The sequence below is a fragment of the Comamonas sp. A23 genome, from assembly GCF_004522605.1.
In the GTDB taxonomy this organism is placed as follows: domain Bacteria; phylum Pseudomonadota; class Gammaproteobacteria; order Burkholderiales; family Burkholderiaceae_C; genus Comamonas; species Comamonas thiooxydans.
Map to the genome: position 1 here is coordinate 227,463 of NZ_RSDT01000002.1, position 57,138 is coordinate 284,600.

General features: G+C 62.1%; 52 protein-coding genes and 1 riboswitch (2 of these 53 running past the window's edge). Of the genes, 15 read left to right on the top strand and 37 right to left on the bottom strand.

The annotated features are described in order from the left end of the window. On the top strand, positions 1-258 hold the 3' portion of the coding sequence (gene accD / locus EIC84_RS05505) for an acetyl-CoA carboxylase, carboxyltransferase subunit beta (RefSeq protein ID WP_003064244.1). 618 nt of this gene lie to the left of the window's left edge; only the last 258 of its 876 coding nucleotides appear in the window; its start codon lies off the left edge, out of view; the stop codon is at positions 256-258. Between the two features lie 161 nt (positions 259-419). Here the strand turns inward: accD and EIC84_RS05510 are convergent, their stop codons facing one another. Further along, positions 420-986 (bottom strand): YggT family protein, encoded by a 567-nt coding sequence (locus tag EIC84_RS05510; protein ID WP_003064241.1) that lies wholly within the window; start codon positions 984-986, stop codon positions 420-422. A 60-nt stretch (positions 987-1,046) separates the two neighbouring features. Between EIC84_RS05510 and EIC84_RS05515 the strand changes: the two genes are divergently transcribed. From EIC84_RS05515 to EIC84_RS05535, 5 genes are all read left to right on the top strand, one after another. Continuing rightward, complete coding sequence (locus EIC84_RS05515; RefSeq protein WP_003064238.1) at positions 1,047-1,697, top strand: LON peptidase substrate-binding domain-containing protein; 651 nt, start codon at positions 1,047-1,049, stop codon at positions 1,695-1,697. Between the two features lie 242 nt (positions 1,698-1,939). Then, the gene (gene lysS, locus EIC84_RS05520; protein ID WP_003064235.1) at positions 1,940-3,484 is read left to right on the top strand and encodes a lysine--tRNA ligase; all 1,545 of its coding nucleotides are present in this window, start codon (positions 1,940-1,942) and stop codon (positions 3,482-3,484) included. Between the two features lie 162 nt (positions 3,485-3,646). Then, positions 3,647-4,675, top strand: a complete 1,029-nt coding sequence (locus EIC84_RS05525) for a hypothetical protein (protein ID WP_034361865.1) — start codon at positions 3,647-3,649, stop codon at positions 4,673-4,675. Between the two features lie 113 nt (positions 4,676-4,788). Beyond that, positions 4,789-5,847 carry a diguanylate cyclase domain-containing protein gene (locus EIC84_RS05530; protein ID WP_012837272.1) on the top strand — a complete coding sequence of 353 codons (1,059 nt, stop codon included), beginning with the start codon at positions 4,789-4,791 and terminating at the stop codon, positions 5,845-5,847. Positions 5,848-5,985: 138 nt separating this feature from the next. Then, positions 5,986-6,642: a mechanosensitive ion channel family protein gene (locus EIC84_RS05535; protein WP_003064226.1), complete on the top strand. Its 657-nt coding sequence runs from the start codon at positions 5,986-5,988 to the stop codon at positions 6,640-6,642. 70 nt (positions 6,643-6,712) lie between these two features. Here EIC84_RS05535 and purT read toward each other — a convergent pair whose 3' ends face one another. The 26 genes from purT to EIC84_RS05665 form a co-directional block, all read right to left on the bottom strand. Further along, complete coding sequence (purT, locus tag EIC84_RS05540) at positions 6,713-7,930, bottom strand: formate-dependent phosphoribosylglycinamide formyltransferase (RefSeq protein ID WP_003064223.1); 1,218 nt, start codon at positions 7,928-7,930, stop codon at positions 6,713-6,715. 132 nt (positions 7,931-8,062) lie between these two features. After that, positions 8,063-8,416 carry a hypothetical protein gene (locus EIC84_RS05545; protein WP_003064220.1) on the bottom strand — a complete coding sequence of 118 codons (354 nt, stop codon included), beginning with the start codon at positions 8,414-8,416 and terminating at the stop codon, positions 8,063-8,065. A gap of 115 nt (positions 8,417-8,531) precedes the next feature. Beyond that, positions 8,532-9,002 carry a hypothetical protein gene (locus EIC84_RS05550; RefSeq protein WP_003057958.1) on the bottom strand — a complete coding sequence of 157 codons (471 nt, stop codon included), beginning with the start codon at positions 9,000-9,002 and terminating at the stop codon, positions 8,532-8,534. Positions 9,003-9,056: 54 nt separating this feature from the next. Then, complete coding sequence (locus EIC84_RS05555; protein ID WP_003057959.1) at positions 9,057-10,112, bottom strand: 6-phosphofructokinase; 1,056 nt, start codon at positions 10,110-10,112, stop codon at positions 9,057-9,059. A gap of 112 nt (positions 10,113-10,224) precedes the next feature. Then, complete coding sequence (locus EIC84_RS05560; protein ID WP_003064216.1) at positions 10,225-12,006, bottom strand: ABC transporter ATP-binding protein/permease; 1,782 nt, start codon at positions 12,004-12,006, stop codon at positions 10,225-10,227. A gap of 192 nt (positions 12,007-12,198) precedes the next feature. Further along, positions 12,199-13,302 (bottom strand): beta-N-acetylhexosaminidase, encoded by a 1,104-nt coding sequence (gene nagZ, locus EIC84_RS05565; RefSeq protein ID WP_003064214.1) that lies wholly within the window; start codon positions 13,300-13,302, stop codon positions 12,199-12,201. Positions 13,303-13,358: 56 nt separating this feature from the next. After that, positions 13,359-13,754 (bottom strand): holo-ACP synthase, encoded by a 396-nt coding sequence (gene acpS / locus EIC84_RS05570; protein ID WP_003064212.1) that lies wholly within the window; start codon positions 13,752-13,754, stop codon positions 13,359-13,361. Between the two features lie 64 nt (positions 13,755-13,818). After that, positions 13,819-14,592 carry a pyridoxine 5'-phosphate synthase gene (locus tag EIC84_RS05575; RefSeq protein WP_003064209.1) on the bottom strand — a complete coding sequence of 258 codons (774 nt, stop codon included), beginning with the start codon at positions 14,590-14,592 and terminating at the stop codon, positions 13,819-13,821. After that, positions 14,589-15,368 carry a DNA repair protein RecO gene (gene recO / locus EIC84_RS05580; protein ID WP_003064206.1) on the bottom strand — a complete coding sequence of 260 codons (780 nt, stop codon included), beginning with the start codon at positions 15,366-15,368 and terminating at the stop codon, positions 14,589-14,591. The genes EIC84_RS05575 and recO overlap by 4 nt, the downstream gene beginning before the upstream one ends. 145 nt (positions 15,369-15,513) lie before the next feature. Next, positions 15,514-16,617: a GTPase Era gene (era, locus tag EIC84_RS05585; protein WP_003064203.1), complete on the bottom strand. Its 1,104-nt coding sequence runs from the start codon at positions 16,615-16,617 to the stop codon at positions 15,514-15,516. Further along, the gene (rnc, locus tag EIC84_RS05590) at positions 16,614-17,297 is read right to left on the bottom strand and encodes a ribonuclease III (RefSeq protein WP_003057967.1); all 684 of its coding nucleotides are present in this window, start codon (positions 17,295-17,297) and stop codon (positions 16,614-16,616) included. The genes era and rnc overlap by 4 nt, the downstream gene beginning before the upstream one ends. Before the next feature lie 9 nt (positions 17,298-17,306). After that, positions 17,307-17,657, bottom strand: coding sequence for a DUF4845 domain-containing protein (locus EIC84_RS05595; protein ID WP_003064200.1), 351 nt, complete (start codon positions 17,655-17,657; stop codon positions 17,307-17,309). A gap of 73 nt (positions 17,658-17,730) precedes the next feature. After that, positions 17,731-18,708 carry a signal peptidase I gene (gene lepB, locus EIC84_RS05600; RefSeq protein ID WP_003064198.1) on the bottom strand — a complete coding sequence of 326 codons (978 nt, stop codon included), beginning with the start codon at positions 18,706-18,708 and terminating at the stop codon, positions 17,731-17,733. Further along, positions 18,708-20,516 carry a translation elongation factor 4 gene (gene lepA / locus EIC84_RS05605; RefSeq protein WP_003064195.1) on the bottom strand — a complete coding sequence of 603 codons (1,809 nt, stop codon included), beginning with the start codon at positions 20,514-20,516 and terminating at the stop codon, positions 18,708-18,710. The genes lepB and lepA overlap by 1 nt, the downstream gene beginning before the upstream one ends. Positions 20,517-20,945: 429 nt before the next feature. Continuing rightward, positions 20,946-22,445, bottom strand: coding sequence for a DegQ family serine endoprotease (locus tag EIC84_RS05610; protein ID WP_003064192.1), 1,500 nt, complete (start codon positions 22,443-22,445; stop codon positions 20,946-20,948). 259 nt (positions 22,446-22,704) lie between these two features. Further along, positions 22,705-23,493, bottom strand: coding sequence for a sigma-E factor negative regulatory protein (locus tag EIC84_RS05615; protein WP_003064189.1), 789 nt, complete (start codon positions 23,491-23,493; stop codon positions 22,705-22,707). A gap of 27 nt (positions 23,494-23,520) precedes the next feature. Continuing rightward, positions 23,521-24,150, bottom strand: coding sequence for an RNA polymerase sigma factor RpoE (rpoE, locus tag EIC84_RS05620; protein WP_003064186.1), 630 nt, complete (start codon positions 24,148-24,150; stop codon positions 23,521-23,523). Between the two features lie 38 nt (positions 24,151-24,188). Continuing rightward, the gene (locus EIC84_RS05625) at positions 24,189-24,671 is read right to left on the bottom strand and encodes a hypothetical protein (RefSeq protein WP_003064184.1); all 483 of its coding nucleotides are present in this window, start codon (positions 24,669-24,671) and stop codon (positions 24,189-24,191) included. A 123-nt stretch (positions 24,672-24,794) separates the two neighbouring features. Then, entirely contained in the window at positions 24,795-26,042 is a 1,248-nt protein-coding gene (gene fabF / locus EIC84_RS05630) for a beta-ketoacyl-ACP synthase II (RefSeq protein WP_003057981.1), read from the bottom strand. Between the two features lie 36 nt (positions 26,043-26,078). Then, positions 26,079-26,318, bottom strand: a complete 240-nt coding sequence (gene acpP, locus EIC84_RS05635) for an acyl carrier protein (protein ID WP_003058049.1) — start codon at positions 26,316-26,318, stop codon at positions 26,079-26,081. A gap of 159 nt (positions 26,319-26,477) precedes the next feature. Continuing rightward, a complete protein-coding gene (gene fabG / locus EIC84_RS05640) occupies positions 26,478-27,221 on the bottom strand; it encodes a 3-oxoacyl-ACP reductase FabG (protein ID WP_003058052.1) in 744 nt (247 codons plus the stop codon). Continuing rightward, positions 27,218-28,162, bottom strand: coding sequence for an ACP S-malonyltransferase (fabD, locus tag EIC84_RS05645; protein WP_003064179.1), 945 nt, complete (start codon positions 28,160-28,162; stop codon positions 27,218-27,220). The genes fabG and fabD overlap by 4 nt, the downstream gene beginning before the upstream one ends. Positions 28,163-28,213: 51 nt before the next feature. Then, complete coding sequence (locus tag EIC84_RS05650; RefSeq protein ID WP_003064176.1) at positions 28,214-29,194, bottom strand: beta-ketoacyl-ACP synthase III; 981 nt, start codon at positions 29,192-29,194, stop codon at positions 28,214-28,216. 8 nt (positions 29,195-29,202) lie between these two features. After that, entirely contained in the window at positions 29,203-30,243 is a 1,041-nt protein-coding gene (gene plsX / locus EIC84_RS05655; protein ID WP_034361823.1) for a phosphate acyltransferase PlsX, read from the bottom strand. Between the two features lie 197 nt (positions 30,244-30,440). After that, the gene (gene rpmF / locus EIC84_RS05660) at positions 30,441-30,623 is read right to left on the bottom strand and encodes a 50S ribosomal protein L32 (RefSeq protein ID WP_003058062.1); all 183 of its coding nucleotides are present in this window, start codon (positions 30,621-30,623) and stop codon (positions 30,441-30,443) included. A 241-nt stretch (positions 30,624-30,864) separates the two neighbouring features. After that, on the bottom strand, positions 30,865-31,419 hold the full coding sequence (locus EIC84_RS05665) for a DUF177 domain-containing protein (protein ID WP_003064170.1): 555 nt from the start codon (positions 31,417-31,419) through the stop codon (positions 30,865-30,867). Between the two features lie 25 nt (positions 31,420-31,444). Here EIC84_RS05665 and EIC84_RS05670 point away from each other — a divergent pair, with 25 nt between their 5' ends. Together EIC84_RS05670 and EIC84_RS05675 are read left to right on the top strand one after the other, a co-directional pair. Further along, complete coding sequence (locus tag EIC84_RS05670; protein ID WP_012837261.1) at positions 31,445-32,053, top strand: Maf family nucleotide pyrophosphatase; 609 nt, start codon at positions 31,445-31,447, stop codon at positions 32,051-32,053. After that, the gene (locus tag EIC84_RS05675; RefSeq protein WP_003064164.1) at positions 32,050-32,838 is read left to right on the top strand and encodes an SAM-dependent methyltransferase; all 789 of its coding nucleotides are present in this window, start codon (positions 32,050-32,052) and stop codon (positions 32,836-32,838) included. The genes EIC84_RS05670 and EIC84_RS05675 overlap by 4 nt, the downstream gene beginning before the upstream one ends. A gap of 98 nt (positions 32,839-32,936) precedes the next feature. On the opposite strand, the gene EIC84_RS05680 is transcribed toward EIC84_RS05675, so the two are convergent. The 4 genes from EIC84_RS05680 to EIC84_RS05695 are packed head-to-tail and all read right to left on the bottom strand — an operon-like array spanning position 32,937 to position 36,055. Further along, entirely contained in the window at positions 32,937-33,983 is a 1,047-nt protein-coding gene (locus EIC84_RS05680) for a S49 family peptidase (RefSeq protein ID WP_003067704.1), read from the bottom strand. Between the two features lies 1 nt (position 33,984). Next, positions 33,985-34,350, bottom strand: a complete 366-nt coding sequence (locus EIC84_RS05685) for a Rieske 2Fe-2S domain-containing protein (protein WP_003067706.1) — start codon at positions 34,348-34,350, stop codon at positions 33,985-33,987. A gap of 8 nt (positions 34,351-34,358) precedes the next feature. After that, positions 34,359-35,042 (bottom strand): HAD family hydrolase, encoded by a 684-nt coding sequence (locus EIC84_RS05690; protein WP_003067711.1) that lies wholly within the window; start codon positions 35,040-35,042, stop codon positions 34,359-34,361. Positions 35,043-35,050: 8 nt separating this feature from the next. Continuing rightward, complete coding sequence (locus tag EIC84_RS05695) at positions 35,051-36,055, bottom strand: RluA family pseudouridine synthase (protein ID WP_050788990.1); 1,005 nt, start codon at positions 36,053-36,055, stop codon at positions 35,051-35,053. 585 nt (positions 36,056-36,640) lie between these two features. On the opposite strand from EIC84_RS05695, the gene EIC84_RS05700 reads away from it, so the two are divergent. From EIC84_RS05700 to queF, 4 genes are all read left to right on the top strand, one after another. Continuing rightward, positions 36,641-39,613, top strand: a complete 2,973-nt coding sequence (locus tag EIC84_RS05700) for an Rne/Rng family ribonuclease (RefSeq protein ID WP_034362719.1) — start codon at positions 36,641-36,643, stop codon at positions 39,611-39,613. Positions 39,614-39,720: 107 nt separating this feature from the next. Further along, positions 39,721-40,521, top strand: coding sequence for a peroxide stress protein YaaA (gene yaaA / locus EIC84_RS05705; protein WP_003067720.1), 801 nt, complete (start codon positions 39,721-39,723; stop codon positions 40,519-40,521). Between the two features lie 45 nt (positions 40,522-40,566). Then, positions 40,567-41,466: a 2OG-Fe(II) oxygenase gene (locus tag EIC84_RS05710; RefSeq protein WP_003067722.1), complete on the top strand. Its 900-nt coding sequence runs from the start codon at positions 40,567-40,569 to the stop codon at positions 41,464-41,466. A gap of 76 nt (positions 41,467-41,542) precedes the next feature. Beyond that, positions 41,543-42,388, top strand: a complete 846-nt coding sequence (gene queF / locus EIC84_RS05715; protein WP_003067725.1) for an NADPH-dependent 7-cyano-7-deazaguanine reductase QueF — start codon at positions 41,543-41,545, stop codon at positions 42,386-42,388. A gap of 96 nt (positions 42,389-42,484) precedes the next feature. Here queF and EIC84_RS05720 read toward each other — a convergent pair whose 3' ends face one another. The 4 genes from EIC84_RS05720 to EIC84_RS05735 form a co-directional block, all read right to left on the bottom strand. Further along, complete coding sequence (locus EIC84_RS05720) at positions 42,485-44,845, bottom strand: hypothetical protein (protein WP_003067727.1); 2,361 nt, start codon at positions 44,843-44,845, stop codon at positions 42,485-42,487. Positions 44,846-44,919: 74 nt separating this feature from the next. After that, on the bottom strand, positions 44,920-46,476 hold the full coding sequence (locus EIC84_RS05725; RefSeq protein ID WP_003067729.1) for a PAS domain-containing methyl-accepting chemotaxis protein: 1,557 nt from the start codon (positions 46,474-46,476) through the stop codon (positions 44,920-44,922). A gap of 137 nt (positions 46,477-46,613) precedes the next feature. After that, positions 46,614-47,831, bottom strand: a complete 1,218-nt coding sequence (gene dinB / locus EIC84_RS05730) for a DNA polymerase IV (protein ID WP_167598995.1) — start codon at positions 47,829-47,831, stop codon at positions 46,614-46,616. 199 nt (positions 47,832-48,030) lie between these two features. Continuing rightward, the gene (locus EIC84_RS05735) at positions 48,031-49,551 is read right to left on the bottom strand and encodes an amino acid permease (protein WP_003067734.1); all 1,521 of its coding nucleotides are present in this window, start codon (positions 49,549-49,551) and stop codon (positions 48,031-48,033) included. A gap of 543 nt (positions 49,552-50,094) precedes the next feature. Continuing rightward, positions 50,095-50,194, top strand: a riboswitch (glycine riboswitch). A gap of 171 nt (positions 50,195-50,365) precedes the next feature. Here EIC84_RS05735 and EIC84_RS05740 point away from each other — a divergent pair. Continuing rightward, entirely contained in the window at positions 50,366-51,634 is a 1,269-nt protein-coding gene (locus tag EIC84_RS05740) for a D-amino acid dehydrogenase (protein ID WP_003067736.1), read from the top strand. 100 nt (positions 51,635-51,734) lie between these two features. After that, on the top strand, positions 51,735-53,165 hold the full coding sequence (locus EIC84_RS05745; RefSeq protein WP_134737302.1) for an amino acid permease: 1,431 nt from the start codon (positions 51,735-51,737) through the stop codon (positions 53,163-53,165). A gap of 162 nt (positions 53,166-53,327) precedes the next feature. Here the strand turns inward: EIC84_RS05745 and EIC84_RS05750 are convergent, their stop codons facing one another. Then, a complete protein-coding gene (locus EIC84_RS05750) occupies positions 53,328-54,260 on the bottom strand; it encodes a DMT family transporter (RefSeq protein WP_034362722.1) in 933 nt (310 codons plus the stop codon). A 351-nt stretch (positions 54,261-54,611) separates the two neighbouring features. Between EIC84_RS05750 and nhaA the strand changes: the two genes are divergently transcribed. After that, positions 54,612-56,000, top strand: coding sequence for a Na+/H+ antiporter NhaA (gene nhaA, locus EIC84_RS05755; protein WP_003067742.1), 1,389 nt, complete (start codon positions 54,612-54,614; stop codon positions 55,998-56,000). 76 nt (positions 56,001-56,076) lie between these two features. Here the strand turns inward: nhaA and EIC84_RS05760 are convergent, their stop codons facing one another. Next, on the bottom strand, positions 56,077-57,138 hold the 3' portion of the coding sequence (locus EIC84_RS05760) for an alpha-hydroxy acid oxidase (RefSeq protein WP_003067744.1). The gene runs 117 nt beyond the window's last position; the window shows 1,062 of its 1,179 coding nt (coding positions 118-1,179); its start codon lies off the right edge, out of view; the stop codon is at positions 56,077-56,079.

The window sequence follows — 57,138 nt, forward strand, 5'->3', positions numbered from 1 at the left end:
ACCATGGGCGGTGTGTCCGCCGGCTTCGCCTTCGTGGGCGATATCGTGATCGCCGAGCCCAAGGCCCTGATCGGCTTTGCCGGCCCCCGCGTGATCGAAACCACCGTGCGTGTGAAACTGCCCGAAGGCTTCCAGCGCGCCGAGTTCCTGCAGGACAAAGGTGCCGTGGACATGATCGTGGACCGCCGCGAGCTGCGTGATCGCGTCTCCAGCTCTCTGGCCATGCTGCAACGCCTGCCTGCGGACGCCGTGGAATAAGCACCGGCCGACCAAAAGCCAAAAGGCTGACGCAGCATTCATCTGCGTCAGCCTTTTTTTGTCAGCTTTAGCACCTCGGAACATCCAAAACACACCACACAGCAGGCTTTGGAATTGACGAGGCTCCGGGCAATACGGCTTTCCCGGCCCGGGCAGCCCCCCTAGCGCACCCCGGCAATCATGGACAGGCCGCCAGCCTGCACATAGTTGAGCACCATCAGCAGCACCTGCAGGCCAATCAGGGCAATCAACGCCGAAAAGTCCACATTGCCTATCAGGGGCACCACCTTGCGGATAGGTGCTACCAGCGGATCGGCCAGACGCTGCAGCACACCGTAGATCGGCGAATAGGGCTGCACCCAGGACAGGATGGCGTAGATCAGCAAGATGCCCATCATGCCGGACAGAATGACCTTGATCAGCCCGCACAGCGCCAGCCATGGCAACGCCAGAACCGATCCCTTGCCACCCAGCAGCAGCCAGATCAGCAGCACCTGCGCCAGCTGCAGCAGCAAGGCAGCAATCAGGCTGGATTTGTCCCAGCGCCCCTTGGCGGGAACGACTTTGCGCAACGGCATGACGATCCAGTCGCTCAACGCAAAGACCAGTTGTCCCACGGGATTGCCGAACGGCACACGCTGCGCCTGCATGTACATGCGCAGCAGGCAGGCCCCGCTGATCAACCCGACGACGACATCCAGCAGAAACAAAACGATTTCAAACAGCATGTGACCCAATTCAGAAAACAGTGAGCAACTCACCCATTCGTGGGATGATAGCCGGGCACCATGACTGATACACAAAGTCTGCATTCCCTGCCCCTGTTCCCGCTGAACACGGTGCTGTTTCCTGAAGGCCTGCTGAGCCTGCAGGTCTTCGAGGTGCGTTATCTGGACATGATCCGCAAATGCCAGCATGCCGACGCCCCTTTCGGCGTGGTTGCGCTGCAGTCGGGACAGGAGGTGCGCAAGGCCGGCGCCCAGACCGAGCGCCTGCACTCGGAGGGCGTGCTGGCCCATATCGCCCGGCTCGATTCCCCTCAGCCCGGACTGCTGCACCTGCAATGCAAGGGCGTCCAGCGCTTTCACATCCAGCGCTGCTGGCAACTGCCGCATGGCCTGTGGGTAGCCGATGTCGCCATGCTGCCCGACGACCCCAAGGTCACTGTCCCCAAGCATTTGCTCAGCACCTCCTATGCACTGGCTCAGGCCTTGCTGAACTTGCACAGCCACGACCCCGACCACGCGCAACTGCCCACTCCGACGCAGATGCACGACTGCGCCTGGGTTGCCAATCGCTGGGCCGAGATGCTGCCCCTGCCGGTGCGGGTCAAGCAGCAGCTCATGACACTGGATGCCCCGCTGCTGCGACTGGAGCTGATTGCCGATGTGCTAGAGCAAAGCGGCATTACCGGATCAGACCCACAGGAGGAAGCCTGAATTTGACTCCTCCCTTTAACGGCGGTGTAGAAACACTACTTTTTCGGCAGCATTCAGCTGGCTGGCTCGGCTGCAGTCTGGGCCATGGAGGCGACATTCCGCAGTTCCTGCGAGCGCTTTGCCCGGTCGCTTACCGCTGACTCGGCAAAAAACTTAAAATCACCGGTTTCGGGCAGCGGCTATCCTTGCCGTGCCCCCATTCCTGGCCTCCAACCGGCGCTTGTCGCTGGCGCTCTCTTTTCATGACTGAACAAAACATCTCTTCTGCGGCAGAAAACACCGCCCCTCAGGACGAAAACAAACTCATCGCCGAGCGCCGCGAAAAACTCAAAGCCCTGCGCGAGTCTTCCAAGGCCAACGGCGGCGTTGCCTTTCCCAACGACTTCAAGCCCGAGCATCGCGCCGCAGCCCTGATCGCCGAGCACAGCGACAAGGATGCCGAAGCCCTGGACGCTGCAGCCGTCGCCGTCAGCGTGGCTGGTCGCATGATGCTCAAGCGCGTGATGGGCAAGGCCAGCTTTGCCACCGTGCAGGACGCCACGGGTCGTATCCAGGCCTATGTCACCCGCGATGCCGTGGGTGAAGAGGTCTACGCCGACTTCAAGAAATGGGATCTGGGCGACATCATCTCCGTCGAAGGTCAGCTGATGAAGACCAAGACCGGCGAGCTGTCGATCAAGGCCACGAAGATCCGCCTGCTCACCAAGAGCCTGCGCCCCATGCCCGACAAGTTCCACGGCATGGCCGACCTGGAGCAGAAGGTGCGCCAGCGCTATGTGGACCTGATGACCGACGAAGAAGCCCGCAAGCGCTTCGTGGCCCGCAGCAAGGCTGTGGCCGGCATCCGCGACTTCATGGTCGAACACGGCTTCCTGGAAGTCGAGACACCCATGCTGCACCCCATCCCCGGCGGTGCCAATGCCAAGCCCTTCATCACCCACCACAATGCGCTGGACCAGGAGATGTACCTGCGCATCGCGCCCGAGCTCTACCTCAAGCGCCTGATCGTCGGCGGTTTCGAGCGCGTGTTCGAGATCAACCGCAACTTCCGCAACGAAGGTATCTCGGTGCGCCACAACCCCGAGTTCACCATGATGGAGTTCTACGCGGCCTACTGGAACTACCAGGATCTGATGGACTACACCGAAAAGCTGATCCGCGACGCGGCCATGAAGGCCGTTGGCACGCTGGAGCTGAGCTATGGCGGCAAGCCCGTGGACCTGGCCAAGCCCTTCGAACGCCTGACCATCCCCGAAGCCATCGTCAAATACACCGAAGCCGGCGACAACGTGGGCAACCGCGAATGGCTGACCAATGCCCTGAAGAAGTTGGGCATGAAGGAAGACAAGGACAAGCTGTCCACCCGCACCCTGGCCAGCCTGCAGGTGCTGTACTTCGAAGAGGTGGTGGAAGATAAGCTGTGGAACCCCACCTTCATCATGGAACACCCCACCGAGATCTCGCCGCTGGCGCGCGCCAACGACGAGCGCCCCGAAGTGACCGAGCGCTTCGAGCTCTACATCACGGGCCGCGAATTCGGCAACGGCTTCTCCGAGCTCAATGACGCCGAAGACCAGGCCGCCCGCTTCAATGCCCAGGTGGAAGCCAAGGACGGAGGCGACGACGAAGCCATGTACTTCGACCACGACTTTGTGCGCGCCCTGGAATACGGCATGCCTCCCACCGGCGGCTGCGGCATCGGTATCGACCGCTTCATGATGCTGCTGACCGACAGCGCCAGCATCCGCGACGTGATTCTGTTCCCGGCATTGCGCCGCGAGGTCTGAGAAGCGGCTGTGCGCCCGGCTCGGGCGTTGCGGAACAACATGGCCTGACGAGCCGAGGACGATCCGCGACTGAGACACCAATAGCCACCGGCACAGCCAGATTGCGCACCGGCCATGATTCAAAATAGGCTGTCGCAATACTGGCTGGCTATACTGCTTGACATGCAGATTCCCCAATACTGGGCTCAGGCAAGACTACGTCATCAGACCGGCGTACGCCATGGCGTCACCGTTCAACGCTGGGGCTGGTCTGACAACAGCGAGTCCGATGCCCAGGCTCATGCTCAGCAAAGAGCACAGCAGGCACTGGAGACAGCTCTCGCTGCCGCTGCCAAGCGCAACCTGCCCGAATACTTCGAGCGCATGGAATGGCGCACCGAATACGGGCTGGACGGCGGCACACCCATTCGCGAAGAGGTGTTGGAGCGGCGTGATGAATCCGTCATGACGCGCAACAGCTATGGCGCACACTGCCTGAATACAGAGAACGTGGCCATTGCCGATATCGACTTTCCACATCAGAAAAAGCCTGCCCGCTTCCCTGTCATTTCGTCGCTGCTGCTGGCTCTGGCCCTGCCCTGGCTGTGGATGACCCCGCTGACCTGGAGTCTCGGTGTGGCGATGTTGATGCTGTTGGTGGCCAGCATCGGCCTGGTCTTCTGGTCAGGCCTGAAGCAATGGCTGCATGCCCGCCAGACGCAGCGCAACAATGCCCGCCTGCCACCGCCTGTGGATATTGCACTGGCAAAAGTTCGGGCGTTCTCAGCCAGGCACCCGGACTGGGGCTTGCGCGTCTACGAAACGCCCAAAGGACTGCGCGTCATTGTCACCCACGCCGCACTCGCCCCCTCCTCGCCCGAGGTCCAGGGGCTGTTCCAGCAACTGGAGGTTGATCCGCTCTACGCCATGCTGTGCAACCAGCAGCAGTGCTTTCGCGCCCGAGTCAGCGGCAAACCATGGCGCATGGGCCTGAACGGTCTGTCGGGCCAGGAAAGGCGCTGGCCCCTGTCTGCCGCCTCTCAGACTGCACGCCAGCAGTGGGTGTCAGTTTATGAAACAAGATCGACGCAGTTCGCGGCCTGCCGCTTTATCGATCAACTGGGCGCGACGACGCTGTGTTCAGCGGCACAGACTTTCGTCATCTGGCACGATGAACGCAGCAAAGCGCACTCCTCTCTGGCATTGGCCTGAGCATGTCCGTGACCATTCACAAAGCCTGTTGCTTGAAACCGGCGTATAAAGTAACAATATATTTCCCAGACCATGCCTGAACTACCGATGAGTCTGACCCTGACCTTCCTCTCATGACAGCTCTGCCATCTTCTGCATCAGCTTTGTCTGCCATCGAATCCAGCGGGGCACGGTTCTCGTCACCCGATTCTGCGACGCCGTTCTCCGTACTGGTCGTCGAGGATCAGGCAGTCATGCGAGCTGCTCTGGTGACGGAACTTCGCCAGGCCGGTGTGACACAGGTGCTGGAAGCCGAAAACGGCCGCACCGCGCTGGCACTGTTTCGCAGCGAAAGACCTGATCTGGTGCTGCTGGACATCCGCCTCCCCGGCGAAGACGGCTATTGGGTCGCGCGTCAGCTGCGCGAGGCCGAGCCCGGCGAGTGGACACCCATCATCTTTCTCTCCGGCCTGGACAACGATCTGGACGTCTGGCGCGGTATTGAGGCGGGGGGCGACGACTACCTGGTCAAACCCGTCAAACCCATTGTGCTGGTCGCCAAGCTGCGCGCCATGCGCCGCCTGCTGGACATGCGCCGTCGCCTGGTCACGGTCTCTGCAGAGCTGCATCTGGCGAATCAAAAGCTCAACGAAATGGTGGAGCTCGATGCGCTCACGGGTCTGGTCAATCGTCGAGGCCTCGATCGCATGCTACATGCCGAAATTGCTGCGGCAAGGCGCGAGAGCAGGCCGCTGACGCTGATGCTTTGCGACCTCGATCACTTCAAGCACTTCAACGATACCTACGGCCATGTCCAGGGTGACGAATGCCTCAAGCAGGTCGGGCGTCTGCTACGCGAAGTCTGCGTGCGCCCGCGCGACATCGCCGCACGTTATGGCGGTGAAGAGTTTGCCATGATCCTGCCCAATACCCCGCGTTCCGGCTCGATGACGTTCGCACGTGCTCTCGGCCAAATGCTCAAGTTCCTCAAGATTCGCCCGCCAGGAGCCGCCGAGGATATTCCGCTGACCCTCTCCGGCGGGATTACCACCTGCATTCCCGACGAGCACACCAGCGCCGAATCCATGCTGATGCGAGCCGACGAAGCCCTGTATGCCGCCAAGTCTCAAGGGCGCAACCGCTTCTTCAGCTTCGAGATGCAGATGGACACCATAGAGCAGAGACAGATCTAGCAGTCCGCCAAGCAGCGTTGCGGCACTGCCTGCCCATTCGACACTTATCAGCTCCGCTCTCAAGAGACGCTAGGATTGGCGCATTGTCCTGTCAGCCCTTCTGGGCTGACCTCTGCCGTTTTTCTAGAGTGACTGGTTATGCGTCGTCTTCAAATGCACCTGCCCGATTGGATGCAGGACTGGCTTGAAATCCTGATTCCCGGGGTTCAGATCTTTCTCATCATCCTGGTGGCCTGGCTGATCAACTGGCTCATCAAGCGCATCATCTCGCGTGCAGGCAAGGCCTATGACCTGCCTCATGAACTGCTCATGCCGCTGCGCGGCGTGTTTCGCTGGATCATCATCGCCGCCGCCATACTGGCGATTCTGGAGCGCCTGGGCATGTCGGCTACCGTGCTCTGGACGGCTTTCACCGGCTTTGCCACAGTGGGTGCCGTTGCCTTCTTCGCAGCCTGGAGCGTGCTCTCCAATCTGTTTTGCGCGCTGCTGATCGTCACCGTCGGCCCCTTCCGTCTGGGCGACTATATCGAGGTGCTCGACACTGCCGAGAAGCCTGGGGCCAAGGGCCGCGTGATCGACCTCAATATGCTCTACATCACCTTGCAGGATGACAGCGCACCGGCAGGCATGCCCAATCTGCTGCAGATTCCCAACTCACTGATCTTCCAGCGCGTCATTCGCCGCTGGAAAGGCGGCATGCCGGTGGTGACGGAGAACACGCCGGCCACCAGCCAGGAAGAAGCGTGCGCGGTGGCCATCACGACTCCTGGCGGCAGCGCCGCTGCCTCGGGCTGAGACCGGCTGATATCGGCTGATACCCGGCCTCCATGCAAAAGGGCTTCCTGAGAAGCCCTTTTTGATTACCTCAAGGCAGGCGCGGCTTGACCTTGCTGGCGGCCAGCTTGGCATTCACACGTGCCTGCTCCACATCGCCAGCGCGCGCCAGGGCCACGCCCATGCGACGCTTGACAAAGCTCTCGGGCTTGCCGAAGAGGCGCAAATCGGTGCCGGGCACTGCCAGGGCTTGCTCCACACCATCAAACACCAGGCCTTCGGCATCCTGACCGCCATAAATCACGGCACTGGCACCAGGGTTGCGCAGGCTGGCATCCACGGGCAGACCCAGAATCGCGCGGGCATGCAACTCGAACTCGCTTTGCCATTGCGTGCACAGCGTCACCAGACCTGTGTCATGAGGACGTGGCGAGACTTCGCTGAACCAGACCTGCTCGCCCTTCACAAACAGTTCCACGCCAAACAGGCCCAGACCACCCAGGTCGTCTGTGACGGCCTTGGCAATCTGGCGCGATTTCTCGAGCGCGGCAGGATGCATGGGGTGAGGCTGCCAGCTCTCCACATAGTCGCCGGCCTGCTGGATATGACCCACGGGGTCGCAGAAATGGGTTTCGATCTGGCCATCCGCACCCTTGGCGCGCACGGTCAGCTGGGTGATTTCGTAATCGAAGTCGATAAAGCCTTCGACGATCACGCGCCCCTTGGCCACACGGCCGCCGGCCATGGCGTAATCCCAGGCCTTGGCCACATCGGCAGGGCCGTCGATCTTGCTCTGGCCCTTGCCCGAGCTGCTCATCACGGGCTTGACCACACATGGGTAGCCGATGGCAGGCTGGCCGTCGCTGCCGTCGATCGCGGCTTGCAGCTCGGCCAGAGAGTCACAGAAACGGTAGGGGCTGGTGGGCAGGCCCAGGGTTTCAGCGGCCAGACGGCGAATACCTTCACGGTCCATGGTCAGACGCGCGGCGCGGGCCGTGGGAATGCAGGTGATGACGCCTGCGGCCTCCAGCTCTTCCAGCATGGGCGTGGCAATGGCCTCTATCTCGGGCACGACCAGATCGGGCTTGACCTCTTCGATCAGCGCCTTGAGCTGGGCCGCATCGCTCATGGTGATGGTGCGCGCATGGTGGGCCACCTGCTGGCCAGGCGCGTTTTCATAGCGGTCCACGGCAATGGTTTCCACGCCCAGGCGCTGCAGGGCAATCAGCACTTCCTTGCCCAGCTCGCCGCTGCCCAGCAGCATGACTTTGGTGGCATTGGGGGAGAGAGGGGTTCCTAGGGTGGTCATGGTTGCATCCTGCATATATGGGGCCGAGCCCCCGATCATAGGCGAGCAGGCAAGCCTCTCGTGACTGCAGCTTGGCAATTCGGCCGCTTTCAGCGCCGAGCTATGAAGCGCATGGCGCGGCTGACTGAAGATTCAGTGCGGCATTGGCGAGTAATGCTCGATGCGGCAAGCGCCGCGATTCTTGCATTGCCCGTCCAGATAGCGAAAGCGTACCGTCACGGCAGTACCGGGACCGGGCCACTGCCTGCGCGGCAGCTCGCTTTGATAGTCTGCCGTTTCGGGCCTGAAGCTCAGCGCCGTGCCCGGTTGCGGGCATTCGGCATCGCCGCTGGCCTTGGCTTCGAGCACGCGGGTCTGCAGCGCGCGGCCACCGCTTTGCTTTTCTCGCACCTGCACCTTGAGATCGCAGATCTGCCAGTCTGCAGCCTGGGCGGCAGCGGCGCAGGCGCTCAAAGCCACCGCGATCAGAATTCGGAAAAGAGTCATCTGCCTACCTGCGAGTGAGTGGTGTTCATGGGCCAGCATCTCTACCAAATAGATAGCCTCAATCGCTTCAAGACAAAGGGATTGAGGCCAATATCTTGAAATTTTTCGGTGGGTATCAGTGCGTCAGACCGACAGCCTTGCCGCCACGCTGCGGAATGCTTCCCGCGTCGAATCGCATCTCGGAAGTCCAGACCGCATCGTCCCAGACCCAGGGGCTGCTGGCCTGCTCCAGACCCAGCACATGCACGCCGCTCAGGTCCTTGACGCGTTCCTTGAGCCAGTCGATCTGATCGCTGCGCACAAACACCAGGCAGGCAATCTCCCAGTCGGGCTGCGTGATGCCCAGGCCGTGCAGCTGCGACAGCAGCGGGGCATACCATTTCTCGACCCGCTCGTTGAGACGGTTGACCAGCGCCAGCGGATAGCCGGAAGCCGATACCTCGACCACATAGACCTGGCGACGAGCCGGGCGCAATGCCACGAAGGCCGGACATTGCCAGCCATCGGCCACCTCGTACTTGGGGGCCACAAAAGTCTCACCGTTGGCCGTGAGCAGCTGCATCACGGCTTCTTCATGTCGGTCCATGCTGAATTTCTCCGGCGCGCCGAAAGTGCGCGCAGGCTCACACCTTAGCTCAGCTCAGGCCTCGCCAAAGCAAATTCCGATATCGCGCGCCATGGTCAGCAGCGGGCTGTCCAGCGGCACGGTGCGCTGGGTATTGGCCACATCCGCAATCGCCACACTGCCGATGCGGCCGTTCTGCAGCGTGACCATATGGCCCAGCTGGCCGCCCAGCACCAGTTGCGCCGCATGGTGGCCGAACTGCGTGGCCAATACCCGGTCAAACGGCGTCGGATCGCCGCCGCGCTGCACATGCCCCAACACCGTGGTGCGCACCTCGCTCTGGAGATGGGGTTGCAGCCGCTCGCGCAGCACATGGCCGACGCCGCCCAGACGCACGGGGTCGGGACTGTGCGCAATCCGCTCGCGCACCGTCAGGCTCTGGCCGCTTTCCTTGGCACCCTCGCCGATGCAGATGATGGTGTAGCGCTGACGCCGCTCGCGCTCCTGACAGACCTTGATGATGGACTGCAGGTCGTAATCGATCTCGGGCAGCAAAATGATGTCGGCAGCACCGGCGATGCCGGACTCCAGCGCCAGCCAGCCTGCGTGGCGCCCCATGGTCTCCACGATCATCACGCGGTGGTGACTCATGGCCGTGCTCTCGATGCGGCGCAGGCTTTCGGTCACCGTGGCCACGGCCGTGTCGAAGCCGAAGCTGCGCTCGCAGTTGGCAATGTCGTTATCGATGGTCTTGGGCACGCCCACGCATTGCAGTCCCACCTGCGCCAGGCCATGGGCCAGGCTCATGGTGCCGTCGCCGCCGATGGCGACCACCACATCCAGTGCCAGCGCCTTGACATTGCGCCCCACCTGGGCCAGCGTGGCCGCATCGCGCAGCGGGTTGGCGCTGTTGCTGGTGCCCAGAATGGTGCCGCCGATATGCAGAATGCCGCTGACCTCGTCCCAGCTCAGCGCTCTGACGCGCGGACTTGCATCCATCAACCCTTCAAAGCCGTCGGCAATGCCCAGTACCTCGCACTGGCCATGGTTGATCAGGGACTTGGTGACCGCACGGATCACCGCATTGAGGCCGGGGCAGTCGCCGCCACCGGTCAGCACACCAACGCGCATGGGCTCGTTCTCCAAAGATTCTCGAATGCACATCATCCCACGAGAAAGTCGCTGCCAGAGCCTCCCATGCCTGCACCGTGGTTGAGACTGCTTGTCCCCGAACCTGCCTGCCTCAGCGGCTCCCGGGCAGGTCGGCCTCCCGGATCCCTTGCTGCGGCGAAAGCAGCCAGCGGGCCGTGTGGAACTCCGTCACACTGTCGCGGTGCGCCACCGAGACCAGTGCCCCGCCTCTGCCCTGCACCAGTTGCACCAGCCGGCTGTAGATCTGCGCTTCGGCGGCATTGTCCAGCGCGCTCGTGGCCTCGTCCGCAAACACCCAGGCCGGACGCTTGAGCAAGACCCGCGCCACGGACAGCCGCTGCTGCTCGCCTCCCGACAGGCTGCTGTTCCAGGCCGCCTGGCTGTCCAGCCGCTCCTGCAGCTGCGGCAACTGCGCTTCGCGCAAGACCTGTTTGAGCTCAGCGTCGCTGTAGCTTGCCGCCGGCTCCGGATAGGCCAGGGCATCGCGCAGGCTGCCGTCGGGAAAATAAGGGCGCTGAGGAATGAACATTACGTCCAGAGGCCGCTCCACCCGACCTCGCGCATAGGGCCAGATACCAGCAAACGCCCGCAGCAAGGTGGACTTGCCGCTGCCAGAAGGCCCGCTGATCAACAGCCTCTGGCCCGGGCATATCTGCAGCCTGGCGTCCGCCACGATGGGGCTTCCTGCGGGCAGGGATACATCGAGATTCCGGGTCTGCAACTGGTTCGACGCTGCAAGCTGAACGCCGACCGGATGCTCCTCCTGCTCGCGCAGGCTCTCGTCGAAACCGGCCAGGCGCGCAGTCGTGGCCCTCCAGGCAGCGATATCGGAGTAGTTGTTGACGATCCAGCTCAGCGAGTCCTGCACCTGATTGAAGGCCGAGCCTATCTGCATGAGCTGACCCAGCTGGATGGCGCCGCTGAAAAAACGCGGTGCGGCAATGATGAAGGGAAAGACCACGGCTGCCTGGCCGAAGAAATTGGTAAACCAACCCAGACTCTTCTGCTTCTTGATCAGGTCCAGATAGTTGCCCAGGGCGTCGCCGAAACGCAGGCCGATCTGAGCACCCTCCACGCGCTCGCCACCGTCCAGGGCGATCGCCTCGGCATGCTCGCGCACACGGATCATGTGATGGCGGAAGTTGGCCTCCAGTTGCTGCTGGCGGTTGTTGAGTCGGACCTGGGGCTTGCCGATCCAGAAGGTGATCGCGCTGCCGACCAGACAATACAGCACGGCCATCCAGACCATGAAACCGGAAACCTGCAGCTGCCCGCCGCCGAACATGGCCGGCAAACTGACATCGACGACGGAGCTCAGGCTCCACAGAATGCCGACGAAGCTCACAAAGGTGACGACCGCATTCAGCAGCCCCATGGAAAGCGACACGGTATAGGTGGTGAACAGATTCAAGTCCTCCTGAATCCGCTGATCGGGGTTGTCGGGGGCCTTGGCATTGCCGTCCACGCCATAGCGCCCCAGCTCCAGCCGATAGAACGCCTTGGCCGACAGCCAGCGCTGCAACATGTGCTCGGTCAGCCAGCGCCGCCAGTTGAGCTGCAGCAACTGCGTCAGATAGAACTTGTAGACCGCGATGACGATGTACACCAGGGCCAGCCAGAGAAAGCGCCATAGCTGCTGCCAGAACACCTCGACCTGCTTGTTCTGCAATGCGTCATAGAACACCCGGTTCCATTCATTGATCTGCACCAGCATGAACACCGCCGCGAGATTGAGGCCCACGATGGCGGCCAGCAGCCCCCAGGCCTTCCATTTCTCCTCGGACTGAAAATAGGGCCGGGTCAGCGAAAAGGCCTGGCGCAGCACGCCCGACCGGTTTTTGCGGGACTCAGGTCCCGGGCTCTTGGAAGTCATGCAGGCTTTCGGTGATTCATGAACCGCTGGCGCCACGGCGATGCCACTGCCAGGCTTCTGAGCACACCCTAAGCCGGCTAACTGAGGCCAGACTTAAATTTCAGCAGCCGACCTGCCCAGCCTTCGAAAGGCATAAAAAAATCCGCTGCCCTTGCGTCAAAGGCAGCGGATGGCGGGCCAGCTCAGTGCCGCCTAGGGCAACAGATCCAGCGCCTGCAGATAGGCAGGCTGGCGCATCAGATCGTCCCAGGCCTGAGGTTCCGTGTCGGGCAGCAGCGAGACACGGCGCGACTCGGAGTCGATATCGGGCACCCAGCGGCCGTCGCGCAGCGCGGCATCCATGCCGTCCAGCAACTCGTCCACATGCTCGCCCAGACCCAGGCTCTGGTTGCACAGCAGCACCATGTCGCAGCCCGCATTCAGGGCCGTCAACGCGGCATCGGTGTAGCTGATGAGTGCGCCGTCGATGCGGCGCGCGCCCTCCATGCTCAGATCGTCGCTGAAGATGGCTCCGTCATAGCGCAGACGGGCGCGCAGAATGTCCTTGAGCCATTTCTCGCTGAAGCCCGCCGGGCGCTTGTCCACCTTGGGGTAGATCACATGGGCGGGCATGACGGCCGTGAGCACGCTGGACAGCCAGGGATAGGGAGCGGCGTCTTCGTCGAGGATGGCCGTCAGGCTGCGCTTGTCGACGGGAATGTCCACATGCGAGTCGGCCTTCACAAAGCCGTGACCGGGAAAATGCTTGCCGCAGTTGCCCATGCCGGCCTGCAGCAGACCCTGCATCAGGCTCCTGGCAAGAGCGGCCACCACGCGCGGGTCGCGGTGAAAGCTGCGATCGCCGATGACCGAGGATTCGCCATAGTCCAGGTCCAGCACGGGCGTGAAGCTGAAGTCCACGCCGCAGGCACGCAGCTCCGTGCCCAGCACATAGCCGGCGGCCGTGGCGGCGTTCATGGCCCGCATGGCGCCGCTGCCTTCGCGGTATTTTTTACCTTTGCCGCTGCGCACGCCGTCGTCCATCCACATCTCGCCAAAGGCACGCATCGGCGGAATATGCGTGAAGCCATCGGTGCGAAAGCGCTGCACGCGGCCGCCCTCGTGGTCCACGCTGATCAGCAGATCGGGCTTGACGGCCTTGATATCGGCACACAACTGGACCAGCGCGCTGCGGTCCTCCCAGTTGCGCTTGAAGAGAATGATGCCGCCCACCAGAGGATGGGCCAGGCGCGCGCGGTCCACATCAGTCAGCGATGTGCCGGCAATATCAATGATCAGAGGTGCATGCATGCTCATGATTTAAAAATTTCCATAGCTGTCAGCGCCTATGTATCAGGCACCAGAGGCTGATTTCATTCTTTTCTTTCGACGACACAAAAGCTGGCTGCGTAGTCGGATTCATCGGTGACGGACAGGTGCGCCGTCAGATTGTTTTTCTCGAACCACTCCTTGAGTTCGCCATGCAGACGAATCGCAGGCTGGCCACTGGGCAGCTTGATGACTTCGCAATGGCGCCAGGTCATGGGCATGACCATGCCCATTCCCACGGCCTTGCTGAAAGCTTCCTTGGCCGAAAAGCGCGTGGCCATATAGCGGATGCCGCGCTCGGGCCAGCGCTCGCTGCGCGCCTTCCAGGTCGCCAGTTCGCCATCGGCCAGAACCTTGCGGGCAAAACGCTCGCCATGCTTTTCCAGGCTTGCGCGTATGCGGCGCACATCGCAGATATCGGTGCCGATGCCGTAAATCATCCATGGATCCTTATAGAGAAAAAGGCCTTAAACGCTTACCCACAAAGCGCTGACAGCTATCTTTTCAGGAATTCTTGCCTGCCATGCCAGCGTCGATGCAGGCCTGATAGGCCTTGACGGTCTCGGCATAGCCCAGCTCCAGTGCATCGGCAATCAGGGCGTGGCCGATGGAGACTTCGGCCAGACCCGGCACCCGGGCCACAAAGGCGGCCAGATTGTCGCGATTCAGGTCATGGCCGGCATTGATGCCCAGCCCGGCATCCAGCGCGGCCTGCGCGGCCCTGGCATAGGTCTGCAGTTGTTGCTCCTGCTCGGCCTTGCCCCAGTTGGCGGCAAAAGGCTCGGTGTAGAGCTCCACGCGGTCGGCACCTACAGCCTTGGCCGCCGCCATCTGCTCGGGGATGGGGTCCATGAACAGGCTCACGCGCACGCCCAGCGCCTTGCATTCGGCAATCAAGGGCTTGAGGCGTTCGGCATCCTGAGGAAAGCTCCAACCATGGTCGCTGGTGAACTGGTCTTCGCTGTCGGGCACGAAAGTGGCCTGATGCGGACGCGTCTGGCGGATGAAATCCATCAGGTTCTGCGTGGGATTGCCTTCGATATTGAATTCGGCGCCAGGCCAGTTCTTGAGCAGCTCGTGCAGCTCGAACACATCCTGCGCACGGATGTGGCGCTCATCGGGGCGCGGGTGAATGGTGATGCCCTGCGCTCCCGCTTCAAGGCAGATCTGCGCCGCACGCGTCACCGAGGGAATGCCCAGATGGCGGGTATTGCGCAGCAGCGCCACCTTGTTGACATTGACCGAAAGCGCGGTGCGTGGGGAGGCAGAGGTATTCATAGCGATTGCAGATCCATCATCAGCTGGCGGGTGCGCAGCATGGTTGAGCCGCAATGGTATTGCAGAAGATGGCGCAATTGCGGCTTCAAGGCCTGGGCCACTTCGGGCTCGGCCAGTGCGTTCAGGGTTCGCGGAAATGGCTGCTCGGCCTGCAGCGCCAGCTCTATGGCCTGCCACTGCTGGCCGCTCAACGCCGCGCGCTCGTAGCCGGCGGCCTGGCGCAGGCCGCCGTCGGCCACCAGGGTGTAACGCAAAACACTGTTGAGCTGGCTGAGCGTTGCGCTTTCCTGCCTCAGATCGGGCAGATGGCCGAGTTCGCGCAGCAGCACCAGCTCGAAGGCGCGCAGCACGGGTTCGATGGCCTCGGTCGTGCCGCCATGCTGACCAGCCAGCACGCGCACCACACCGGCATAGATATCGAACAGCGCCGTATAAGGGTCATCGCGCGCCAGCAGGCGCAGCAGCAACTCGTTCAGATACATGCCCGACCACAGCGCATCGCCCTGGGGCATGACATGGCCGCCCACCCATTCCGCCCCCTTCAGGCTATGAATCTCGGCATTACCCTCTGCTCCCAGCGTGTAGCTGAGCTTGAGCGGCTGCAGCGGCAGCAGGACGGGGCGAAAGTTGGAGGTATGGCGCTTGACGCCCTTGGCCGCAAGCGCCACGCGCCCGCGATGGCGCGTGAACACCTCCAGGATCAGGCTGGATTCGCTCCAGTCGTACTGGTGCAGGATGTATGCGGGTTCGTCGCCGACGCGTTTGGCGCTAGCCATGACTTGCTCCGTACCACAACAAAAATGTGAAGGGGGTGGTTTTGCCGCCGGGCCGCCCCAAGGCAAAACCCGGCCTAAGCCGGGTCAGGGCCCCCTCGGGGGGCAGCGAGCACACGCAGTGAGCGAGCGTGGGGGTCAAAAAGTTTTACTCGTAGCCGAAGGATTTGACCCGGGCCTCGTCATCGGCCCAGCCGGACTTGACCTTGACCCAGACTTCGAGGAACACCTTGGCATTGAGCAGCTTTTCGAGCTCCTGACGGGTTTCGGTGGAGATGCGCTTGAGGCGCTCGCCGCCCTGGCCGATCACCATGGCCTTGTGACCGTCGCGCTCGACCACGATGGTGGCGGCAATGCGCATGAAGCGACCGAACTTGGGGCTGGGCTCTTCCTCGAACTTGTCGATGACCACCGTCGATGTATAGGGCAGCTCGTCGCCCGTGAAGCGGAACAGCTTCTCGCGCAGAGTCTCGGAAGCCAGGAATTTCTCGCTGCGGTCGGTCAGTTCGTCCTCGCCGTAGAACCAGGGCTGCTGCGGCAGGTATTTGGCGCAGATGCCATACATGCGCTCGATATCCTTCTTGTTCTTGGCCGACATGGGCACGAACTCGGCAAAAGGATGGCGCTCCTGCATGTCGCGCAGCCAGGGGGCGATCTCGGCGCGGCGACCCACGGTGTCGAGCTTGTTGGCGATCAAGAGCGTGGGAATGCCGGGCTTGAACAGGCTCAGCACCTTGGCATCGGCCAGCGTGAAGCTGCCCGCCTCCACCACGAACAGGATCAGGTCCACATCGCCGATCGCGCCCATCACGGTCTTGTTGAGCGACTTGTTCAGAGCGGTGGAATGCTTGGTCTGGAAACCGGGGGTATCGACAAAGACGAACTGGGTCTCGTCCTTGGTGCGGATGCCGGTGATGCGGTGGCGCGTGGTCTGGGCCTTGCGCGACGTGATGGAGATCTTCTGGCCCACCAGCGCGTTCATCAGCGTGGACTTGCCCACATTGGGCTTGCCGACGATGGCGATCAGGCCGCAGCGCTGCTCTTCGGGCGCGTAGACGCGGGCCGGAGCCTCTTCCTCCTGATCGCGGATGGCAGTCGGCGTGCTACCGGGCTTGGCAGCGGCCAGCATGGCGCTGATGTAGTCCAGGCTGGGGTCGCTGATATCGGTAGTCACAGACTTGGGGCCCTTTTGGCCCTTGGCTTTTTCTGCACCTGCGGTGCCCGCTATCTTTTTCTTAGCAGCATCGGTCATGGATTTTTGGCTTTCACTTTTTCCAGCAAGGCAGCGGCGGCTGCCTGCTCGCCCATGCGACGGGATGCTCCCGAGCCCTGGGCGCTGATATTCCATTCGGCAATCGTGCACTCGACCTTGAAGGTCTGCTTGTGCGCCGCGCCACTGATTTCCACCACATGGTATTGCGGCAGCTTCATGCGCTTGCCCTGTAGCAATTCCTGCAGTGCGGTCTTGGGGTCTTTGTCGGCCGCACGCATATGGGGGTTGATGTCCACGCCCTCGAAGAGGTGGTGGACGACTTTCTCGCCTGCGGCAAAGCCGGCATCGAGGTAGACGGCACCGATCAGCGCCTCCACGGCATCAGCCAGGATGGAGGGACGCTGCTTGCCGCCGGACTTGGCCTCACCTTCGCCCAGGCGCAGCAGATCGGGTAGCTGCAGCTTCAGCGCAATCTTGTGCAGCGTGCCTTCCTTGACGAGATTGGCCCGAACGCGCGAGAGATCGCCTTCGGGCATGGAGGCCAGCTTGGCGTAAAGCAAGCTGGAGATGGCCAGACTGAGCACCGAGTCGCCCAGAAACTCCAGTCGCTCGTTGTTGTCGGCCGAAAAGCTGCGGTGCGTGATGGCACGCTGCAGCAGCGCCGGATTGGCAAATTGATGTTGCAGCCTTTGCTGCAGAGCGACTAGAGCAGGTTCCACCTGAAAGGTCTATTTCTTGAAACGGTAAACAAGGTAGGCAGGGCCTGCCAGATGAATCTCACGGGAATACTCGAAGCCCACGACGATCTTGTCGTTGACCTTGGTCACGTTCAGATCGTTGCCGGAGATGGACTTGAAATCATCAATGGAGGCCGAACGATCGAAGCTGGCCTTGACTTCGGCAACGGTACTGCCTTCAGCGGCGGCCTTGTTGGCCGCCTTGGTGATGGCCTGGTACTCCAGGAAGACGGGCACCGATTGTGCGCCAATTGCGGCAACCGCCACGATGACGGCCACGAGAAACACCAGGCCGATAAAGGACAGACCACGCTGCCTGGAGCGCAATGCCAGATTTTTCATGCTTTTCCCCTCTCAAGCCGGGCATGTTTCTGCCCGTGTATCCCAGAAAAAATGACGAAACGATTGCCGGTGCTCAGTGGAAACGGCCGATACGGCTCAGGTCACCAAAGTTCATCCAGACAAAAAAGGCCTTGCCCACGATGTTCTGGTCGGGCACAAAACCCCAGTAGCGCGAGTCCAGCGAGTTGTCGCGGTTGTCGCCCATCATGAAGTAATGGCCCTCGGGCACCTTGCAGGTCACGCCTTCCACGCTGTAGCGGCAGTTTTCCTTGAAGTCGAAATTGCTCGCCCCCTGGATGAAGGCCGGCACATCGTTGTTGACGATGGCACGGTGCGGCTGCTCGCCCAGCGTTTCCTCAAACTGCTTGAAGTAACGCATCACGTCACGGTCCAGAAAGTCCGGCAGCTCGCGGGTGGGCAGCTCCTTGCCGTTGATGCTCAGGCGCTTGTTGATATAGGCCACCTCATCGCCAGGCACGCCCACCACACGCTTGATGTAGTCCAGCGTGGGCTGGGGCGGGTAGCGGAACACCATCACATCGCCGCGCTGGGGCTTGTTGCCTTCGGTGATCTTCTTGTTGATCACGGGCAGGCGGATGCCGTAGGTGAACTTGTTGACCAGGATCAGGTCGCCCACCATCAGCGTCGGAATCATGGAGCCCGAGGGAATCTTGAACGGCTCGAACAGAAAGGAGCGCAGCACGAAGACGATGGCGATCACCGGGAACAGACCGGCGGTCCAATCCAGCCACCAGGGTTGCATGAGGATGCGACCTTTGGCGTCTTCGGAGACTTCGATGTCGGTCTTGGCAATGCCCATGCGGTCCAGCTCGGCGCGGCGCTCGACCGCGGCCTGCTCCAGCGCAGCCGCAGCCGCGCGGCGTCGAGGCCAGAAGTAAAAGCGCTCGGCCAGCCAGTACACCCCGGTCACCACGGTTGCCAGAAACAGCAGCAGTGCGAAGTTGCCTTCGATGGAGCCGGTATACCAGGCCGCGATATAGCCTACAAAGGCCGCCAGGATGGCGGCCGTGATCCACTGCATGACTTGCATCAATCCTCCACTTGCAGAATGGCCAGGAAGGCTTCCTGCGGCACTTCCACCGAACCGATCTGCTTCATACGCTTCTTGCCGGCCTTCTGCTTTTCGAGCAGCTTGCGCTTACGCGTGATGTCGCCGCCATAGCACTTGGCCAGCACGTTCTTGCGCATGGCCTTGACGGTTTCACGCGCAATGATGTTGGCGCCGATCGCGGCCTGAATGGCCACATCGAACATCTGGCGGCTGATGATCTCGCGCATCTTGGCCACCACGGCACGGCCGCGGTAAACGGACTGCGAGCGGTGCACGATGATGGACAGGGCATCGACCTTTTCGCCATTGAGCAAGATATCGACTTTCACCACGTCGGAAGCACGATATTCCTTGAACTCATAGTCCATGGAGGCATAGCCGCGCGAGACGCTCTTGAGCTTGTCGAAGAAGTCCAGCACGATTTCGCCCAAAGGCATCTCGTAGGTCAGCATGACCTGACGGCCGTGGTATTGCATATTCATCTGCACGCCACGCTTCTGGTTGGCCAGCGTCATCACCGGACCCACATAGTCTTGCGGCATGTAGAGGTGCACGGTCACGATGGGCTCGCGGATCTCCTGGATGCGGCCGATATCGGGCATCTTGGAGGGGTTTTCCACGTCGATCAGCTCGCCATCGCCCTTGATCACCTGGTAGACCACGCTGGGGGCCGTGGTGATCAGATCCTGGTCGAATTCGCGCTCCAGTCGCTCCTGCACGATTTCCATGTGCAGCAGACCCAGGAAGCCGCAGCGGAAGCCAAAGCCCAGCGCCTGCGAGACTTCGGGCTCGAACTGCAGCGCCGCATCGTTGAGCTGCAGCTTTTCCAGCGCATCACGCAGCTGGTCGTATTCAGAGGCTTCGGTGGGGTACAGACCCGCGAAAACCTGGGGCTTGACTTCCTTGAAGCCCGGCAGAGGCTTCTCGGCAGGACCCAGGTTGTTGGGCAGCTTTTTTTCCAGCGTGATGGTGTCACCGACCTTGGCAGCCTTCAGCTCCTTGATGCCGGCAATGATGTAACCCACCTCGCCGGCCCTGAGCATGTCGCGCGGCTGGTTGGCCGGGGTGAACACGCCGATGTTGTTGGCTTCGTAGGCAGCGCCGCTGGCCATCATCTTGAAGCGCTCGTTCTTCTTAAGCTCGCCATCGACCACGCGCACCAGCATCACGACGCCCACATAGGGGTCGAACCAGCTGTCCACGATCATGGCACGCAGCGGGCCATCGGGATTGCCCTTGGGGGCCGGCACCTTGGCCACGATGGCTTCCAGGATCTCGTCGATGCCCATGCCGGTCTTGGCCGAGCAGGGAATGGCATCGCTGGCATCGATACCGATCACGTCCTCGATCTCGGCCTTGGCGTTCTCGGGATCGGCCTGGGGCAGGTCCATCTTGTTGAGGACGGCGAATACCTCCACGCCCAGGTCCAGCGCGGTATAGCAGTTGGCCACGGTCTGGGCTTCCACGCCCTGGGAGGCATCGACCACCAGCAGGCCGCCTTCGCAGGCCGACAGCGAGCGCGAGACTTCGTAGGAAAAGTCCACGTGGCCAGGGGTGTCGATCAGGTTCAGGTTGTAGACCTTGCCGTCCTTGGCCTTGTACTGCAGGGCAGCGGTCTGGGCCTTGATGGTGATGCCGCGCTCTTTCTCGATGTCCATCGAGTCCAGCACCTGGGCTTCCATATCGCGGTCGGCAAGGCCTCCGCAGCGCTGGATCAGGCGGTCCGCCAGAGTGGACTTGCCATGGTCAATATGCGCAATGATGGAGAAATTACGGATGTGATTCATCAACGAGAAAGACAGCTTTGGAATTGAAAAAAGTGGCCTGCAGCAGCAAGAAAAAAGGGCGCGTCCCTCAAGCGGCGCGCCCTTAACCAACAATCTCTGGCAACTGCGATAGTTGGGACTTTATTGTAGGCAAAACTGGCCGCAAGCCAAGACCCAGCAAGGCTTGACAAGTTTCGGTTTGTGATTTTCGAATTCATTTATCAACAAATTATCCACAAACCAGAAAACACCGTTTAGCCATCAGCAGCCGGAGATTGCAAAGGCTTTTGCACCGCTTGAAAACCGCCTGTCAGCGTGATTTTTTGCGTCCAACCACCATGCATTTGCGTGGGATTCTACCCAATGGCATAGGGGCACTGACAGGCTGAGGGCTTGTTGTCATTTCAGATCACGAAATGGCAACAAGCCCATGCAGGCTTTTCGCCACATTTATTTGGCAGGGCGAATCAGCACATACTGCGCCCAGTCACCACGGCGCACCAGCACATTGACGGGCTTGGACTTGTCGGCCTTGGCCCAGGCGGCCTCGAAGCTCTTGAGATCGGAGACTTCCGCATTCGCCAATTGCAGAATCACATCGCCTTCACGCAGACCGGCACGGGCTGCGGCATCCACCGCAGCCGACACGCGCACGCCGCCCTTGATGGCCAGCTCCTTCTTCTGTGCAGACGTCAGCTCGCTCAGCGTCAGGCCCAGAGCCTTGTTCTCCAGCGTACCGGATGGAGTCTTGCCTGCACCACTGTTGCCTGCCTTGGTCTTGGCAGATTCGTCGGAAGGTACTTCGGCAATCACCATGCTCAGCTCCTTGAGCTTGCCGCGGCGCAGCACGGTAATGGTGCTCTTGGTGCCGGGCTTGGTATTGCCCACGAGACGCGGCAGATCGGAGACCTTCTCGATGGCCTTGCCATCGAACTTGGTGATCACGTCGCCCGCCTCCACACCGGCCTTGGCCGCGGGAGAGTCCGGCTCGACGGCCGACACCAGAGCGCCTTCTGGCTTGCCAAGGCCGATGGACTCTGCCACGTCCTTGGTCACGGGGCCGATCTGCACGCCGATACGGCCGCGCGTGACCTTGCCGGTGGCACGCAGCTGATCGCTGACACGGATCGCTTCATCCACGGGAATTGCAAAGCTGATGCCCATGAAGCCGCCCGAGCGCGAGTAGATCTGGCTGTTGATCCCCACCACCTCGCCGCGCATATTGATCAGCGGGCCGCCCGAGTTGCCGGGGTTGATGGCCACATCGGTCTGGATGAAGGGCAGATAGTCACCGGTATCGCGCTGCTTGGCAGAGACAATGCCGGCTGTGACCGAATTTTCGAGTCCGAAGGGCGAGCCAATCGCCATGACCCACTCGCCCACGCGCAGCTTGCTCACATCGCCGATCTTGACTGCGGGAAGCCCTTTGGCATCGATCTTGACCACGGCCACATCGGTGCGCTTGTCCGCGCCGACTATTTTTGCCTTGAACTCGCGCTTGTCGGTCAGCGTGACAATGACTTCATCGGCACCATCGACCACATGGGCATTGGTCATCACATAGCCGTCAGCCGTGAGGATGAAGCCCGATCCCACGCCACGTGGCTGCTCTTCCTCGGACTGACCGCCCTTGGGCGAGCGCTGACGCGGCACATTGGGCACGGGAAGGCCGAAGCGGCGGAAGAACTCCAGCATGTCTTCATCCATGCCCAGAGCTTCGGCGCTGTTGTTGGAGACCTTCTCCAGCGTACGGATGTTGACCACCGAAGGCCCGACCTGATCGACAAGATCCGTGAAGTCCGGCAGCCCGCGCGCCGTTGCAGCACTTTGGGCATGAGCAGCTGTAACCGGCAGCATGCCTCCTGCGGCCAGGGCCGCGATCGCCATCGAACTGGCAATGGCTGTAGCCGAAACACGGGATTTGAGCGTCATCCAGGATGGTGTGCGCATCGTTTTTATTCCTTGTTCGAGTCGTCGGACAGAACGGGTCGCCAAATCAGACCCATGAGAGAAAACAGGTGAGAGCATTGAAGCGCATTCTGGCAAAAGCAGCCATCAACTGAAAGCGCTCCGGCCCGTGAAATCGGGCACAGATCAAACAGTATCTGCGCCCAACAGATCCTAAATCAATAGCTTCGCACGCAAGCTGCATAAAGCTTAGACCTGAAAACCATGCGTTTCAGGCCTAAGACTGCTGTGCGCAGAAGCATCAATGGCGGGTAGCCGTGGCAAAGCTTGCATTGCGCAAAAAGCTGGCAGGCATCTGCAGATTGGGCGCGCTGCTTTGCTGAGGGTGAGAAGCCAACAACTCGTCCAGACGCGGATCACGCAGCATCACGGTCTGGCCGTTGGGGCCAGCAACTGCCACTACGGTGGAAGACTGGGCTTCCGAACCCAGGGGCATGGCTGTCTCTTCACCGCCCGAAACGGGCTGACTCAATCCTAGCGATGCGGCAGGCGCGGCAGCCACCACGGCATTCGGGCTGAGAGCAGCGAGTTGCGCCCCACCCTGGCGGCCGTACAGCCCCCCCGAACCTGCGAGCATGACCCCCCAGCCAACGGCTGCCACGGCAGCAACCGAAGCAAAGCCGGCTGCCATTTTCCAGCGAAAGACCGATGCATTGGCCGCCTGACGGGCAGGCAGGCTGACCACGGTTGCGCCATTGCCCAGCGCCTGCCCACGTTCCTCGGCAGCTGTGATCTGCTCCAGACCACCCAAGCTCAATGAACTGGCCGCATCTGCGGTCACACCGGGCAGATGAATGCCACGGATCGGCTCACGCTCCATATGGGCGCGCACGCCGCTCAAAATATCGTGCTGACTGTGATGGGCCAGCTCCGGAGAACGCAGCACATCGCCAATCAGGTGGTACATGGCCCAGGACTGCTGGCCTTCGTCGCTTTCCGCATAGGAGAGCACGGCCTGCATCTGGACCGAGGAAGCCTCGCCATCCACCAGTGCCGACAACTGTTCCTGCTTGATCAGATCGTCATTCATGAAGTTCACCTGCTCGTCTTGCCTGTACTACCAACGCTTTCCACCCTGGCGCTCCAGCAGGGGCTTGACCCTGGCCGAAATCGCCTCGCGTGCCCGAAAGATGCGCGAGCGCACCGTGCCTATGGGACAGTCCATCGCCTGCGCGATTTCCTCATAGCTGAGCCCCTCGATTTCGCGCAGCGTGACCGCCTGACGCAAATCCTCGGGCAAAGCCTCCATGGCGGCGTTGACGGCTTCGGCAATTTCACGCGCCGCCAACACTGTTTCCGGGGTTTCCTGAGTCGTTAGTTCCTGTCTGTGAACAGAAGTTTCATCCTCATCGTCCCCAGTGTGTAACGCGCTCTCGGTCATCACCGGCGAGCGATGCATTTCCATCAAGGCCTTCTTGGCCGTATTGACGGCAATGCGGTACAGCCAGGTGTAGAACTGGGCCTCGCCGCGGAACTGGTGCAAGGCCTTGTAGGCGCGGATGAAGGTTTCCTGCGTGATGTCAGGCACCAGATCGACATCGCGCACCATGCGGCCCACCAGACGTTCGATGCGACGCTGGTACTTGATGACCAGAAGCTCAAAAGCCCGTGTGTCGCCAGCATTGGCTCGTTCGACCAAAGCCAGATCGCTGTCGGCAGAGGGAGTGGGAAAATCGGGAGGTGTCATGAAAGGCCAAGCGGCGTGCTGCCATAACCGGCGAGGGCCTAGCCCTGCTCTGCCAGCGGCACGATGGAGGAATATACCGCACGCCGCAAGTCTCCCCATTGCTCGGGGCTGTGTCGTTGAGACAGGAAAATCCATAGCACCCGGCGCCTGCCGCCCTTGGTCCTGAACACCAGAACATCCGAAACGCTGAGCCAAAGCCAGTGGCCACCATCAAGCCCCACCGCCAGCCGCACAGGCAGTGACCGAGCGGTTGACGGGTTTTCGGCCTCCAACAACCAATGCTCGCCATTCCAGAGCAGACGTCCTTGCGGCCAGTTGCGCCACTGTCCGCAAAGCAGCACTGCGGCCAGGATCAAGGCCGGCAAAGCCAGCAGCACCTGCAACCAGCCCGACTGGACTTGCAGGCACCAGACCAGCAGAGCCATCAGCAAGACCATCCCGGTCAGCAGCAGCAGTCCTCCGGCGCAGTCAGGCCGGACAAAGACATAGGCAACGGCTGGAGCATGGTAGCGAGCACTCATGGGCCGACCATGTGCGAAAACCCGGCTGCAGCAAAGCTAGGGAAAGCACGATCAAGCCGCACATGGAAAAAAGCCCGCAAGGCCAGGGCCTGTGCGGGCTGTGCAGAAGCTGCTCGAAGCGACTTAGACGCGCTTGAAGACCAGCGTGCCGTTGGTGCCACCGAAACCGAAGTTGTTCTTCACGGCAACTTCCAGCTTGGCGTCACGCGCCGTATTGGCGCAATAGTCCAGATCGCACTCGGGATCCTGGTTGATCAGATTGATGGTCGGAGGAATCTTCTGGTCGTGCAGCGCCATCACGGTGAAAACGCTCTCGATACCACCAGCACCACCCAGCAGGTGACCCGTCATGGACTTGGTCGAGCTGACCACCAGATTCTTCTTCGCAAACTCGCCCATGGCCGCCTTGATGGCATTGGATTCATTCGCATCGCCCAGAGGCGTGGAGGTGCCGTGCGCATTCAGGTAGTTGACCTGATCCTGGTTCACACCGGCATTGCGCAAAGCGTTGAGCATGGCACGGCGAGGGCCGTCCATATTGGGTGCGGTCATGTGACCGGCGTCGGCACTCATGCCAAAGCCTGCCAGCTCCGCGTAAATCTTGGCGCCGCGGGCCTTGGCGTGTTCGTACTCTTCGAGCACCAGCACACCGGCACCTTCGCCGAGCACAAAGCCGTCACGGTCCTTGTCCCAGGGGCGCGATGCAGCCTTGGGGTCGTCGTTGCGCGTTGACAGCGCACGCATGGCAGCAAAGCCGCCCACACCTAGAGGCGAAACAGTGGCTTCCGTGCCACCGGCCACGACGATGTCTGCATCGCCGTATTCGATCATGCGTCCGGCTTCGCCGATGCAGTGCAGGCCTGTGGTGCAGGCTGTCACGATCGACAGATTCGGCCCCTTGAAGCCAAATCGCATGGACACATGCCCTGCCACCATATTGATGATGGAAGCAGGCACGAAGAACGGCGTGATGCGGCGAGGACCGCGGGCAGCCAGTTCTGCGTGAGTGTTCTCGATCAGCGGCAGGCCGCCAATGCCCGAGCCGATCACGCAGGCAATGCGTGTGGCCAGGTCTTCGGACAGGGCTTCACCTGTGGGCAGGCCTGCGTCCAGAACGGCTTGCTCCGCAGCCGCGATGCCGTAATGAATGAAGGTATCCATGGAGCGCGCATCTTTGGCGCTCATGTATTTCTCCACATCAAATCCCTTGACCTCACCTGCAATCTTGCAGGAGAAGTTCGACGCATCGAACTTGGTGATGAGGTCAATACCGGACTGGCCGGCCAAAAGATTGGCCCAGGCTTCGCCCACCGTGTTACCCACGGGGGAGATGCAGCCCAGACCGGTCACGACAACGCGACGACGGCTCATGCGTTCAAACCTTTAACTGATCGCTGAAAAAAGACCTTAGGCCTTTTGGTGGGTATTGGCGTAGTCGATGGCGTTTTGCACCGTCGTGATCTTCTCTGCGTCTTCGTCAGGGATCTCGATGCCGAATTCATCTTCCAGGGCCATCACCAGTTCCACTGTGTCCAGGGAGTCAGCGCCCAGGTCAGCCACGAAGGCCTTTTCGTTGGTCACTTGGGACTCTTCAACGCCGAGTTGTTCGGCAATGATTTTTTTGACACGTGCTTCGATATCGCTCATGGTTTCCCTCAGGGGGTTGTGAATGAACCCGCGATTCTAGCCGTTTCGGGAGAAGCCCCTTGGCGGCTGGCCGTCGCGAGGAAACGGCCACTGAACTTGCAAAAGTGTTCAGCTTCTGGCAGCAAGTGCGGCAAACACCGCACAAACTGCCGAAATTTCTTACATGTACATGCCGCCGTTGACGTGCAGTTCCTGCCCCGTCACATAGCCGGCACCGGCAGAAGCCAGATAGGCCACGGCATGCGCGATGTCGCTGGGCTGACCCAGATCACCCATGGCGATCTGTGCCTTGAGCGCAGCCTTTTGCGCCTCTGGCAGATCTGCCGTCATATCTGTGGCGATGAAGCCCGGAGCTACACAGTTCACGGTGATGCCGCGACTGCCCAGCTCCTTGGCCAGAGCACGGGTCATGCCAGCCACGCCAGCCTTGGCGGCGGCGTAGTTGGCCTGACCTGCATTGCCCGAGGCACCGACCACGCTGGTGATGCTGATGATGCGGCCGAAACGCTGCTTCATCATGGGACGAATAGCCGCACGGCTGACTCGGAAAACAGCCTTCAGATTGGTGTCGGTGACGGCATCCCAATCGTCATCCTTCATGCGCATCGCCAGGGTATCGCGGGTAATGCCTGCGTTATTGACCAGCACATGCAGGCCGCCGTCATTCTTGACGATGGAGTCGATCAGGGCATCCACGGCAGCGCCGTCGGTCACGTTCAGCGTGACACCACGGCCACCGAAGGCGGACAGAGCCTGGCTGATCTTTTCGGCACCAGCATCCGATGTGGCCGTGCCAATCACTTGATAGCCCTTGGAGGCCAGCTCCTGCGCGATGGCGGCACCGATGCCACGGGTGGCACCGGTGACCAGGGCAACCTGGGGCTTGGTCTGGTTATCAGTCATGCGAGCAATTCTTTCACGTCAGCCAGGGTGGCTGTATCAAACAGGGGAACACCCGTCAGGTCGGCGTCAATACGCTTGACCATGCCGGCCAGCACCTTGCCGGGTCCACATTCCACGATATGGGTCACGCCGCGAGCCTTGATGGCCTGCACGCACTCCACCCAGCGCACCGGACCAAAGGCCTGACGATACAGGGCATCGCGAATCGCATCAGCGTCCGTCTGGACGGTGACGTCGATATTGTTGATGACGGGAATCAGAGGAGTAGCCAGCGTCAGCTCGGCCAGCGCGACCTTGAGCTTTTCTGCAGCAGGCTTCATCAGGCTGGAGTGGAAAGGTGCGGAGACCGGCAGAGGCAGGGCGCGCTTGGCACCGGCCGCCTTGACCGCTTCACAGGCCTTCTCCACGGCCAGCTTGCTGCCGGCGATCACGGTCTGACCGGGATCGTTGAAGTTCACGGCTTCCACCACTTCAGCACCGCCCAGCTGAGCCGTCACTTCGGCGCAGACCGCCTTGACCTTTTCGGCATCCAGGGCCAGCACGGCCGCCATGCCACCCGTGCCAACGGGCACGGCATCCTGCATGGCCGCGGCACGCAGACGCACCAGCGGAGCGGCCTGAGCCAGCGTCAGCACGCCGGAAGCGACCAGCGCCGAGTATTCACCCAGGGAATGACCGGCCACGGCATCCGGCAGTGCACCGCCTTCTGCCTGCCAGACACGCCAGGCCGCAACACCGGCAACCAGCATCACGGGCTGGGTATTGGTGGTCAGCGCCAGAGCTTCCTTGGGGCCTTGCTTGATCAGCAGACCCACATCCTCGCCCAGAGCCTCGGAGGCTTCGGCCACGGTCTGAGCCACGACGGGATGATCCCCCCAGCCATCCAGCATGCCCACGGACTGCGAACCCTGGCCAGGAAATACAAATGCGAATTTCTTCATATTTCTTAGTATAAAAATTGCCTGAAACGCTTATCTTTATTGCGTCTACAGCTACATCTTGAGGAGCACCGCACCCCAGGTGAAGCCACCGCCCACCCCTTCGAGCAGCACGGTCTGGCCTTTTTTGACCTGTCCGCTGCGCACGCCGTGATCGAGTGCCAGAGGAATCGAAGCCGCCGAGGTGTTGCCATGCTGATCGACGGTCACCACCACCTTGTCCATGGACAGCTTGAGCTTGCGCGCCGTGCTTTGCATGATGCGGATATTGGCCTGGTGCGGGATCAGCCAATCGATGTCGGCATCCGTCAGACCCGCTTTTTCCAGCGCGGAGCGAGCCGCCTTGTCCAGCACGCTCACTGCCAGCTTGAAGACAGCCTGACCGTCCATCTTGAGCAAGGGATCGCCCAGCACATTGCCGCCGGAGACATTGCCCGGTACGCAGAGAATGCCCACATGGCTGCCATCGGCATGCAGCTCGGTAGCCAGAATGCCAGGCTCGTCGGAAGCCTCCAGCACCACGGCGCCTGCGCCATCACCGAACAGCACGCAGGTCGTGCGGTCGTTGAAATCCAGGATACGGCTGAAGACTTCGGAGCCCACCACCAGCACGCGCTTGGCAGCGCCGGTCTGGATCATGGAATCGGCCACCGTCAGGGCATAGACGAAACCGCTGCACACGGCCTGCACATCGAAGGCCGGGCAGCCATTGCTGATGCCCAGCTTGTGCTGCAGGATGGCGGCCGTCGAGGGAAACACCATGTCCGGAGTGGACGTGGCGACAATGATCAGATCGATGTCCGAAGCCTCGATGCCTGCGGCCTCGATGGCCTTGCGGCTGGCCTCAAGAGCCAGGTCGCTGCTGGTCACATCGGGCTCGGCGAAGTGGCGGGCACGAATGCCGGTGCGTTCGACGATCCACTCGTCCGAGGTTTCCAGGCCGCGCTGAGCCAGCTCGGCTGCGAGGTCGTTATTGGTCAGGCGGCGGGGCGGCAGGTAACTGCCGGTGCCAATGATGCGTGCGTAGCGTCTCATGTCTTCTATCAGGGCGCCGAAGTTCCAGATTCCGTCTGCGCTGCCAGCAGCAAAGGTGCGGCAGCAGCAATACGGCTGCGGACACGGTCAAGCAGGTTGTTGCGTGCCGCATCATACGCGCGGTTCAAAGCATGCTCGAATGCCATTGCATCAGCCGAGCCATGGCTTTTGAAGACCAGCCCGCGCAGACCCAGCAAGGCAGCACCGTTGTAACGACGATGATCAACACGCTTCATAAGCGCAGATAGCACCGGATAGGCAATGATGGCGGCAATCTTGGTGAAGATGTTGCGCTTGAACTCTTCCTTGAGAATCCCCGAGATCATCGAGGCAACCCCCTCGGTGGTCTTGAGTGCAACGTTACCAACGAAACCATCACACACGACAATGTCCACCACACCCTTGAAGGTGTCGTTGCCTTCCACATTTCCGTAGAAATTGAGGTTGCCCGCATCGCCTGCAGTGCGCAGCAGCTCGCCGGCACGCTTGATGACTTCGCTGCCCTTGATCAGCTCTTCACCGATATTGAGCAGGCCGACACTGGGCGCCTCCGTATTCTTGAGCGCAGACACCAGGGCCGAGCCCATGACCGCAAACTGCAGCAGATGTTCTGCCGTGCAGTCCACATTGGCCCCCAGATCCAGCATGGTGGTGTCACTGCCCTTGGCGTTGGGCAAACCAAAGGCAATCGCGGGACGATCGATGCCCTCCAGAGTCTTGAGCAGATAGCGCGAGATTGCCATCAGCGCCCCGGTATTGCCCGCCGACACTGCAGCCTGAGCCGCACCATTCTTGACCTGCTGCACGGCCACGCGCATGGACGAGTCCTTTTTCTTGCGCAGGGCTATTTCAACGGGGTCATCCATGCTCACCACTTCCGTGGCGGGAACAAGGGTCACGCGCTCATGCTTGAAGCCGGCCAACTCCTCGGCCTTGCCGACCAACAGCAGATGCGCATCGGGGTGTGAATTCAGAAACTGACGGCACGCGGCCAGCGTGACGCGGGGGCCATGATCGCCCCCCATGCAGTCAACAGCCAAATTAATCATGGGCGACTGACAAATCCAATTAGGCTTGGGATGATGAATTGAAGGATCCGAGGACCACAACAGAAGCTATTTGCAAAACCAGCATTGAGATTTTGCAGCCATGCCCGTCATGACAGGCTTTGCAAATATCTCCCATAAAAACAAAAGCCTGTTGCTACAAAAAATGTAGCAACAGGCTTTGCGAATGCAGTCGTCGCTTAGGCTTCGGACTTGTTCTTCAGCACTTGACGGCCACGGTACACGCCGTTGGGGCTGATGTGGTGGCGCAGGTGTGTCTCGCCGGTAGTGGCTTCGACAGCGATGCCAGGCACATTCAGTGCGTTGTGCGAACGGTGCATGCCGCGCTTGGAGGGAGACTTCTTGTTTTGCTGAACAGCCATGATGGCTCCTGTGTATCTTGAAAGGGTTGGTAACACGACTCACACAGCAAGGCCGGGCAAAAAACTCTGCCTTTCAACGCCCCCACCGAGAGTGAGAGTGCGCCCTTGTCCGTGCAAGTCCTAAAAAAACGCGATCAGCCCATTAAAGACACGAGGGGGTTTCGCGCGAAGCTCACGATTATAGCGCAAACGCTTTTCGCGGCCCAGGCAAAATCAAATCCCCACCGTGCCATGGGATGGATCAGTCGGCAGACTTGCCTACATTGAGAGATTGCAGCACGGCAAAAGGGTTTTCCTTTTGCTCGTTGGCCTGCTCGAAGGCGTCATCGCTGACCTCCAGCTTGACGGGTACCGGGCAGACCTCATGGCGAGGCACTACAGGCACTTCCATCAGCAACTCGTCCTCAATCAACTCCAGCAGATTGAACTCGCTGCTCAATGCCAGCACATCCTCATCGCTATCGTCATCTTCCAGTTCTGCCGTCGCTTCGTCCGGAACGAAGCGAAATGACCGATCCACGTAAAGGGGAATATCGGCCTCGGTCAGGCAGCGCTGGCAGGTCAGCGGCAAAGCCACCTCGGCACTCAGGTGCAGCCACACATGGCCGCTGCCACCTTTTTGCTCCACCAGCTCGCCTTCGGCCTCCCAGCGCACCAGAGGCTGCTCGCCGGTAATCGCCAACGCATCGGCCGCCAGACGCTTGAAGTCCGACAATGGTGCCTGACCATGCAAATGACCTTCAGCCTGCGCGAAAGCACGCACATCCAGCCGGGTCGCAGAAAAATCCTTGCTCATGCAGCCAGTGTAAGAGAATCCCGCAATGCCCGACTTATTGATTGCCGGACGACTTGAGCGTCCATTGATTCTTGGCTCCACCTCGCGCTACCGCCGTGAGCTGCTCAGCCGCCTGCAACTGCCGTTCGAGACGGTGTCTCCTGAAGTGGATGAAACCCCGCTCAGCGGCGAAACACCCCACGACCTGAGTCTGCGCCTGGCCATAGCCAAGGCACAGGCCGTGGCCCGGTTGCACCCCGGCGCCATCGTGATCGGCTCCGACCAGGTGCCCGAGCTCGATGGCCAGCCCCTGTCCAAGCCCGGCACCCACGAGCGCGCCACCGAACAGTTGCGCCAGATGAGCGGCCGCCAGATGAATTTCCACACCGGCGTCTGCGTGAGCTGTGCCGAAACCGGCTTCACGGAATCCAGCGTGGTCACGGTGCAAGTGCGCTTTCGTGAACTGAGCGATGTCGAGATCGAGCGCTATCTGCGCGCCGAGCAACCCTATGACTGCGCAGGCTCGGCCAAGAGCGAAGGCCTGGGCATCGCCCTGCTGGATGCCATCGTCAGCGACGACCCCACGGCACTGATAGGCCTGCCGCTGATCCGCACCTGCCAGTTGCTGCGCGCCGCAGGAGTGGTTCTGCCATGAGCGAAACACCGAAAAGCAAATCAGGCACCCTTTATCTGGTACCCGCTCCACTTGATTTCGGCTGCGAAAGCCAGACTGCATTGACCGAGGTACTGCCCGAGGGCACGCTGCGCCGCGCCGCCTCTCTGACTCACTGGATCAGCGAAAACGCCAAGACCGCACGCGCCTATCTCAAGCGCATCGACGCCTTGTTCCCGCTGGCTGCTCCGTTGCAGGCCCAGAACATTGTCGAGTTGCCCCGCGAAGCCCACAAAAAAGGCGACCATGGCAACAAGGGCGCGGCCGTCTTCGACCCCAAGCCCCTGCTGGCAGCGGCCCTGGCCGGACAGGACATGGGTTTGATCAGCGAGGCGGGCATGCCCGCCGTGGCCGACCCCGGCAGCTCCATCGTGCGTGCCGCCCATGATCTGGGCATTCGCGTCGTGCCGCTGACGGGACCGGTGTCGCTGCTGCTGGGCCTGGCGGCCAGCGGCCTCAACGGCCAGAACTTCGCCTTTGTCGGCTATGTGCCTCAGGATGGCTCCGAACGCACGGCCCGCATCAAGGAGCTGGAGAGCCTGGCCCTGCGCCAAGGCCAGACCCAGCAGTTCATCGAGACGCCTTACCGCAATGCAGCCCTCTGGCAGGCATTGCTGCAAACCTTGCAACCCAATACCAGACTGGCCCTGGCCAGCGGATTGACGCTGGAGACAGCACGCATCGAAAGCCATCTGGTGCGCGAATGGCGCCAGCGCAATACCCCGCCCGACAACCGAACACCGGTGGTGTTCGCCATAGGCCGCTGAGCGCCTGAAATCAAAAAAGCCTGCGGCATTGGCCGCAGGCTTTTTTGATAGCTACCGGCGCTTATCTGACAAAGGGTTAGCGGCTTTTTAATGCCTTATCAGCGAATGCTAGGCACCAGGCCACGCATGGCTTTGACCGAGCCCTCGCCGATGGCGGCGCCAAAGCGCTTGGCCAGGCGCTCGGCCACGTTGTCGCGGCGGGTGTAGTCTATGACTTCCTCGGCCTTGACCACCTCACGCGCCACATAGTCGAGGCTGCCCAGCTTGTCGGCCAGACCCAGCTCTACGGCCTGCTGACCAGTCCAGAACAGTCCGCTGAACATTTCGGGGGTCTCATGCAGGCGGTCGCCACGACCGGCCTTGACCACGCCGATGAACTGCTGGTGAATCTGCTCCAGCATCTGCAGCGCAAATTCCTTTTGCTGCGCCGACATGGGGCTGAACGGATCGAGAAAGCCCTTGTTCTCACCGGCCGTCAGCAGGCGGCGCTCCACGCCGACCTTGTCCATCACGCCCGTAAAGCCAAAGCCGTCCATGAGCACGCCGATGCTGCCCACGATGCTGGCCTTGTCGACGAAGATCTCATCGGCCGCCGCCGCAATGTAGTAGGCCGCCGAGGCGCAGGATTCCTCGACCACTGCATACAGAGGCTTGTTGTACTTGGCCTTGAGACGCGTCATCTCGTCGTTGATGATGCCTGCCTGCACGGGGCTGCCGCCGGGCGAGTTAATCAGCAGCACCACAGCGCGCGAGCCCGAATCTTCAAAGGCGCTGCGCATGGCAGCCACCACGAATTCGGCACTGGCGTCCGCTCCCGAGGCGATCTCGCCCTTGATCTCCACCACCGCGGTATGGGGCGAGGTGCTGGTCTTGGTGGCCGTATCCTTGAAGAACACCGCCCACATCACCAGCAGCACCACCACGGACCACAGCAGACGGCTGAAAAAGCGCCAACGCCTTGCCGCCCGCTGCTCCTTGATGGAGGCGAACACCAGCTTTTCCAGCACATCGCGCTCCCAGCCCCCGTTCCCGGAGGCCTTGGCCGCAGCGGCGGGTGCCTCAGCGGACGCAGCAGACGCCTTGGACCAGAGGTCCGCGCCCGGCGTCACATGCGACTGGGAATCATGGTTGTCAGGAGTACTCATCTCAAAACTTCAGAGGTTTCAGTTGTGGCCCAGTATGCCAGCGCACCAAGCCGCCGCTTTCGCTCAAGGCGATTTTTACCAACCCACCGCGGCAAGGACCGCCTGCACAGGCGCCGCTGTCAGGTTCGTAGGCAGCTCCGTGGGTAGAACACAACAGCCAGCGACCGGAATCGTCAAAAAACTGACCTTCCTGGTAGTCCATTTCCATGGGGACATGGCTGCAGCGATTCAGATAGGCATGAACCTGCCCCTGATAGCGGATGGCAAAAGCGCGGCTGCTCTGACCCGCATAGAGCAGCTCGAAGCCAACGGCCCGGCCGCCATCGACGAGATCGGCACTGGCACACAGCTTCACGGTCTCGGTCATGGCCGCCCTCACGCGTTGGCCAGAAGCCAGGCCCGCAGCTGTGCCGCGGAATCGGCCACGAACAGCGGATCGAACTGGGCGAAGCCGTCGGGCGCATGGGCACCATAGGAAACCCCCACACAGGCACAGCCGGCGTTCTGCGCCATCTGCAAGTCGTGCGTGGTGTCGCCAATCATCAGCGTTCGCTCGGGTTCCACACCGAATTCGGCCATCAGCTCGTGCAACATCAGCGGACTGGGCTTGCCAGCGGTCTCGTCGGCCGTGCGCGAGCCGTCGAACAATCCCTTGAGCTGCGGATCCTGCAGCGCATGGTTGAGCCCCATGCGGCTCTTGCCCGTGGCCACGCTCAGCCAGTGGCCGCGCTCGCGCAGCTCGGCAAGCAGCGGCAGTATGCCGTCAAACACGCAGATATCGTCCTGATGCTTGAAGAAGTGAAAGCGATAGCGATTGGCCAACTCAGGATATTTTTCGGGCGGCACATCAGGTGCCGCGCGGGCCAGGGCCGGCATCAACGCCATGCCGATCACATAGGCAGCCTGCTCGTCGCTGGGCACAGTGCCGCCCACATCACGCACCGCCTCCTGGATGCTGCGACTGATGATGGCGGTGGAGTCCGCCACCGTGCCATCCCAGTCGAATGCAATCAGATCGAAGCGGCGTGGTCGCCGGGCGCTATGGTTTTCAGTAGTCATGAAGCCTGTCAGTTCACAAAATCCGCCAGCTCCGGCGGCAGCTCGGCACGCAGCTCGACACGCTCGCCGCTGGCGGGATGATTGAACTGTAGCCGCCAGGCGTGCAGAAACATGCGTTTGAGGCCCTGCTTTTGCACACGACGGTTGAGATCAAAATCACCATATTTGTCGTCGCCCACGATGGGATGCCCCTGCGATGACAGATGCACGCGAATCTGGTGGGTACGACCTGTCTTGATGGTCACCTCCAGAAGACTCATCGCAGGCAGTCCCTGCAGGGGACGCGGCTCGATCAGCTTTCTGACCTTGACCAGGGTGATGGAACGCATTCCATCCGGGTCATCGGCCGTGGTCACGCGCACGCGGCGCTCGCCGTCGGCCTGCAGATACTTGTGCAGCGGCAGATCGATGACCTTCTTGTTGGCCGGCCAGGCCCCCTGCACCAGTGCCAGATAGGTCTTGCCGGTCTCGCGCTCGCGAAACTGGTCCTGCAGATTGATGAGCGCGGAACGCTTCTTGGCCACCAGCAAAATGCCCGAGGTTTCGCGATCCAGCCGGTGCACCAACTCGAGGAACTTGGCATCAGGACGCGCCTGGCGCAGTTGCTCGATGACGCCAAAGCTCACGCCCGAGCCTCCATGCACGGCCACGCCGGCAGGCTTGGACAATGCAAGCATGTGTTCGTCATCCAACAGGGCGGGAAAGTCCTTAGCCGGCGCTGGGCGTTCTGCTTTTTCGCTGACTTTTTCGGAAATCCGGACCGGGGGAAGGCGCACCACGTCGCCGGGCTGAACCCGGGTCTCGGCGCTCACGCGCCCCTTGTTGATGCGCACCTCGCCGCTGCGGATGATGCGGTAGACATGGGTCTTGGGCACCCCTTTGAGGTGGCGCATGAGAAAGTTGTCGAGTCGCTGTCCGGCGGAGTCTTCATCGACCTCGATCAGCCGTACTGAGGCCGCGGCCGTATTCTGGGACCGGTCCTGTGCCGGTTTGCCCTCTATAATGTGTTTCACCTGTGCCGAGCTTAGTTGTAAGTGATTGATTCGCATGGAGTTTAGTCCAAACAATCATTTCCCACCGCACAGGCAGGTCGATGCCCGCCAGTTTTGCACACGCAAATTGCAGTCAAGATGAGCTGCAGCAGCCTGTGAGAGCCTGGCAAAGGCTGACGAATTGAAACACTGATACGGAATCTCATACCGTGCAGTTGTCCAGGCAAAAGCAGCCTGCAACTGTCGGTTCTCTCAACGAGCATGTGGATCTTTTGGACATTGCTGATCAACCTCTGGGGCAAGGCACGGCCGGCCCCCGGGACGAGCCATGTCTCAAAGAAACCACCCACCTCCCTAGCACGCGCGTCGGCTTCTTTTGTACCCCGTCTGCATGCGCGTCCTCTCCCGCTCGTCCCCCGGCCTGTACCTCCGCTACTGACTTGAGATCAGGCCAGTAGCGCCGTCCTGTACCGCCCCAGATTCCTCATCCGTTTCAACTCGTTCGTCTGGCATCACGGCTCCTGTTGAGCCTGTCTTTGATTACCAGTCAAAGGTGCGTTGGTCTGTGACCAACGTGCCTCATAAAACGAATAAAGGAAACGCATCATGAAACGGATGCTGATTAACGCGACGCAGTCCGAAGAACGCCGCCTGGCCATTGTGGACGGCCAGAAGCTGCTGGACTACGAGATCGAGATCGAAGGTCGCGAACAACGCAAGGGCAATATCTACAAGGCCGTCGTGACCCGCGTCGAGCCATCTCTCGAAGCCTGCTTTGTGGACTACGGCGAAGACCGTCACGGCTTCCTGCCCTTCAAGGAAATCTCCAAGCAATACTTTGCCGAAGGCGTCTCGCCCAGCCAGGCCCGCATCAACGACGTGATCCGCGAAGGTCAGGAGCTGATCGTCCAGGTCGAAAAGGAGGAGCGCGGCAACAAGGGTGCAGCCCTGACCACCTTCATCTCGCTGGCCGGCCGCTATGTCGTGCTGATGCCCAACAACCCCCGTGGCGGTGGCGTTTCGCGCCGCATCGAGGGCGAGGACCGCGCCGAGCTCAAGGAGGCCATGGACCAGCTCGAGTACCCCAAGGGCATGTCCATCATTGCACGCACTGCCGGCATCGGCCGTTCGGCCCCCGAGCTGCAGTGGGACCTGAACTATCTGCTCAAGCTGTGGAGCGCCATCGACGGCGCCGCCAAGGCCTCCAAGGGCGCCTTCCTGATCTATCAGGAATCCAGCCTGGTGATCCGCGCCATCCGCGACTATTTCAACAATGACATCGGCGACATCCTGATCGACACCGATGACATCTACGAACAGGCCCAGCAGTTCATGGCACATGTGATGCCCGAGCACGCTGCCCGCGTCAAGCGCTACCGCGACGACGCCCCCCTGTTCTCGCGCTTCCAGATCGAGCACCAGATCGAGTCCGCCTATTCGCGCACCGTGACCCTGCCCTCGGGCGGCGCCATCGTGATCGACCATACCGAAGCCCTGGTCTCCGTGGACGTGAACTCGGCCCGCGCCATCAAGGGCGGCGATATCGAGGAAACCGCGACCCGCACCAACCTCGAGGCAGCCGACGAAGTGGCGCGCCAGATGCGCCTGCGCGACCTGGGCGGCCTGATCGTGATCGACTTCATCGACATGGAAGAGGCCAAGAACCGCCGCGAAGTGGAAAACCGCCTGCGCGATGCCCTGCGCCAGGACCGCGCCCGCGTGCAGTTCGGCACCATCAGCAAGTTCGGCCTGATGGAAATGAGCCGCCAGCGCCTCAAACCCGCCTTGTCCGAGGGCGCCCACATCAACTGCCCACGCTGCGGCGGCTCCGGCCACATCCGTGACACGGAAAGCTCGGCGCTGCAGATTCTGCGCATCATCCAGGAAGAGTCCATGAAGGACAACACGGCCGCCGTGCACTGCCAGGTGCCCGTGGAAGTGGCCTCCTTCCTGCTCAACGAGAAGCGCAGCGAAATCACCAAGATCGAGCTCAAGCAGCGCGTCAACGTGATCATGGTGCCCAACAAGTCCATGGACACGCCGCACTACAAACTCGAGCGCCTCAAGCACGACGACTCGCGCCTGGAATCCATGGAAGCCAGCTACAAGCTGGCCGACGAGCCCGAAGAGGTGACCACGGTCACACGCCGCTCGCAGGAGCCTACCAACAAGCAGACTCCCGTCATCAAGGGAGTGCTGCCCGATGCTCCCGCGCCGATTGCCGAGCCTCGCCCACCGCGCCAGCCTCGCGCTGCCGCTGCGACGCCCGCTCCCGCTGCTGCCCGCCCCGTGGTGCGCGAGCAAGGCTTCTTTGCCTGGCTCAAGAATCTGTTCGGCTTTGGCGCACCGGCTCCCGTGGCAGCGCCCGCTCCCGTGGCCGAGGCTCCCGCTCCTGCCGCCCGTGAAGGCAGCCGCGACGGCCGCCGAAGCGAAGGCCGTGGCGGCGACCGCAACCGCCGTGGCGGTGACCGCAATGAGCGCAGCGACCGCAACAGCGCGGAGCGCAATGGCAGCGAACGCGGCGACCGCAACAACCGCCGCAATGCCCAGGGTCGTGACGAGCAGCAACGCAACGAGCGTCCCGAACAGCAACAGCGTCAGGACCGTCCCGAGCGCGGCAACCGCCGCGGCGGCGAACGCAACGAGCGTCGCGACGAGCGCCAGCCCCAGGTGGCAGAAGCTGCTCTGAACGGCGAAGAGTTCAACGCAGCTCCCAAGCCCGAGCGCAACCGCCAGGAACGCGGTGAGCGTACAGAACGCAATGAGCGCGGTGAACGCGGTGAAGGCCGCCGCGAGCGTCAGAATCGCAACGCCGATGCCCAGCCCGCCATGCAGGCCGTGGCCGACGAAACGGTGCTGAACACCGCCCAGGTCGACGCTGCGGATGCGCAGGCACAGGATGGAGCGCAAGGCGATCCCGCACGCGAGCCCCGTCAGCGCCGTTCGCGTGACCGCTACGGCCGTGACCGCCGCGACCGTGCACCGCGCGATGCCCAGGCAGAAGGCCAGGCTGCAGAGCAGGCTGCCGAAGCCCAGGCCCCGGTCGAAGTGCCTGCCGCAGACGCTGGCGAGCAGCCGGCACGCCGCAGCTACTTTGATGCTGTTGCGCCTCAGGCTCAGGCAGAGCAAGCGCCTGTTGCTGCAGAAGTGCAGGCACCCGTGGCTGCAGAAGCCGTGGTGGCATCGGTCGCCCCTGTGGCAGAACTCTCTCAGCCCGTGCAAGCAGAACCTGCTGCTACCGCAGAGCCTCAGGCTGCCGCCGTGGAGCCTGTGGCTGAAACCGAGGCTCCTGCTCCGGCAGTCGCAACGAAGGCACAGAGCTATGCGCTGCCGATTGCCGAGCTGCAGGCCCTGGCAGCCGCATCGGGTCTGGAATGGATCAACTCCGATGCCGAAAAGATCGCCGCCGTCCAGGCTGCGATTGCCGCTGAGCCCAAGCCCGTGCGCATTCCGCGCGAGCGCCCACCGGTGGTGGTGCTCGACGAAGGCCCGCTGATTCTGGTCGAGACCCGCAAGGATCTGAGCCTGATGCAGCTGCCGTTCGAGAAGGAAGAACAGGCTGCAGGCGTCAACGCCTAAGCAGACTGCCTTCCGGCATCACAGGGCCAAGGGGACTGTCCACTCCGGTGGATGGGGCCTTGGCCCTTTTTCATGCGCCCTTTCTTTGATTGAGTGAACGTCAAGCCATGTTGTTTCTGATCTCTCCGGCCAAATCGCTGGACTATGAAAGCCCTGTTTCCGCCGAGTTGCCGCACACGCTGCCGGTTTTCAAAAAGCAGCCCCTGGAACTGATCGAAGTGCTGCGCGAGAAATCGCCCCAGCAGATTTCCGAGCTCATGAGCATCAGCGACAAGCTGGCCGTACTCAATGTGGGCCGCTACGAAGCGTTCAGTGCCAAGTTCACCACCAGGAACTCGCGCCAGGCCGTGCTGGCCTTCAATGGCGATGTCTATGAAGGCCTGAATGCCGCCAGCCTCAAGCCCAGGGAGCTGGACTGGGCCCAGGAGCATGTCGTGATCCTTAGCGGCCTCTACGGCGTGCTGCGCCCGCTGGATCTGCTGCAGCCCTACCGCCTGGAGATGGGCACCCGGCTGGAAAACGCCAAGGGCAGCAACCTCTATCAGTTCTGGGGAACCCAGATTGCCGACTACCTGAACGAACGCAGTGCTGCGCAAGCCGAGCACGGTGACGCCCAGGCCGAGCGCATTGTCGTCAACCTGGCGTCTCAGGAATACTTCAAGGCAGTGGATCTCAAGGCGCTCAAGGCCCCCGTGGTCGAATGCGTTTTCGAGGACTTCAAGGGCGGCAAGTACAAGATCATCAGTTTCCATGCCAAGCGCGCACGCGGACTGATGGTGCGCTGGGCCGTACAGCACAAGGCCAGGAAGGTGGCCGACCTGCGCAAGTTCGACCTGGAAGGCTATGCGCTGGCCGAGCAGGCCAGCACGCCCGGCAAGCTGGTGTTCCGCCGCAAGCTGCAAGACTGACGCTGCGCATTGAAATCGGCATCAGTGCACACTAGCATTGTCGACATGAGCACCTCCACCCAAGACGAGTTCGTCACACCTCCCGGCCTGACACCCGAGCTGATGCAATGGGTGCGCGCGCAAAGCGCCTCCGGCGTATCGCTGCCATCGCTGCTGCAGTCCATGCGCAAGGCTGGCTGGGCCGAGCATCTGGCGCGCCGCGCGCTGGCTCTGCCCGAAGAGGGTGAACTGCCCCTGCCTTTCGCAGCAGCCCGGCCCGAAACCGAAGTGGCAGTGCAGGTCCATGAGTCAGGGGTTCCCGAGCCTGATCTGCTGACCGATCCCTGCTGCGTCCATGCCGGCGATCGCGATGTCCATGTGCTGATGAGCGTGCGCCACCCGCGCGTGGTGGTGTTCGGCAATCTACTCTCCGACGAGGAGTGCGATGCCATCATCGCAGCTGCCCGCCCGCGCATGCGGCGCTCGCTGACCGTGGACAACCAGAGCGGCGGCGAGGCTGTCAACGATGACCGCACCAGCAATGGCATGTTCTTTCAGCGCGGCGAGAACGAGCTCATCAGCCTTGTCGAGCAGCGCATCGCACGCCTGCTGAACTGGCCGCTGGAAAACGGCGAGGGCATGCAGGTGCTGCACTACCGGCCTGGCGCCGAATACAAGCCGCATTACGATTACTTCGCACCCAACGAGCCCGGCACGCCGACCATACTCAAGCGTGGCGGCCAGCGTGTGGGAACCCTGGTCATGTATCTCAACGAGCCCGCGCGCGGCGGCGCAACCACCTTTCCCGATGTAGGGCTGCAGGTCGTTCCGCGCCGTGGCAATGCCGTATTCTTCAGCTATAACCGGCCCGACCCGGCCACCAAGACCCTGCACGGCGGCGCTCCCGTGCTGGAAGGCGAAAAATGGATTGCCACCAAGTGGCTGCGCGAACGAGAGTTCAAGTAAAAAAACAGGCTCCAACCCATACTTACAAAGCGCCAGCAGCTATCTTTTTTACTGCTGGCCATTTTGTTTTTGAATCATGCACACCCCTGAACAATCGCAGCTGGGCAAAAGCTCGGCCTATGTGGACCAGTACGACGCGTCCCTGCTCTTCCCCCTGCCACGCCTGACCAAGCGCGAGGAAATCGGCGCCGCCATCAACCCGCCGTTCTTTGGCGCCGATCTGTGGACCTCATTCGAAGTTTCCTGGCTCAATCTGCGCGGCAAGCCCCAGGTGGCGCTGGCGCATTTCACCATCCCCTGCGAAACGCCCAATCTGATCGAGAGCAAGTCCTTCAAGCTGTATCTGAACAGCTTCAACAACACCCGCTTTGCCGACGCCAGCGAGGTGCTGGCACGCCTGCGCACCGATCTGTCCGAAGCCACCTGGCGCGGCAGCGAGGCCCAGGGCAGCGTGGGCGTGCGGCTGCTGCAGGCAGAGCAGTTCGATGCCCAGCAAGTGCATGAGCTGGACGGCCTGCTGCTGGACCGCCTCGATGTGGAGTGCACCCGGTACACGCCGGCTCCCGAGCTGCTGCGCGCCAACCACGACGAAGCCCCCGTCAGCGAAACCCTGGTCAGCAACCTGCTCAAGAGCAACTGCCTGGTCACCGGCCAGCCCGACTGGGGCAGCGTGCAGATTCAATACAGCGGTGCGCAGATCGAGCAGGAAGGTCTGCTGCAGTACCTGGTGAGCTTTCGCAATCACAACGAATTCCATGAGCAATGCGTGGAACGCATCTTCATGGACATCTGGACCCGCTGCAAACCCATCAAGCTGGCCGTCTACGCCCGCTACACACGCCGCGGCGGCCTGGACATCAACCCCTTCCGCACCAGCCACCCGGGTGCCCTGCCCGCCAACGTGCGTACGGCACGCCAGTAACACCAGCACCGACTCAATCAGGGGCAGCAAGCAAGGGCCGCCCCGCAGCAAAGCTGCCGTCCCCCCAGGGGGAAGCCGCAGAGTGGCTCAAGGGAATCAACTCTTCCATGGGCAGTCATCCTGTCCCAGCAAAGCCTCGGCATAACGCAGATCCTGAATGCGCAGCCACAGCCCGTTCATGCCCTGGCGCAGGGGCTCGACGGCAGCACGCTGCCAGGTCTGCGCTACCACGAGCTGACGCGCCGCTGCGGGCTCCGACTGGGGCTTGTGAACCGCGCTGGCCTCGCCCTGCAGCGCCACTTCGTCAGGCAAGGGCAGATCCTGCCAATGCAGGCCCTGGGCATCCCAGCCCTGCAGCACCGGCATGCGCGCCTTGAGTGTCAGCGTGCGTACTTCCTTTTCCACGGGGTTGAGCCAGTGCAACTGCCATTGACCCAGCTCGCCATAGCGAGTCTCCACGGGCTCCAGCAAGGCCCAGCCTTCGCCTGAAGGATGGGGACAGGCGCAGGGCCCGACACCACAGAACGCCAGACCGCTGCGCGTCATGATCACGCCGTCCTTGCGAGGTTCATCATGCTGCCAATAGTGGTTGACGCGCTCGTTCACGCCGCCCCACCACCAGACGGTGTCGCCGCGCACATCATCACGCCAGACATAGTCGCCGTCGGAACAGGGGTGTTGAATCTGTCTCACCTCGCGCCAGCGCGGCAGCAACTGCCAGCGCCCTTGCGCATCGGGCGCCAGTTCGCGCTCTGAGTAGAGCGGGCGCCAGTCGGGTCTTGCCAGATGGCTGGCCGATACGGACTGCAGAGGCCAGCGCCAGGATGCGGTGGAGGGGTCCCAGTCCTTGTCCGCCAAGCTGGCCGTCAGCGCCAGCACGCGCAGGCGGGCAGCCATGCCGCCCTTGACCGAAGGCACAGCGGCCAGCCGCACCACGGGCCAGGGCAGGTCCACGCTTTGCAGGCGCTCCCCGTCCCAGACCTGCAGGCTGCCGCTGCCACCGCGAATCGGTGCACGCCCATGCGGCATGAGAATCGCCCAGCGTCCCTGCACGATCACGTGTTCCAGCGCCCAGGTGCCGGGCAGATGGCGTTCGCCCCATTGCAGGTTGTAGGCCGCCGTTTCGCCCAGCTCCTCCCTGGCAGGCTTGGACAGGGTCCAGATCAAGCGCTGCCCCTTGAGCGGCTCGCTCTGCGCGCGCCACAGCGCGGGCTGCGCCGGATCACGCAGCCAGTCGAAACACAAGGGAAGCGAGGGTTTGAGGATGGGCAGGCCATCGCGCTGATGGGCAGCGCAGACATCCACCTCGCTCATGGCGCAACTGATGCTGGTGCCATCGTGCAGGCGCTCGGTCTCGGGCGTATCTAGCTGCACTTTCTGCAGCAGCAGTTCATTGAGCCAGCTCAGCGGCAAAACCGCTGGCGCTTGCGGCTCGCTCGGCGGCTCAAGATCCGGCAGGGCCAGGGCCCAGGGCTTGCGATCCTCGGGCATCAACTCCGGCCATTGCTGCCAGCCTCGCTCCATGGTCCAGACGGCCAGCCGCAGGCTGGCCTGGCTGGCATCGCCCTGGGTGGGGTAGGCATAGAGCGCAAAGGCCCGGGCATCGGCACGCCAGACCATGCTGTGGCTCTCGTCCAGCACCCAGGGCTGGGCGGCCTCACCCAGCATCAGCTGCCAGTGCGGATTCTGCAGCGGAGCCATGGGATAGCGCAGCTTGCGCAGCGAAGCCGGCCAGTGGCGCTGCAGCGCCACCGGCGGCACTGAGGTGGGCTGAGCCGGTTGTGGCAGAGTCGGCATGGGCCGGGCGACTTCGGCAGGCAGACAGTCGGCCGGCACCCAGAGATCCACCACCTGCAGCAGGGACTGCGGCTGCGCAGCCATATGCTCGCCCAGCCAGGCCTCGAAGCTGGCATCAGACATGATCACATGCGCATCGTCGGCAATGCCGCTTTCGTTGATGCTCTCGCCACTCCAGCGCGGCATGCGCCAGTGGATGGCATCCAGCAGCTCGCCTTCCGGCTTGCTGATCACCCAGCTGCGACGTGATTTGCGATCGACCAGATGGGCGGCCTCGCTGTCATAAAAGCCCGTGCGCAGCCAGCGCCCGTCATAGGAGGTGTGCATGTCCATCTCCCAGACATGGGGCAGGTAGACGCCGTCCGCACACAGCACATCGCCATAGATGGGACCGCCCATGCCGCGCTCGCCCTGGGGGCGAAAATTCACATCCCTGCTGGCCTCTGACGCCGTATCCGCCTGCGCCGCAAGCGCTTGATCGGAGAGTGTCTGCGCCGCCACCTCCGACGCCGTTCCGGCCTGGGCCACGGACGGCTCGGCCTCCTGCTGGGCAGTTGCAGACGACGCGGGTCTGGCGTCAGCGCGCAAACGCGATATCAGCCAGATCAGCAAACACAGGGCCAGCGCCGCAATGGCGATCAGGATCAGCACAACACTCATGGCGCAATCCTACCGAAAGCCGATGTGAAAAAGGCAGCTCCAAGGCTGCCTTTTCAGAGCAAGACCACAAAAGCCTAGAGATGGAACACGTCCACCGAACGCTCCAGCGTCTTGGCACTCTGGCGCAGCGATTGCGCAGCACTGGTCGACTGCTCCACCAGGGCCGCATTCTGCTGGGTCACGGAGTCGAGCTGGGCCACGGCCTCGTTGACCTGGGAGATCCCTATCGACTGCTCACGCGTGGCAATGCTGATCTGGTGCACCAGGGAGCCGACCTTGTCCACGGCCTGCACCATGCCGTCTATGGTCTGACCCGCGGCACGCATGCGCGCGTTGCCGTCATTGATGCCGTCGACCGTGCGGTTGATGAGCACGCTGATCTCCTTGGCCGCTTCGGCGCTGCGCTGGGCCAGTGCCCGCACCTCGCCCGCCACCACGGCAAAGCCGCGACCCTGCTCGCCGGCCCGCGCCGCTTCCACGGCCGCGTTCAGCGCCAGCAGATTGGTCTGGAAGGCAATGCTCTCGATCACGCCAATGATCTCGCTCATGCGGGTGGAGGAGCCGCGGATATGCTCCATGGCCAGTCCCACTTCGCTGATGGCCGCGCCGCTGCGGCTGGCCACCTTGCTGCTCTCGTCGCTGGCACCGGCCATGAACTGTGCCGTATCGGCCGTCTGCGACACGGTGCCCGAAATTTCCTCCATCGAGGCCGCAGTCTGCTGCAGGCTGGTGGCCTGTGACTCGGTACGCCCTGCCAGATCGAAACTGCTCTGGGCGATTTCATGGGCGGTCTGGGCAAAGCCCTGCACCTCGGTACGCACATCGCCCACCACGGCGCGCAGATTGATCTGAATCTGCTGCAACCTCAGCATCAGCGCCCCCACGGCACCGCTGTAGCTCTGGCTGCATTCGGTGCTCAGATTGCAGGCTGCCACATCGGCCGCAAAGCGGCTGGCTTCCTCCAGTCCCGCCACGCAGCGCCGTTGAAAGCGCCACAGCACGAATGCGCCGCCTGCCACCAGGCTTGCAGCACGCCAGCCCCAGGCGGCCGCACCCTGCCAGCCCAGCATATCGGGCAGCATGGCGATCAAGGCCACGATGGCCAGCAACCAGGCCATGCGCGCCACCAGGCCCACATCCTTGCGACCGTCCCACCAGCCCATCAGCCCCAGACGGCGCACCGCGCCCGCACGCAGGCGGAAGCTGGCCTGGGCCTGCTTTTCCTCGTTGCGCATGCGCGCGTACAGCGCTTCGGCTTCGGCCACTTCCCTGGCCGAAGGCTTGGTACGCACCGACAGATAGCCGCTGGGCTTGCCGCCTTCCATGATGGGCGTGACATTGGCGCGCACCCAGTAGTGGTCGCCGTTCTTTCGGCGGTTCTTGACCAGTGCCGTCCAGGGATAGCCATGGGCGATGGTGCGCCACATGTCCTTGAAGGCGGCGGCCGGCATGTCGGGATGGCGAATCAGATTGTGCGGCTGGCCGATCAGCTCTTCATAGCCATAGCCGCTGACGCGCACGAAGGCGGGATTGCAATGGGTGATCTCGCCCTTGGTGTTGGTGCTGGAGACCAGCAGCTCGTCACCTGGAAAGTCGTAGTTTTGTTGAGATACCGGCAGGTTCAGGCGCATGCTTTGCACTCCTCCAATAAGCCTGTTTAGTTTTTGTTCGAGAGTGAGCGATCAGGCATCCCGTCGACAGCTGGTTAACCAGATACACAAATTCACACTTGGATCATCGCACAGTGATCATTCCCGAGCCCCCAGGCTCAGAACAGAGATGCGGTATAGGGATCCGAATGCTTGACCGAGGTCAAACCATGAGGTCTGAGCAGCAGCTCGCGAGCCGCAGGATCGCCGGCACTTGCCTGCCAGAGCTGCTCGGCAATCAGGCCCGAGACCTTGACCCCCAGCAGCCTGATGCGCTTGCCAAGCGGCACGCGCTTGAGGCATTGGCCTGCGGCCAGGCGGATGGCTGCCGCATTCTGTATCGGCAGGTTCAAAGTCTGGTCCCGCGTGGCGATCCTGAAATCGTCATAGCGCAGCTTGATGCCCACGGTGCGCCCCACATAGCCCTTGCGCTGCAGATCCTCGGCCAGACGCTCGCACAGGTCCGTGAAGATCGCGCCCAGTTCGGCCTTGTCGCGCACGGCATGCAGATCGCGCTCGAAGGTGGTCTCGCGACTCATGGAAACCGGCTCGCTCTCGGTTACCACGGCGCGTTCGTCCCGCCCCCAGGCAGACTCGTGCAGCCAATGGCCATAGCTTTTGCCAAACCAGTGCAGCAGCTGCGGCAGGCTTTGCGCGGCCAGGTGACCAATGGTTTCTATGCCCAGGCTCTTGAGCTTGGCATCGGCCTTGGGCCCTATGCCGTTGACCTTGCGGCAGGCCAGCGGCCAGATCCGGCTTTGCAGATCTTCGGGCTGGACGATGGAGATACCGTTGGGCTTGTTGAACTCGCTGGCCATCTTGGCCAGCAGCTTGTTGGGAGCCACACCGACCGAGCAGGTCAGGCCCGTGGCATCGAAGATGGATTTCTGGATCAGCCGGGCCAGCACGCGTCCGCCTTCGCGCTGGCCGCCGGGCACGTCGGTGAAGTCGATGTAGACCTCGTCCACGCCGCGGTTCTCCATCAGCGGAGCAATCGACACGATGATCTCTTTGAAGGCCCGGGAAAAGCGCCTGTACTCGGCAAAGTCCACGGGCAGAAGAATCGCCTGCGGGCACAGCCTGGCGGCCTTCATCATGCCCATGGCCGAGCCCACGCCGAACTGCCGTGCCGGATAGGTGGCCGTGGTGATCACGCCGCGCCCCGTGTAATCGCGCAGCAGCGGAAAGTCCGCCACCGGGATCTCGGACAGCGGCCGCCCCGCATGCCGCGCCAGCAGCTCTTCGTCAAAGCTGCGCCTCCCACCACCGATCACCACCGGCAGCCCCTTGAGCTGCGGGTAGCGCAGCAGCTCCACGGAGGCGTAGAACGCATCCATGTCCAGATGCGCGATGCGCCTGGGTCTGGGCTCGGGGCTGGTGGGAAGATCGCTCACAGCACCGATTTTGCCTGGGCTGGCCAGAGACGGCAGTCATGCGTCAAACAGGCACACAGACACCGGGAAACGGCAAGCAGCGCCAGCCCCCGGACCTGCTGCCATCCCCTCCCGAACAGAGAAGGGGAAGGCTCAAACAGCCTCAGGACGAAACCTTGCCCTGCTTGATGTCTTCGAGCTCGTCAAAGCGCATATCGGCATAGCTGACCCAGGTCTTGCGCTTGACCAGCCAGTAACCCAGCCAGAACAGCAGGAACAGCGGAATGCCCAGATAGGTCGACACCACGCCGCCCCAATCGATGCGATCTTCCAGGAAGGCCTGATAGTTCTGGCCCAGCGTCACCACCAGACACAGCACGAAGGCAAAGATGGGGCCGAAGGGGAAGGCGCCGGCCTTGTAGGGCAGCAGACCCACATCGTGACCATGCATGACATAGCCGCGACGGAAACGGTAGTGGCTGACGGCAATGCCCAGCCAGACGATGAACTCCGTCATGCCGGCCAGATTCAGCAGCCAGATATAGACGGCCTGCGGGCTGTAGAGCGAGGAAAAGAGGCACAGGCTGGCGACCAGCGTGCTGCCGATCAAGGCCACCAGCGGCACGCCGTTCTGGGTCAGCCGGGAGAAGATGCGCGGTGCATTGCCCTCGGTCGCCATGTTGTAGAGCATGCGCGTGGCTGCATACATGCCGGAGTTACCGGCCGACAGCACCGAGGTCAGGATCACCGCATTCATCACCGTGGCCGCCGACAGCAGGCCCGCGTGCTGGAACACCAGCGTGAACGGGCTCACGGCGATATCGGCCACATCGGTGCGCAGCAGCTGCGGATCGGTATAGGGAATCAGAAAGCCGATGACGACAATCGCCAGCACATAGAACAGCAGGATGCGCCAGAACACCTGGCGAATCGCACGCGGCACGTTCTCGCGCGGATTCTCGGATTCGCCCGCCGCCACGCCCACCAGCTCCGTGCCCTGGAAGGAATAGGCCACGATCATGGCCACGCCCACAAAGGTCGCGAAATTGCCGACGAATGGCGCATCGCCCGTGGTCCAGTTCTCGAAGCCCGGTACATGGCCGTTGCTGATGATGCCGAACAGAATCAGCACGCCGGTGATCAGAAAGGCCACCACGGCCAGCACCTTGATCAGCGCGAACCAGTACTCGGCCTCGGCAAAACCGCGCGCGGAAAACGCGTTCAGCCCCACCATCAGCAACAGGAACAGGCCGCTCCAGAGGATGCCCGGCACATCGGGAAACCAGTAGGCCATGACCAGTTGCGAGGCCACCAGATCCACCGCCACCACCACGGCCCAGCTGAACCAGAAGTTCCAGCCCAGCGCAAAGCCGAAGCCGCGATCCACATAGCGCGAGGCATAGGTCGAGAAGGAACCGGCCACCGGCATGAAGGCAGCCAGCTCGCCCAGGCTGGTCATGATGTAGTACACCATGATGCCGATGAGCAGATAGGTGAGCACGGCACCGCCGGGGCCGATCTGAGCGATGGCCGAGCCGGAGGCCACGAACAGGCCCGTTCCGATGGCGCCGCCAATGGCGATCATGCTCAGGTGGCGCTGCTTGAGCACCCGGTGCAAGCGGGGCTGGTTATCGTCACCATCACCAGTCGGCGCGAGCTGCTGGCTTGAGTTGGGTTGGGACATAAATGTCTTGTTGTAATGGTTTGCGCCCATCCGGACAAAACACCCAACCATCCCGCAGGCGCTGCGACAGGCAACGCAAAAAGGCGACCATGACGGTCGCGGGCAACAAGGACAAAGGAACGAAGCCATGACAGCAGAACGCCATGGCGGATAGGCCAGTTGCATCCTGAATCGGCAGCCACCCCAGTCGGGTGCTTCAATGGCAAAGCGGTGATATCGCCGGGCCCATTGACAGGCAAAGACGATATTTTGCCCAAATCCACCGCCGACCATGACCCGCCATGCCAATGCAGGGGCTGACTCTGGGGCTGCTCGGCGGCACTTGACAGCGTCTATCGCTATGAATTTAGAAGCACACTGCGCTTTAATAAATTCATTTTCATAGACAAATAATCAATATTCCCTTGAAGGATAAGCGGCAGGCGCTATCAAATAGCATGGACCCGACATGAGCAGCCATGGCTGAGCCTTGGCGCAGAAGTCTAGAAAACCCGTATATCCAGGCGCCGCCATTCTTCCTACATTTGCCCACAGGCTCTCAGCCCGGTGATGCCGAGAGAGACTGCAGCGCAAACTTGGCGCATGCAGCGCCGAAGGAGCAACCGCCCCGGAAACTCTCAGGCCAAAGGATCGGCATCGCTTTCACACACTCTGAAGAATGTCCGGACGTCATCGTCCGCCGGGCATACCGAAGGAGCAAGCGAGCAGCGCCGCAAGGCCCTGCCTCGTGAATCTCTCAGGTCCAGAACAGAGGGGGCGTTCGCTGCGCATGTTGCGCACGGGCTCCACCCTTGACGTTTCTGGAATCTGAATCATGAAGACAATCGCCGTCATCGGCGGTGGCATCACGGGCGTGACCACCGCCTACGCCCTCGCACGCCGCGGATTTTCCGTCACCCTGTTCGAGAAGCAGCGCTATGCCGCCATGGAAACCTCGTTCGCCAATGGCGGCCAGCTCTCGGCCTCGAACGCCGAGGTCTGGACCCATTGGTCCACCATCGTCAAGGGCCTCAAGTGGATGTTCAAGAGCGATGCTCCGCTGCTGCTCAACCCCAGGCCCAGCTGGCACAAGATTTCCTGGTTCTGCCAGTTTCTCGCTGCCATCCCCCATTACGAGAAAAACACCGTGGAGACCGCCAGGCTGGCGATTGCGGCACGTGAGCACCTGTTTGACTGGGCGGCCAGCGAAGGCATTGACTTCGATCTGAAGCAAAAAGGCATCTTGCATATCTACCGCGACCGAGCAGGCTTTGAACATGCGGGCAAGGTTTCCCGGTTGCTGGCCAAAGGCGGTCTGGAGCGCCGCGCCGTGACACCGCAGGAGATGCGCTCCATAGAGCCGACCCTGTCCGGAACCTTCTACGGCGGCTACTTCACCGAGAGCGACTCCACGGGCGACATCCACAAGTTCACCAGCGGCCTTGCCGCCGCCTGCGAGCGACTGGGCGTGCAATGCCGCTACGGCCAGGAAATCGTGTCGGTGAACAGCAATGGCAAGCAGGCCAGCGTGACCGTGCGCCAGGGCCTGGAAACCGAGACCTCGACTTTCGACGCCATGGTGGTCTGCGCAGGCACGGCCAGCCGCGCCCTGGCCGCCCAGCTCGGCGACAGCGTCAACATCTATCCGGTCAAGGGCTATTCCATCACGGTGAATCTGCCGGACGAAGCCAGCCGCGCCGCAGCCCCCGTGGTGAGTCTGCTGGACGACGAGACCAAGCTGGTCACCAGCCGCCTCGGCGACGATCGCTTCCGAGTTGCCGGTACGGCGGAGTTCAACGGCTTCAACAAGGACATCCGCGCCGACCGCATCCGCCCGCTCATCGAATGGGTTCAGCAGTGCTTCCCCGGTGTCAGCACGCGCAGCGTCGTGCCCTGGGCTGGCCTGCGCCCCATGATGCCGGACATGCTGCCGCGCGTGGGCCCCGGCAACAAGCCCTGCGTGTTCTACAACACCGGCCACGGCCATCTGGGCTGGACCTTGTCGGCCGTCACCGCCGACATGGTCGGCGACCTCGTGCTGCAGTCCATGGGCAGCGCCAGCAGACAGCCCCGACCGGCCACGCTGAGCACCGCCAGCGCCTGACCACGACCTGAAAACCTCATCAACAAGCCAGACACGGCAGCCGCAGCGCCCCGTGAGGGGCAGCTGTTGCCGTGTGAATGGCAAAACGGAGACATACAACATGAGTCGAAATCATCCAAGCGCAGCCGGGGAGTCGCTGCAGCAGACAGGGGAGCTGGAGCGCGGCCTCAAGGACCGGCACATCCAGCTGATCGCCCTGGGCGGTGCCATTGGCGTGGGCCTGTTCCTGGGCTCGGCCAAGGCGATCCACAAGGCCGGGCCACTGCTGCTGGTCAGCTACGCCATCGCGGGGCTGGCCATCTTCTTCATCATGCGGGCACTGGGCGAGTTGCTGGTGCACCGCCCGGTGGCCGGCTCTTTTGCCACCTATGCCGAAACCTATGTCAGCCCCTGGGCCGGATTCGTCACTGGCTGGACCTACTGGTTCACCTGGGTGGTGACGGGCATGGCCGAGCTCACGGCCATAGGCATCTACACCCATTACTGGTTTCCGGCCATTCCGCAATGGGTTCCGGCGCTCGCCACCCTGGCCGTGCTGCTGGGCGTGAATCTGATTGCGGTCAAGGTCTTCGGCGAGCTGGAATTCTGGTTCGCGCTGATCAAGGTCGTGACCATTGTTGCCACGCTGGTGCTGGGTGTGGCCATCATCACCACGGGCTGGGGACCGCTGGGCCAGACGGCAAGCTTCGCCAATCTCTGGTCGCACGGCGGCTTTGCGCCCGTGGGCATGGTGGGCGTGGTCTTCACCCTGCAGATCGCCTGCTTTGCCTATACCGGCGTGGAGCTGATCGGCGTGACGGCCGGCGAGGCCGAGTCGCCCGAGAAAGTGCTGCCCCGTGCCACCAACAGCATCGTCTACCGCATTCTGATCTTCTATATCGGCGCCCTGATCGTCATCATGTCGCTGGTGCCCTGGAACGAACTCAGCCCCGACATGAGCCCCTTCGTCCATGTCTTCGACAAGCTGGGCATTCCTGCGGCCGCCGGCATCATCAACTTCGTGGTCATCACCGCCGCAGCCTCTTCGTGCAACAGCGGCATCTTCAGCACGGGCCGCATGCTCTATACGCTGGCGCAATTCAAACAGGCGCCCACCAGGCTGGGCAAGGTCAATTCACGCCATGTGCCGGCCGCCGGCATTTTGATCTCTGCAGCCTTCATGCTGGTCGGCGTGGTGCTGAACTATCTGGTGCCCGAGGAAGCCTTCATCTACGTGACCAGCATTGCCACCATAGGCGCCGTCTGGACCTGGGGCATCATCGTCTTCTCCCATCTGCGCTATCGCCGCGCCGTCAGCCTGGGTCATGCCGCAGCCGTGGCCTACCGCATGCCCGGCGCGCCGTTCACCAACTGGTTTGTGCTGGCCTTTCTGGCCGTGGTGCTGGTCTGCCTGTCGCTGGATGCCAGCACCCGCGTGGCGCTCTATATCGCGCCCCTGTGGTTTGCGCTGCTGACGATCGGCTACCGGCTCTACGCGGTCAAGCCCGAGCAGCGCCAACGCCTGGCGCAAGCGCAACAGCAAGCCGCCTGAGGCGCAGCACAGCCGCGCTGTCGATGCCCTGGCTGCAGCTGAGACAGCGACAGCCGCGGCAGCACGCTATTGATTCAGAAGCTTCTTGCGCTTTTTCATAGTTCATTTCAAAGACTTTTAGCTTTGAAAACGAGCACTGACAAGCGCTGGAAGCTCTTGAGATCAGAGCTGCAGACAGATCAGCACCAGGCCCAGCATCATCAGCGCCATGCCCAGCTTTTCGGTCAGCGACAGCTTCTCGCTGAACACCTTGCGCGAGACGATATAGCTGAATACCACCTCCACCATGCCCAGGGTGCGCACGGCAGCGGCCCCCTGCATGGCATAGGCGGTGAACCAGGCCAGCGAGGCCGCAGCGCCCATGCTGCCGGCCAGCAGCGAGATACGCCAGGCCTTGAAGATGGGACGCAGGCCCTGCTCATGGGTTCTGGCAATCCAGGCGCTCATGACGACGGACTGCATGGTCTGCGCGATCAGCACGCCCCAGGCCCCGGACAGCCAGGGCGAGCTCACGCCCAGTGTTGCGATCTCGACCGCGCCGCCGCGAAAGCCCACCGTGGCCAGCGCAAAACAGGCGCCGCAGATCAGCCCGTAGACCGAAGATTTGCTGGTCCAAGCCGAGAGCGTGAACAGCTGCCCGCGCGGCGGCAGCGACAGCATCAGCACGCCCACGGTGGCAAGCACCATGGCCAGCAGCGCCAGCCGGCTCGGCAGCTCATGCAGGAACATGGCGGCAAACAGGGCCACCTGCAGGACCTCGGTCTTGGACAGCGTGACCGCCACGGCAAAGTTGCGCTCCTTCATGGCCATGAGCAAGGCAGCCGTGGCAGCAACCTGAAAGAAGGCACCAAGCGCGATCCAGCCCAGATACGCGGCACTGAACTTCGGCAGCACCAGGGACGGATCGCCCAGACTGTACAGCGCCAGCAGATAGATGGCAGCAAACGGCAGGCCATAGAGAAAGCGCACCAGCGTGGCTGGCAAGGTGCCGACCTGCGCCGTCAGCGAGCGCTGGGCCGTGTTGCGCACCGTCTGCGCCGCCGCCGCAAACAGCACCACCCCCACCCACAAATATTCCATTCCTATGCCCGGCATGAGACGCTTTCTTTTTTTGTTAGCGCGCCAGCATAGCGCCGGCTGCCGGACGGTGCTGACGCGATTCGTGCAGTCCACCCGCTCAAGCCAAGGCGACGTGAAGCGCGAACGGCTTCCGTTCTGGTGACGAAGCCTCCACCCCGGCAAAATAACCTCAAATCCAGACCATTTCTGCGTCTTTAGCTACAATTTCAGCTGGGTGCCCGTCACACAAGGTGGCGATGGCAGGTGAATGTTCATGCGCAGGTCGGGCCGCCAGCGCGCCAGTCGTTTGCAGTGCAGACGGCACCAGCAGGAATTGCCTCAGGTGCCGCACGCCTTCAGCGTACGACTTCAGACACCTACCCACACATGGACCCACAAACACTTGTGCAGGCCCCTGCGCCTTTTGCATCCCAAAATTCACCCCGTGTTCCCGCGCTGCAATCCGCGACCGAGCGCGTGCAGGCACAAATCTCGCACCTGCTGCATATCGAATCCTTTGCCGGCATGGTGCTCATGCTGGCCGCTGCCGTCGCCCTGATCTGGGCCAACTCCGCTGCGGCGCCAAGCTACTTTGCACTATGGCATGCCCCCGTCGCGCTGACGCTGGGCCCGTGGAGCTTCAGCACCGATCTGCATTTCATCGTCAACGATGTGCTGATGACGGTGTTCTTCCTGGTCGTGGGCATGGAAATCCGTCGCGAGCTGCACAACGGCGCGCTGGCCAGCCTGCGCCAGGCCAGTCTGCCGCTGATCGCTGCCATCGGCGGCGTGGCCGTGCCCGCGCTCATCTACGTGGCCCTGGCGGGCAACGACAGGACGCTGCTCAACGGCTGGGCAATTCCGACGGCGACCGACATCGCGTTTGCCGTGGGCGTGCTGGCCTTGCTGGGCCGCAATATTCCGGGAGCGCTGCGCATCTTCCTGCTGGCCCTGGCCATCATCGACGACATCGTGGCCGTGCTCATCATCGCCTTCTTCTACTCGGGCGGGCTGCAGGCCATGGGCTTTGTGGTGGCCGCAGCCGGCGTGCTGCTGGTGCTGCTGTTCAACCGCATGGGCATTGCCGCCGCTCCTCTGTATGTGCTGCCCGGAGCCATTCTCTGGTTCGGTCTGCTCAAGACCGGCGCTCATCCCACTCTGGCAGGTGTGGTGCTGGGTCTGATGACGCCTGTGTTTGTACGTCCCGCCTCCATGCCGCTGCTGATCACGGCACAGACGGCCATGCGCAAGGCCGGTGAGCAGATGCTGAGCGGCCGCCCCGATCCGCAGCACCTGCTGCAGGAGTTGCGCATTGCCCAGCTCGCACAGCGCGACCTGCTGCCGCCTGCTCTGCGCCTTCCCATGATTCTTCATCCATGGGTGGCTTTTTGCATCATGCCCATTTTTGCGCTGGCCAATGCCGGCGTGCAGTTCTCGGGCATAGACCTGAGCGCTGCCGCACCGCAGACCACGGCCATGGCCGTGCTGGTGGCCCTGGTGCTGGGCAAGCCCCTGGGGGTCTTCATCTGCACCTGGCTGGCCGTCAAGAGCGGGCTGTGCAGCCTGCCCGAGGGCCTGAACTGGCGCGGCGTGCTGCTGGTGGGCCTGCTGGCCGGCATAGGCTTTACCATGTCCATCTTTGTCGGCGGTCTGGCCTTTGCGGATGCTTCCCTGCTGGGCGCGGCCAAGCTGGGCATTCTGGCCGGCTCGGCCATGGCAGCCTTGCTGGGACTGGGCTATGGCTTTGCCATGCGCAAGCGTTTCGAGCAGCCCTGAACGCCACGACACACCGCCGGAAAATCAAAAAGGTCAGCCCTGCAAAGGACTGACCTTTTTTCATGCCGCAGAACAATCAGCTCTGCTCGAAAGGTTTCGGGTAAGTGCCGGGCAACAGAATTTCTTTGCCAACCTGGTTGATATTGGTGTGCCCGCAGAAGGCCATGGTGGTGTCGAGCTCCTTGTGGATGATCTGCAGTGCCTTGCTCACGCCGGCCTGGCCATAAGCGCCCAGACCGTAGAGGAAGCTGCGACCTATCATCGTGCCTTGCGCACCCAGTGCGCGGGCCTTGAGCACGTCCTGACCGCTGCGAATGCCGCCATCCATCCAGACTTCGATATCCTTGCCCGCAGCCTCTGCAATCGATGGCAAGGCTGCAATCGAAGAAGGCGCACCATCGAGCTGACGGCCGCCATGGTTGCTAACCACCAGCGCGTCTGCACCGCTTTGTGCAGCCAGACGCGCATCTTCGGCATCCATCACGCCCTTGAGAATGATCTTGCCGCCCCAGAGCTTCTTGATCCATTCCACATCGCTCCAGTTCAGTGACGGATCGAACTGATCTGCCGTCCAGGACGACAGCGAGGACACATCGCCCACACCATCCACATGGCCAACGATATTGCCGAAGCTGCGGCGCTTGGTACCCAGCATTCCAAGGCACCAGTGCGGCTTGGTCGCGAGATTGATGAGGTTTGCCAGCGTGGGCTTGGGCGGGGTGGACAGGCCGTTCTTGATGTCCTTGTGGCGCTGACCCAGGATCTGCAGGTCCAGCGTCACCACCAGCGCCGAGCAGTTGGCTGCCTTGGCGCGATTGATCAGGCGCTCCATGAAGGCCTTGTCGCGCATCACATAGAGCTGGAACCAGAACGGATGGCGATCGGTGTGCTCGGCTATGTCCTCCAGCGAGCAGATGCTCATGGTGGACAGCGTGAACGGCACGCCAAAGGCCTTGGCGGCCTTGGCTCCAAGAATCTCGCCATCGGCATGCTGCATGCCGGTCAGGCCCGTGGGCGCAATCGCCACCGGCATGGCGACCTCCTCGCCGATCATGGTGGTGCGCGTGCTGCGCCCTTCCATGTTCACGGCCACACGCTGACGCAGCTTGATTGACTGGAACTCGTCTTCGTTGGCCCG

Bases quoted from the DNA above. Each gene is read 5' to 3' on its own strand.
- EIC84_RS05535 (WP_003064226.1), top strand. From the start codon at position 5,986: ATGCGTCGTCTTCAAATGCACCTGCCCGATTGGATGCAGGACTGGCTT.
- EIC84_RS05650 (WP_003064176.1), bottom strand. From the start codon at position 29,194: ATGAGACGCTACGCACGCATCATTGGCACCGGCAGTTACCTGCCGCCC.
- EIC84_RS05555 (WP_003057959.1), bottom strand. From the start codon at position 10,112: ATGCGCGTTGGTGTGCTGACCGGTGGCGGCGACTGCCCCGGCCTCAAT.
- dinB (WP_167598995.1), bottom strand. From the start codon at position 47,831: ATGGATGCGTTCTACGCCTCCGTGGAGCTGCTGCGCTACCCGCAGCTC.
- acpS (WP_003064212.1), bottom strand. From the start codon at position 13,754: ATGATTTACGGCATCGGCACCGATATCTGCGATGTGCGCCGCATACGC.
- yaaA (WP_003067720.1), top strand. From the start codon at position 39,721: ATGTTGTTTCTGATCTCTCCGGCCAAATCGCTGGACTATGAAAGCCCT.
- lysS (WP_003064235.1), top strand. From the start codon at position 1,940: ATGACTGAACAAAACATCTCTTCTGCGGCAGAAAACACCGCCCCTCAG.
- lepA (WP_003064195.1), bottom strand. From the start codon at position 20,516: ATGAATCACATCCGTAATTTCTCCATCATTGCGCATATTGACCATGGC.
- rpoE (WP_003064186.1), bottom strand. From the start codon at position 24,150: ATGACACCTCCCGATTTTCCCACTCCCTCTGCCGACAGCGATCTGGCT.
- queF (WP_003067725.1), top strand. From the start codon at position 41,543: ATGCACACCCCTGAACAATCGCAGCTGGGCAAAAGCTCGGCCTATGTG.
- nagZ (WP_003064214.1), bottom strand. From the start codon at position 13,302: ATGAGCATGCATGCACCTCTGATCATTGATATTGCCGGCACATCGCTG.
- fabG (WP_003058052.1), bottom strand. From the start codon at position 27,221: ATGACTGATAACCAGACCAAGCCCCAGGTTGCCCTGGTCACCGGTGCC.
- EIC84_RS05515 (WP_003064238.1), top strand. From the start codon at position 1,047: ATGACTGATACACAAAGTCTGCATTCCCTGCCCCTGTTCCCGCTGAAC.
- EIC84_RS05665 (WP_003064170.1), bottom strand. From the start codon at position 31,419: ATGAGCAAGGATTTTTCTGCGACCCGGCTGGATGTGCGTGCTTTCGCG.
- EIC84_RS05675 (WP_003064164.1), top strand. From the start codon at position 32,050: ATGAGCGAAACACCGAAAAGCAAATCAGGCACCCTTTATCTGGTACCC.
- EIC84_RS05530 (WP_012837272.1), top strand. From the start codon at position 4,789: ATGACAGCTCTGCCATCTTCTGCATCAGCTTTGTCTGCCATCGAATCC.
- EIC84_RS05745 (WP_134737302.1), top strand. From the start codon at position 51,735: ATGAGTCGAAATCATCCAAGCGCAGCCGGGGAGTCGCTGCAGCAGACA.
- recO (WP_003064206.1), bottom strand. From the start codon at position 15,368: ATGGCTAGCGCCAAACGCGTCGGCGACGAACCCGCATACATCCTGCAC.
- EIC84_RS05545 (WP_003064220.1), bottom strand. From the start codon at position 8,416: ATGACTCTTTTCCGAATTCTGATCGCGGTGGCTTTGAGCGCCTGCGCC.
- lepB (WP_003064198.1), bottom strand. From the start codon at position 18,708: ATGCAAGTCATGCAGTGGATCACGGCCGCCATCCTGGCGGCCTTTGTA.
- EIC84_RS05525 (WP_034361865.1), top strand. From the start codon at position 3,647: ATGCAGATTCCCCAATACTGGGCTCAGGCAAGACTACGTCATCAGACC.
- EIC84_RS05725 (WP_003067729.1), bottom strand. From the start codon at position 46,476: ATGCGCCTGAACCTGCCGGTATCTCAACAAAACTACGACTTTCCAGGT.
- purT (WP_003064223.1), bottom strand. From the start codon at position 7,930: ATGACCACCCTAGGAACCCCTCTCTCCCCCAATGCCACCAAAGTCATG.
- nhaA (WP_003067742.1), top strand. From the start codon at position 54,612: ATGGACCCACAAACACTTGTGCAGGCCCCTGCGCCTTTTGCATCCCAA.
- EIC84_RS05510 (WP_003064241.1), bottom strand. From the start codon at position 986: ATGCTGTTTGAAATCGTTTTGTTTCTGCTGGATGTCGTCGTCGGGTTG.
- fabF (WP_003057981.1), bottom strand. From the start codon at position 26,042: ATGAGCCGTCGTCGCGTTGTCGTGACCGGTCTGGGCTGCATCTCCCCC.
- EIC84_RS05740 (WP_003067736.1), top strand. From the start codon at position 50,366: ATGAAGACAATCGCCGTCATCGGCGGTGGCATCACGGGCGTGACCACC.
- EIC84_RS05680 (WP_003067704.1), bottom strand. From the start codon at position 33,983: ATGAGTACTCCTGACAACCATGATTCCCAGTCGCATGTGACGCCGGGC.
- EIC84_RS05610 (WP_003064192.1), bottom strand. From the start codon at position 22,445: ATGCGCACACCATCCTGGATGACGCTCAAATCCCGTGTTTCGGCTACA.
- EIC84_RS05685 (WP_003067706.1), bottom strand. From the start codon at position 34,350: ATGACCGAGACCGTGAAGCTGTGTGCCAGTGCCGATCTCGTCGATGGC.
- EIC84_RS05615 (WP_003064189.1), bottom strand. From the start codon at position 23,493: ATGAATGACGATCTGATCAAGCAGGAACAGTTGTCGGCACTGGTGGAT.
- EIC84_RS05700 (WP_034362719.1), top strand. From the start codon at position 36,641: ATGAAACGGATGCTGATTAACGCGACGCAGTCCGAAGAACGCCGCCTG.
- EIC84_RS05575 (WP_003064209.1), bottom strand. From the start codon at position 14,592: ATGAATACCTCTGCCTCCCCACGCACCGCGCTTTCGGTCAATGTCAAC.
- EIC84_RS05625 (WP_003064184.1), bottom strand. From the start codon at position 24,671: ATGAGTGCTCGCTACCATGCTCCAGCCGTTGCCTATGTCTTTGTCCGG.
- EIC84_RS05550 (WP_003057958.1), bottom strand. From the start codon at position 9,002: ATGGACCGACATGAAGAAGCCGTGATGCAGCTGCTCACGGCCAACGGT.
- EIC84_RS05735 (WP_003067734.1), bottom strand. From the start codon at position 49,551: ATGTCCCAACCCAACTCAAGCCAGCAGCTCGCGCCGACTGGTGATGGT.
- EIC84_RS05720 (WP_003067727.1), bottom strand. From the start codon at position 44,845: ATGAGTGTTGTGCTGATCCTGATCGCCATTGCGGCGCTGGCCCTGTGT.
- fabD (WP_003064179.1), bottom strand. From the start codon at position 28,162: ATGAAGAAATTCGCATTTGTATTTCCTGGCCAGGGTTCGCAGTCCGTG.
- EIC84_RS05670 (WP_012837261.1), top strand. From the start codon at position 31,445: ATGCCCGACTTATTGATTGCCGGACGACTTGAGCGTCCATTGATTCTT.
- EIC84_RS05595 (WP_003064200.1), bottom strand. From the start codon at position 17,657: ATGAAAAATCTGGCATTGCGCTCCAGGCAGCGTGGTCTGTCCTTTATC.
- EIC84_RS05560 (WP_003064216.1), bottom strand. From the start codon at position 12,006: ATGACTTCCAAGAGCCCGGGACCTGAGTCCCGCAAAAACCGGTCGGGC.
- era (WP_003064203.1), bottom strand. From the start codon at position 16,617: ATGACCGATGCTGCTAAGAAAAAGATAGCGGGCACCGCAGGTGCAGAA.
- EIC84_RS05710 (WP_003067722.1), top strand. From the start codon at position 40,567: ATGAGCACCTCCACCCAAGACGAGTTCGTCACACCTCCCGGCCTGACA.
- EIC84_RS05750 (WP_034362722.1), bottom strand. From the start codon at position 54,260: ATGCCGGGCATAGGAATGGAATATTTGTGGGTGGGGGTGGTGCTGTTT.
- acpP (WP_003058049.1), bottom strand. From the start codon at position 26,318: ATGAGCGATATCGAAGCACGTGTCAAAAAAATCATTGCCGAACAACTC.
- rpmF (WP_003058062.1), bottom strand. From the start codon at position 30,623: ATGGCTGTTCAGCAAAACAAGAAGTCTCCCTCCAAGCGCGGCATGCAC.
- plsX (WP_034361823.1), bottom strand. From the start codon at position 30,243: ATGATTAATTTGGCTGTTGACTGCATGGGGGGCGATCATGGCCCCCGC.
- EIC84_RS05690 (WP_003067711.1), bottom strand. From the start codon at position 35,042: ATGACTACTGAAAACCATAGCGCCCGGCGACCACGCCGCTTCGATCTG.